Origin of the sequence: Herpetosiphon sp. NSE202, from assembly GCF_042688385.1 — a bacterium.
Lineage (GTDB): Bacteria > Chloroflexota > Chloroflexia > Chloroflexales > Herpetosiphonaceae > Herpetosiphon.
Genome location: NZ_JBHUPY010000025.1, coordinates 56462 through 114132, shown reverse-complemented (window position 1 = coordinate 114132; position 57671 = coordinate 56462). Strand labels below are relative to the sequence as shown.

At 51.6% G+C, this 57671-nt stretch carries 42 protein-coding genes (2 of these 42 running past the window's edge); 31 read left to right on the top strand and 11 right to left on the bottom strand.

Annotation, left to right across the window (positions count from 1 at the left end):
* Both ACFMKP_RS23070 and ACFMKP_RS23065 read right to left on the bottom strand, forming a co-directional pair.
* Positions 1-1040 carry the start of an amino acid adenylation domain-containing protein gene (locus tag ACFMKP_RS23070; RefSeq protein ID WP_382295714.1) on the bottom strand. 3670 nt of this gene lie to the left of the window's left edge, so 1040 of the gene's 4710 nt are visible here — the first part of the coding sequence; its start codon is at positions 1038-1040; its stop codon lies beyond the left edge, outside the window.
* Between the two features lie 16 nt (positions 1041-1056).
* Positions 1057-6888, bottom strand: coding sequence for an SDR family NAD(P)-dependent oxidoreductase (locus ACFMKP_RS23065; RefSeq protein WP_382295711.1), 5832 nt, complete (start codon positions 6886-6888; stop codon positions 1057-1059).
* A 1183-nt stretch (positions 6889-8071) separates the two neighbouring features.
* Between ACFMKP_RS23065 and ACFMKP_RS23060 the strand changes: the two genes are divergently transcribed.
* The 6 genes from ACFMKP_RS23060 (at position 8072) to hutH (ending at position 15975) form a co-directional block, all read left to right on the top strand.
* The gene (locus ACFMKP_RS23060; RefSeq protein WP_382295708.1) at positions 8072-8836 is read left to right on the top strand and encodes a hypothetical protein; all 765 of its coding nucleotides are present in this window, start codon (positions 8072-8074) and stop codon (positions 8834-8836) included.
* A 269-nt stretch (positions 8837-9105) separates the two neighbouring features.
* A complete protein-coding gene (locus tag ACFMKP_RS23055) occupies positions 9106-10068 on the top strand; it encodes an ATP-binding cassette domain-containing protein (protein ID WP_382295705.1) in 963 nt (320 codons plus the stop codon).
* Between the two features lie 11 nt (positions 10069-10079).
* Positions 10080-10841 (top strand): ABC transporter permease, encoded by a 762-nt coding sequence (locus ACFMKP_RS23050; RefSeq protein WP_204755141.1) that lies wholly within the window; start codon positions 10080-10082, stop codon positions 10839-10841.
* A 379-nt stretch (positions 10842-11220) separates the two neighbouring features.
* Entirely contained in the window at positions 11221-12564 is a 1344-nt protein-coding gene (locus tag ACFMKP_RS23045) for a glycosyltransferase (RefSeq protein ID WP_382295702.1), read from the top strand.
* Positions 12565-12758: 194 nt separating this feature from the next.
* A complete protein-coding gene (locus ACFMKP_RS23040; protein ID WP_382295699.1) occupies positions 12759-14255 on the top strand; it encodes a class I adenylate-forming enzyme family protein in 1497 nt (498 codons plus the stop codon).
* Positions 14256-14316: 61 nt separating this feature from the next.
* Positions 14317-15975 carry a histidine ammonia-lyase gene (hutH, locus tag ACFMKP_RS23035; RefSeq protein ID WP_382295696.1) on the top strand — a complete coding sequence of 553 codons (1659 nt, stop codon included), beginning with the start codon at positions 14317-14319 and terminating at the stop codon, positions 15973-15975.
* A 122-nt stretch (positions 15976-16097) separates the two neighbouring features.
* Here hutH and ACFMKP_RS23030 read toward each other — a convergent pair whose 3' ends face one another.
* Together ACFMKP_RS23030 and ACFMKP_RS23025 are read right to left on the bottom strand one after the other, a co-directional pair.
* On the bottom strand, positions 16098-16469 hold the full coding sequence (locus tag ACFMKP_RS23030; RefSeq protein WP_382295694.1) for a VOC family protein: 372 nt from the start codon (positions 16467-16469) through the stop codon (positions 16098-16100).
* Between the two features lie 53 nt (positions 16470-16522).
* Entirely contained in the window at positions 16523-17473 is a 951-nt protein-coding gene (locus ACFMKP_RS23025) for a helix-turn-helix transcriptional regulator (RefSeq protein ID WP_382295692.1), read from the bottom strand.
* 137 nt (positions 17474-17610) lie between these two features.
* Between ACFMKP_RS23025 and ACFMKP_RS23020 the strand changes: the two genes are divergently transcribed.
* The 4 genes from ACFMKP_RS23020 to ACFMKP_RS23005 all read left to right on the top strand — a co-directional run bounded on the left by ACFMKP_RS23020 (position 17611) and on the right by ACFMKP_RS23005 (position 23595).
* Positions 17611-19143: a serine hydrolase domain-containing protein gene (locus ACFMKP_RS23020; protein WP_382295689.1), complete on the top strand. Its 1533-nt coding sequence runs from the start codon at positions 17611-17613 to the stop codon at positions 19141-19143.
* Between the two features lie 155 nt (positions 19144-19298).
* The gene (locus ACFMKP_RS23015) at positions 19299-20336 is read left to right on the top strand and encodes a hypothetical protein (protein WP_382295686.1); all 1038 of its coding nucleotides are present in this window, start codon (positions 19299-19301) and stop codon (positions 20334-20336) included.
* A 172-nt stretch (positions 20337-20508) separates the two neighbouring features.
* Complete coding sequence (locus ACFMKP_RS23010; protein WP_382295683.1) at positions 20509-21531, top strand: hypothetical protein; 1023 nt, start codon at positions 20509-20511, stop codon at positions 21529-21531.
* A gap of 108 nt (positions 21532-21639) precedes the next feature.
* Positions 21640-23595, top strand: coding sequence for a potassium transporter Kup (locus tag ACFMKP_RS23005; protein ID WP_382295680.1), 1956 nt, complete (start codon positions 21640-21642; stop codon positions 23593-23595).
* 66 nt (positions 23596-23661) lie between these two features.
* Here ACFMKP_RS23005 and ACFMKP_RS23000 read toward each other — a convergent pair whose 3' ends face one another.
* Entirely contained in the window at positions 23662-23955 is a 294-nt protein-coding gene (locus tag ACFMKP_RS23000; protein WP_382295677.1) for an FtsX-like permease family protein, read from the bottom strand.
* A gap of 94 nt (positions 23956-24049) precedes the next feature.
* Positions 24050-24865, bottom strand: coding sequence for a M15 family metallopeptidase (locus ACFMKP_RS22995; protein ID WP_382295674.1), 816 nt, complete (start codon positions 24863-24865; stop codon positions 24050-24052).
* Positions 24866-24934: 69 nt separating this feature from the next.
* Here ACFMKP_RS22995 and ACFMKP_RS22990 point away from each other — a divergent pair, with 69 nt between their 5' ends.
* The 8 genes from ACFMKP_RS22990 (at position 24935) to ACFMKP_RS22955 (ending at position 32595) form a co-directional block, all read left to right on the top strand.
* A complete protein-coding gene (locus tag ACFMKP_RS22990) occupies positions 24935-25615 on the top strand; it encodes a response regulator transcription factor (protein WP_382295671.1) in 681 nt (226 codons plus the stop codon).
* A complete protein-coding gene (locus ACFMKP_RS22985) occupies positions 25608-26726 on the top strand; it encodes a sensor histidine kinase (RefSeq protein WP_382295668.1) in 1119 nt (372 codons plus the stop codon). Before ACFMKP_RS22990 ends, ACFMKP_RS22985 begins: the two co-directional genes overlap by 8 nt.
* 165 nt (positions 26727-26891) lie before the next feature.
* On the top strand, positions 26892-27209 hold the full coding sequence (locus tag ACFMKP_RS22980; protein WP_382295665.1) for a hypothetical protein: 318 nt from the start codon (positions 26892-26894) through the stop codon (positions 27207-27209).
* Positions 27210-27449: 240 nt separating this feature from the next.
* Positions 27450-28343: a (2Fe-2S)-binding protein gene (locus ACFMKP_RS22975; protein WP_382295662.1), complete on the top strand. Its 894-nt coding sequence runs from the start codon at positions 27450-27452 to the stop codon at positions 28341-28343.
* A gap of 132 nt (positions 28344-28475) precedes the next feature.
* A complete protein-coding gene (locus ACFMKP_RS22970) occupies positions 28476-29501 on the top strand; it encodes an ABC transporter substrate-binding protein (RefSeq protein ID WP_382295660.1) in 1026 nt (341 codons plus the stop codon).
* A gap of 38 nt (positions 29502-29539) precedes the next feature.
* Positions 29540-30571 (top strand): FecCD family ABC transporter permease, encoded by a 1032-nt coding sequence (locus ACFMKP_RS22965; RefSeq protein WP_382295657.1) that lies wholly within the window; start codon positions 29540-29542, stop codon positions 30569-30571.
* The gene (locus ACFMKP_RS22960) at positions 30568-31674 is read left to right on the top strand and encodes a FecCD family ABC transporter permease (protein ID WP_382295654.1); all 1107 of its coding nucleotides are present in this window, start codon (positions 30568-30570) and stop codon (positions 31672-31674) included. The genes ACFMKP_RS22965 and ACFMKP_RS22960 overlap by 4 nt, the downstream gene beginning before the upstream one ends.
* Before the next feature lie 114 nt (positions 31675-31788).
* Positions 31789-32595: an ABC transporter ATP-binding protein gene (locus ACFMKP_RS22955; RefSeq protein WP_382295652.1), complete on the top strand. Its 807-nt coding sequence runs from the start codon at positions 31789-31791 to the stop codon at positions 32593-32595.
* A 140-nt stretch (positions 32596-32735) separates the two neighbouring features.
* Here ACFMKP_RS22955 and ACFMKP_RS22950 read toward each other — a convergent pair whose 3' ends face one another.
* Together ACFMKP_RS22950 and ACFMKP_RS22945 are read right to left on the bottom strand one after the other, a co-directional pair.
* Positions 32736-35039 (bottom strand): carbohydrate binding domain-containing protein, encoded by a 2304-nt coding sequence (locus tag ACFMKP_RS22950; RefSeq protein WP_382295649.1) that lies wholly within the window; start codon positions 35037-35039, stop codon positions 32736-32738.
* A gap of 277 nt (positions 35040-35316) precedes the next feature.
* Positions 35317-36651, bottom strand: coding sequence for an alpha/beta hydrolase family protein (locus ACFMKP_RS22945; protein ID WP_382295646.1), 1335 nt, complete (start codon positions 36649-36651; stop codon positions 35317-35319).
* A 237-nt stretch (positions 36652-36888) separates the two neighbouring features.
* On the opposite strand from ACFMKP_RS22945, the gene ACFMKP_RS22940 reads away from it, so the two are divergent.
* Positions 36889-37218 (top strand): hypothetical protein, encoded by a 330-nt coding sequence (locus ACFMKP_RS22940; RefSeq protein ID WP_382295643.1) that lies wholly within the window; start codon positions 36889-36891, stop codon positions 37216-37218.
* Between the two features lie 135 nt (positions 37219-37353).
* Here the strand turns inward: ACFMKP_RS22940 and ACFMKP_RS22935 are convergent, their stop codons facing one another.
* Both ACFMKP_RS22935 and ACFMKP_RS22930 read right to left on the bottom strand, forming a co-directional pair.
* Positions 37354-37863, bottom strand: coding sequence for a hypothetical protein (locus ACFMKP_RS22935; protein ID WP_382295640.1), 510 nt, complete (start codon positions 37861-37863; stop codon positions 37354-37356).
* Between the two features lie 185 nt (positions 37864-38048).
* Positions 38049-38957, bottom strand: coding sequence for a cupin domain-containing protein (locus ACFMKP_RS22930; protein ID WP_382295637.1), 909 nt, complete (start codon positions 38955-38957; stop codon positions 38049-38051).
* Between the two features lie 97 nt (positions 38958-39054).
* Between ACFMKP_RS22930 and ACFMKP_RS22925 the strand changes: the two genes are divergently transcribed.
* Positions 39055-39813 carry an SDR family oxidoreductase gene (locus ACFMKP_RS22925; RefSeq protein WP_382295635.1) on the top strand — a complete coding sequence of 253 codons (759 nt, stop codon included), beginning with the start codon at positions 39055-39057 and terminating at the stop codon, positions 39811-39813.
* Between the two features lie 123 nt (positions 39814-39936).
* Here the strand turns inward: ACFMKP_RS22925 and ACFMKP_RS22920 are convergent, their stop codons facing one another.
* Positions 39937-40491, bottom strand: coding sequence for a hypothetical protein (locus ACFMKP_RS22920; protein WP_382295632.1), 555 nt, complete (start codon positions 40489-40491; stop codon positions 39937-39939).
* Positions 40492-40696: 205 nt separating this feature from the next.
* Between ACFMKP_RS22920 and ACFMKP_RS22915 the strand changes: the two genes are divergently transcribed.
* The 11 genes from ACFMKP_RS22915 to ACFMKP_RS22865 form a co-directional block, all read left to right on the top strand.
* Complete coding sequence (locus ACFMKP_RS22915) at positions 40697-41089, top strand: hypothetical protein (protein WP_382295629.1); 393 nt, start codon at positions 40697-40699, stop codon at positions 41087-41089.
* Positions 41090-41180: 91 nt separating this feature from the next.
* A complete protein-coding gene (locus ACFMKP_RS22910) occupies positions 41181-44657 on the top strand; it encodes a helicase-related protein (protein WP_382295627.1) in 3477 nt (1158 codons plus the stop codon).
* A gap of 855 nt (positions 44658-45512) precedes the next feature.
* The gene (locus ACFMKP_RS22905) at positions 45513-48266 is read left to right on the top strand and encodes a DUF1156 domain-containing protein (RefSeq protein WP_382295624.1); all 2754 of its coding nucleotides are present in this window, start codon (positions 45513-45515) and stop codon (positions 48264-48266) included.
* Between the two features lie 9 nt (positions 48267-48275).
* A complete protein-coding gene (locus tag ACFMKP_RS22900) occupies positions 48276-49040 on the top strand; it encodes a hypothetical protein (protein ID WP_382295621.1) in 765 nt (254 codons plus the stop codon).
* A complete protein-coding gene (locus tag ACFMKP_RS22895; RefSeq protein WP_382295619.1) occupies positions 49037-50365 on the top strand; it encodes a DUF3696 domain-containing protein in 1329 nt (442 codons plus the stop codon). The genes ACFMKP_RS22900 and ACFMKP_RS22895 overlap by 4 nt, the downstream gene beginning before the upstream one ends.
* Positions 50362-50877, top strand: a complete 516-nt coding sequence (locus ACFMKP_RS22890) for a hypothetical protein (RefSeq protein ID WP_382295618.1) — start codon at positions 50362-50364, stop codon at positions 50875-50877. The genes ACFMKP_RS22895 and ACFMKP_RS22890 overlap by 4 nt, the downstream gene beginning before the upstream one ends.
* 11 nt (positions 50878-50888) lie before the next feature.
* Positions 50889-54194: a Swt1 family HEPN domain-containing protein gene (locus ACFMKP_RS22885; RefSeq protein WP_382295615.1), complete on the top strand. Its 3306-nt coding sequence runs from the start codon at positions 50889-50891 to the stop codon at positions 54192-54194.
* Positions 54195-54454: 260 nt separating this feature from the next.
* Entirely contained in the window at positions 54455-55720 is a 1266-nt protein-coding gene (locus tag ACFMKP_RS22880; RefSeq protein ID WP_382295612.1) for an ATP-grasp domain-containing protein, read from the top strand.
* Positions 55713-56531, top strand: a complete 819-nt coding sequence (locus ACFMKP_RS22875) for a Rossmann-like domain-containing protein (protein ID WP_382295610.1) — start codon at positions 55713-55715, stop codon at positions 56529-56531. Before ACFMKP_RS22880 ends, ACFMKP_RS22875 begins: the two co-directional genes overlap by 8 nt.
* Positions 56532-56558: 27 nt before the next feature.
* On the top strand, positions 56559-57383 hold the full coding sequence (locus ACFMKP_RS22870; protein ID WP_382295607.1) for a class I SAM-dependent methyltransferase: 825 nt from the start codon (positions 56559-56561) through the stop codon (positions 57381-57383).
* Positions 57374-57671, top strand: the 5' portion of a protein-coding gene (locus ACFMKP_RS22865; RefSeq protein WP_382295604.1) for an MFS transporter. The gene runs 941 nt beyond the window's last position; 298 of the gene's 1239 nt are visible here — the first part of the coding sequence; it begins with the start codon at positions 57374-57376; its stop codon lies off the right edge, out of view. The genes ACFMKP_RS22870 and ACFMKP_RS22865 overlap by 10 nt, the downstream gene beginning before the upstream one ends.

Here is a 57671-nt window from a genome sequence, read left to right as displayed (position 1 = left end):
AAACTCATGTCGCCAGCGGCTTGGGTGCGAATAACCAAGGTATTGACGAAGTAGCCAATCAAGGCTTGCAAATTGTTGTAGTGGCGATTGGCAATTGGCATGCCGACTAATAAATCGTTTTGGTTGGTATAGCGAAACAGCAGCGTTTTCCAGACCGCCAGCAAAATAATGTTGAGCGTATAGCCTTCGCTGCGGCTCCATGCCACCAAGCGTTGCACCAAATCGGCGTTGAGTTGCACCCGATAATGCGCTCCGCGCGATGATTCGACCGCTGGATAAGGTCGATCTGTGGGCAATTTGAGAATCGGCAATTCGCCAGCAAGTTGGGTTTTCCAATATTGAAGCTGTTGCTCCAACACGTTGCCTTGTAGCCAATTACGCTGCCACACCGCATAATCGGCATATTGAATTGGTAGGGCTGGCAAGCTGCTTGGTTGACCAGCGTAGGCAGCATTCAACAAGCTATTCAATTCGGCGATCATCACGCCAGCCGACCAGCCATCAAAGACACTATGATGGACGTTGATCAATTTAATATATTCGTGATCACGAATCTGCAGCACAAGGATGCGCAATAACGGCCCAGTTTGCAAGTCAAACGGTTGTTGGGTTTCGGCCTGAAGCTGATGTTGAATCGCGGTTTCACGCTCATCATCGCTCAGCTCCCGCAGATCAACTAGGCTAAACCCAGGATTTAGCTCGGCATGAATTTGCTGATATGGGACGTTATCGACGAGTTTAAATGTGGTGCGCAAGACTTCATGGCGCTGAGCAATGGTGTTAAATCCTGCTTGAACTGCATCAATATCGAGCTTGCCAACATACCGTACGCCATAGGTAATGTTATATAACGGACTGGTTGGGTCCCACTGATAGAGCACCCATTGGCGCTCTTGGGCAAACGATAAGGGCAGCGTATTGGTTGTTCGTGGCTGGGCGACCAATGCTGGTGGCTGATTGGCAGTTTGTTGCAGCCGACGAATCAAGAGCGCTTGTTTTTCAGGCGGTAATGCAGCGATTTTGGCAGCAAAATCAGTCATGTAAAATCTCCATACCTCAGCCAACCAGACGAGATTGAGCCTCATCAGTGGAAAGTTGTTCTAATTCAGCAAGTATTTGGGCGATCTGGTCGTGATCGCTTTGCTGGACTTGGTCAAGCAGCGCTTGAAGTGCATCATCGCGACTTTCAGGCGAAGCAAACAGCTCCGATGATAGTTCGAGGGCTAGGTGTTGATTGACGTTCGCCCCAATTTCATCAATGCTCGGGCCTTGAATCAGATAGGCAACCGACAAGGTTACGCCAAGTTGCTGGCTGATGCTAGTCTTGAGTTCAATGGCCATAATCGAATCGAGGCCAAGCGTATGCAGCGGGAGTTGACTCGCCAATTTTGCTGGGTCAAGCTGCATCACTTTGGCAATTAATTGTTTGAGTTGCTTGGTTATCAAGGCTTGGCGTTCGCTTGGGTCGGTTTGTTGCAGCAAGCGACGAAATTCATGCTCGTGGTTGGCGGTGCTCGCTGCTTGCTCAACGCTCGTTTGGGGCATAAGCGCCGCAAAGAAGGGCAACGCTGCCACCACCGGATTGGTTCTGAGCCAGGTTGCCCAATCGATCTCGGCGATGGTCGTCTGAATTGCCTGATCGCTGAGCAGCTGCTCCATGGCAACTAAGGCTTGGCTTGGTTCAAGCAACTGCACGCCATGGGCTTCGAAAATTTGTGGATTGAGCCGCGCGGCCATCCCCACGCTGGCCCATGGCCCCCAATTAATGCTCAGCCCAGCGAGGCCTTGACTGCGGCGATAGGCTGCGAGGCTATCCATAAAGCTATTTGCCGCAGCATAGTGGGCTTGGCCAACCGAGCCAAGGCTTGCCGCCAGCGATGAACAGAAGATCATAAAATCAAGTGGCTCAGCGCTGAAAACCTCGTGCAGCGCCCATGCGCCAGCAACCTTGGGCGCAAACACACTCGTTAGCGCGCTTGGCTCCATGCGATAAAGCATTTGATCGTCAAGTATGCCCGCTGCATGGACGATCCCGCGAATTGCTAAGCCAGTTTCGGCCCGATAGTGCTGCAAAAATTCAGCTAATGCTGCCTGATCGGCGACGTTAATCGCTGCATAGTGAACATTCGCGCCAGCCTGCTCTAAATCATGCAGGGCATTGAGCAGTTGCGAGCGCTGATCCGACAAGCCTTGCTGGGAAGCATTGGCGGGCTGCAATGGGCGGCGACCAAGAATGATCAAATTGCGCGCACCCTTGGCGAGCATCCAATGGGCGATTTCCAGGCCCAAACCACCACTACCGCCAGTGATCAGATAGGCTGCGTCGCTGGTTAAGCTAATGGGGCTTGGTTTGGCTGGCGCTTGGCGTTTTTGCAAGCGCGCCACCAGCACTTGTTGGTTGCGCAGCGCTTGTTGATGCTCATTCGAGCGCTGAAGCAAGATGCCTGCTAGCAGGCTTGCTTCATTAGCGTGCTGGTTTGGATCAAGGTCGACCAAGGTTGGGCTGAGTTCGGGGTGTTCCAAGGCGGCGCTACGCAACAAGCCCCACAGTGGTGCTTGAGCCAGATTCACAACCTCGTTGCTGACTGCTTGGCCACCGCGCGTAACACACCACAAGCGTGAGTTTGCCCGATTTGGGTCGCTGATGGTTTGCAGCAAGGTCAACATCGCGCTACTTTGATGAATTGCGGCTGCTGGAGCTTGATCATTGCTTGCGCCGAGCGGCCATAAACAGACGATGTGTTGATACTTTGCCTGCAATTGGGTTGTGAGCCAATCGCGCAGATCGCTTGCTTCGCTTGATTGTTCGAGGCAATCGACTTGTTGGCCATGGCCTGCCAGGTTGCTGCTCAATTGCTTGGCAAGCTGATCGTTAGCATTGGCCAAAATCAGCCAGCGCTCTGCTGGCAGCTCGACCGTTTGGGTCGTGCTTGCTTGCCAACCATAATCATACAAGCCTTGCGGCGCTTTGGCAGTCGTGCGGGCGGCCACTTGAAACAGCCGTAAGCCAGCAATTTCGACGACCACGCGGCCTTGAGCATCAGCAATGATCAAATCAGCTTCATACATCAGAGTTTCATCGGCGGGCGCAGACCGCAAAACCGCGTGACACCAAGCCTCAGCTGGAATCCGATCAAGCACATTCAGCCGTTCAATCGCAATTGGCAGGTAGGTCTGACCATTGGTGTGTTGGTCAAGAATGACCGCAACCAATTGGAAGGTCGCATCAAGCAAGGCCGGATGCAGCTGATCATAGGTTTCGAGTTGCCCAATTGCGCTGGCAAGTTGGAGTTTGGCCAAGGCTTCATTTTGGCCGCGCCAAATGCTAGTTAATGATTGGAAGGCTGGCCCGTATTCCAATTGAACCTGTTGCATGCGTGCATAATGCGCGCTAATAGCAATCGTTTCGGGGCAGCGCGCTTGCAATTCATCAAGCGCAAGATAGGTTGAATGGCTGGCAACGGCACTGGTATCAAGCGCTGTCGCAGTGGCATGTAATTCCCATTGGCTCGCTTGATCGGCTGCTTGGCTCAAAATTTGGAAGCTGAAACTATGGCTTTCTTCAGCAGTGCAAATCAGCTGAATTGTGCGTTGGCCTTGCTCAGGGATGATCAATGGTTGCTTGAAAACGAGGTTATTGAGCGTGACGGTTTGTTGGCCACGGCTACGCAAGGCCGCAACAATCATCTCAACATAGGCTGCGCCAGGCAACAAAACTTGCTCTTGAACCACGTGATCAGCCAAATAAGCTGGATAGTTGGTAGTCACACTCGTTTGCCAGAACTGTTCGTTATTCAAAGCCGAAGCGATTGAAATGCCGAGCAACGGGTGTTGATTGCTTGCTGCTGGCTGAACTTTGCCCGATAAAAGGGCTGGCACAAATCCGCCACGGGCTGTTGCTTGGCTGGTTGCTGCTGGCAACAGCTGATCAAACCAATAGCGCTCACGTTGCCAAGGATAGTGCGGCAATGCGCTGCGTTGGCGTGAATTGGGATAAATCTGCTGCCAATCGGGTGCGTAGCCAGCAACATACAAACGGCCAAGGGTCTCGAACAACAGGCCCAATTCGGCTTGCTCGCGGCGTAATGAGCTAAATACCTGGGCTGTCTGCTTATAGTGTTGGATGCTGCGCAGCATCGATTCGCCTAAAACTGGGTGTGGGCTGATTTCCAAAAATGTATCGTAGCCCTTGTCGAGCAGGCTTTTCATGGCGTTGGCAAACAAGAATGGTTCGCGCAGATTGCGGCCCCAATATCCATCGCTGTAGAGCGTTTGCTCAACAAAATCGCCAGTGACGGTTGAAACCAAGGGAATCGTTGGCGCTTGGGGCTTAAGTTCGGCCAGTGCCGCATTCAATTGGGGCACTAATGGCTCCATATGCGGGCTATGGAAGGCAATATCGACCCCACGAACCAAGCGAGCAAAAACATCGTTGTGTTGCAGCGAAGCAACTAATTGCTCCAAAATGGTTGGATCACCAGCCAAAATGCACGAGGTTGGGCTATTGATGCCAGCAATCGCCACCTGTTGCTCACGGCCAGCCAAGAGCAAACGGGCTTGTTCAAAGGTCAGCTCAACCGCAGCAGTTTTGCCCTTGCCAGCAACCTGTTTCATCAATCGGCTACGATGATAGACCACTTGCACCGCTTCATCGAGGGTCAGCACTCCGCTGACATGGGCGGCGGCGATTTCACCCAAACTATGGCCAACAATTGCCGCCGGCGTGATGCCCCAAGCGCGCCAAAGGGCTGCGAGGCTCACTTGCAGGGCAAAAATAAGCGGCTGCGCCCGATCGGTCTGGTTAATCTGCTCGCCAATCTGGTCATCAAGCAGTGCTTCAATCAACGACCAATCTGCATAGTTGCTAAAACAGCGGTCGCAGGCTTCGAGCGTTTGGCGAAAGACTGGTTGCTGCTCAAGCAGCCCACGGCCCATGCCCAGCCAATGCGAGCCTTGACCCGAAAATACCCACACCAATTTATGCGCTTGGCTCTGTGAGCGGTCTTGGGTGATTATGCCGCTGGCAGTTCGGCCTTCGGCATAATCATTGAGTTGCTCGATCAGCAAGTTTTGGCTCGTAGCACTCGCTGCCAGCCGATAATCGAGCTGGCTGCGGCCAACGCTAGCACTATAGCAAATAGCGCTAGCTTCACTCGCGCTGCTTGCAGCAAGCTGGGCTGCATAACGGGCGGCAAGTTGACGTAAGGCTGGCTCGCTTTGGGTCGATAAGGGCAAGAGCAAGGGCCATGCTTCAGTGCTATTTGCTGCTGGAGCTTCAACTGCTGGAGCCGATTCGAGCACCACATGGGCGTTTGTGCCGCCAAAGCCAAAGCCGCTTACGCCAGCCAATAATGGGCCAGCCGAGCTTGGCCATGGCCCCAATTCACTTTGCACCTGCAAGCGCAACTCAGCAAACGGAATCATCGGATTGGGCGTTTCAAAGTGTAAACTTGCTGGCAAGATGCGATGCTTCATTGCCAACGCCACCTTGATTACCCCAGCAATGCCTGCTGCCGATTCGGTGTGGCCAATGTTGGTTTTGACCGAGCCAATCACACATGGTTGCTGTTCGGCGCGCCCAACTGCTAAGACTGCGCCAAGGGCTTGGGCTTCGATTACATCGCCGAGGCTTGTACCCGTGCCATGGGCTTCGATGTACTGAACGCTTGCAGGATTAACCCCAGCGCGGCGATAGGCTTCTTGCAGCACGACCTCTTGCGATTGGCGATTGGGAGCCATAATGCCGTTGGTACGGCCATCGCTGTTCACCGCGCTGCCCCGAATAACCGCATAAACTGGGTTGCCATCGGCCAAGGCTTTGTGCAATGGCTTGAGGATAATAATGCCTGCACCATCGCTGCGTACAATGCCATTGGCGCGAGCATCGAAGGTTTTACAGCGGCCATCAGGCGATAATGCCCCAGCCTTGGAGAAAAATAAGTTGCCATCAGGCAAAAAACTTGCATTAACCCCACCAGCCACTACCAAATCTGCCTCGCCAGACTCTAATGCCTGACAAGCCATATGAATCGCCACCAACGAACCAGAGCAGGCGGTGTTGATACTAACGCTTGGGCCTTGCAAATTCAGCACATACGAGAGCCGATTGGCCAAAATGCTGTGCGACGTGCCTGGCCCAGTATAGGCATCGATAATCTCAGGATGGCTGAATAAAATGCGGCCATAATCTTCGCTGATTGAGGCAATAAAAACCCCAGTGCGGCTGCCAGCCAGCGCTTGCGGCGATTGGCCCGCATCCTCGAAGGCTTCCCAGGTACATTCGAGCAGCATGCGTTGTTGGGGATCAAGGTGGATTGCCTCGCGCGGCGAGATGCCAAAAAAGCCTGCATCGAAATACTCAGGCTGATCAACAAAGCCACCCCAACGGGTATACATCGTCCCTGGGACGCTACGATCGGGGTTATACACCGCCTCTAAATTCCAACGTTCAGTAGGAATTTCCGTAATTGCATCACGCCCGTTGACCAGTAAATCCCAATAATCGGCCAAATTGTTGGCCCCGGGGAAACGGCAACTCATGCCAATAATGGCAATGGCTTGCTCGTTATGCTGCGGCTCTGCTGAGTTTATTGGCGCTGCTTGCTCCGATCCAAGCAATGCTGGCACAAGTGTCTCGATGCTTGGATAATCCCAGAGCATTGTTGGTGAAAGTGAGCGTCCAAGCAGTTCTTCAAGCTTGCTGATTAAACTAAGCGCTTGGAGTGAATCGATTTGATAGTGCGCAAACGGCAAGCGCACATCAATCTCAGCGGGGGCAACATTTAAATAAGTGCAGAAATGATTAATCAACCACGCGGTTAGAATTTCGGCGGTTGGTTCGGGTACTTCAGGCTTGATGTTATCAGTTCCAGCTGGTAGGTTGTTCATAGGATTCCTTTGTATGTCGTGTTGCACAGCAAGGTTTAATGCTACAGCGTGAGCATCTAGATACTGGAAGGTACATCAGATTGAGATCGTTATAGGTATTGAGCTGTTAACCTTCAATCATTAGCCCGTAATGATTGAATTTTTTGATTTATTGACCAAAATATCCTAATGATAACAATAATATTGCTATCAATAAAGTTTTGATCGTAAATAATTGAATATATTAAAATTATGAAAGATAGCGAATATACATTCAAAATTATTAAATTAGGAATCTATGTCGCTATAATTACAGAAATCATTAATTGATGGATAAAAATACTTAAAATTGATAAGTTATCGAGCATTTGGTAATGATATTACTCAATAATCTAATAGTGTAAAGCTATTCAGATGCATTCTATTGTGCAAAATACCCAAATAAAATACCACAATAATTTGGGCAAGATTGCTAAATAGCATTCATCTATATACATTTACATTGTAAAAGGAAAACAGCAGAGCTTGCTATGAAGCAGTAGAATTGAGCTATTTTATTTGTTAAATCGAGTTAACATGCAGTTAAGACATTAACCAAAAATCTCGCTCGATCAACAATTTTAGCTCAAATGGCTTATAGCGCAGCTATTATAGTTAAAGCATATTAGCATTGTCAAGGCGAATTAAATATATCTAGGCAGGCTTGCTATTTACTAGTGATCGAATTATGCAGCCGATTCTTGGCTCTTGCATAATTTATTTTCTTAGGTTATTATCCCCGCTGTGTGCTAAGATTCGTTAATTTTAAGATTAATTTGTTGACCTATATGCATCAGCATAAATCAGCCCTAAGACTCATTAATTTTGGTGCTATTTGTGAGAATTAATTGCAAAAATGGTCATAAGCAGATTCTCCAAACGCTCCAAATTAATTAAGCTAACATCGTATAGTTTAATCGATTCAATCTCAATTAATTAAGCTAACATCGTATAGTTTAATCAGCCAGCGCACTATTTTAGGGCTATCAGCTGCCGGATACCAGTGTTATCAGCCAAAGCTGCGTCGCAGAACTACGTTATTTTCTCAGCTTCGGTGGTGATACCAAACACATGCTGACCATGGCGAGGGTCACTGGGCAAGCAAGTAGATTGAGGATGTTAGCTGGGTTAGCTAGCCAATCAATTGAGGAGTAACAACGACAGCATGAATATTTTTGAACGATTCCGCATCATCGGGCTGGGTTTGCAGGCCACCAAACAGATCATGACGTTGATTGAACATGCAACCCTTGAACCTCGTTCGCCAACAGCAAGCGCCGATGCTGATTCGCTGAGCGTTGGCACATTGTTGGTTCCTGTAACCGATAGTGTGGCCAAAGTTGCCGTGTTATATGGCTTGAGTGGCCTGAGTGCCTTGCTCAACGCAGTTAAATCTGGCGATGATGTCGCCAATCCGCAAGCCCAGGTTGCTTGGGGTGCGTTTCAAAAATCGCAGGTTAATGCGGGCCAAGTTTGGCGGATTCTGACCTATAGCTTGGTTCACCCCAGTTTTGCCCAAGCCTTGCGCGAGAGTGCTGCAATGGGGATTTTGGGCACAGCAACCACCCGTTTTCAATCATTCAGCTTAGCGTTTTCGGCAGTGCGGCTGGGCATTTTTGTGCCATTGCTGGTTACTGCGCCTCAAGCAGACAACGACACAGTGCTCATCAACATGTCTGGTTCTTCCTATTGTCTGCTTGGGGTCTTTTTGGCCTCACTCGCGACCGACCGCGACCGGCTGAGTGTGCACTCCCAAAGCGATGTTTTGGCGGCAACTGGCTTGGGTGTGTTGAGCACTCAAATGCTAGTGCGGCTCTTACGCTCAAGCGGTCAAACCCGTAAAGCTGGTTTGGCTTCGTTGGGCGCAGGCATTGTGAGCACCGTAATTATGCAGATTGTGCGGCGAGTTAATGCCAATAAAGCTGAGTAGTCGCGGCGCTTTGCAGCTATTTCTCATGCTCAAATGCTGGAAATGCTCCCAGCGCTTATCCTACGCGCCATTCATTGCAACATTCTAGCTTTGGCGTACTTGCAACCCTGATCCACATCGTTGGGCGAACCAGCTGGCTTGATTTTGCCGCAGGTTCGCCGCCAATTCCTCGTCGTTGTTTGGTTGCTCAGGCAACATATCCAGCAGGCGGTCGAGGCTTCCAATGCAGAAAACTGGCTATCCCACCTGAACCTCAACGGAGCAGCTTGATGATTATTCTTGAAACCAAGGAATTGGCCAAAAGTTTTCGCGTGCGCGGACGCTTAGTCGAAGCCGTCAAAGGCGTAACGATGAGTGTTCAAGCAGGCGAGATTTTTGGATTTCTCGGGCCGAATGGGGCTGGCAAAACCACAACCATGCGCATGCTAACCACGTTGCTTAAACCGAGCAGTGGCCAAGCAACCATTGCTGGCATTGATCTTTTTACCAATTCGCGCCAAGTTCGCGAAAAAATTGGCTATGTGAGCCAAGCTGGGGGCGCTGAAGGCGCATCGACGGCGCGAGAAAATTTAATCTTGCAAGGTCGTTTTTATGGCCTGAGCTTGCCCGATGCGGTGGCACGGGCCAAAGAGCTACTTGCGGCGCTTGATCTTGAGCAAATTGCCGATCGCCCAAGCAGCAGTTACTCCGGTGGCCAACGCCGCCGCCTCGATTTGGCGCTGGGCATGGTCCATAAGCCAAAATTGTTATTGCTCGACGAACCAACTGCCGCGCTTGACCCGCAAAGTCGGGCTTGGTTGTGGACGGAGGTGCGGCGGCTGAACGCTGAAGGCACAACCGTTTTTATGACTACCCATTATCTCGATGAAGCCGATGCACTGTGTCAGCGGTTAGCAATTATCGATGATGGGCGGATTGTGGTTGAAGGCACGCCCGATGCGCTCAAACGCCAGATTGTTGGCGATACAATCACGCTTGGCTTGCAATTTCAGCCCGAAACTGGCCAGCAGGTTCAAGCGCTGTTACAAGAACAGAGCTATATCCACTCGCTCGAATACGATGAGCAAGCAATTCGCTTGGTTGTTGATCGAGGCGCAGAGGCACTGCCGAAGATTCTCCGACTGATTGATGATGCCAATGTGCATGTGCAAACGGTCGAGCTTTCGCGCCCATCGCTTGATGATGTATTTCTTAAGCAAACTGGTCGTTCATTACGCGAGTCTGCCAACTAAGAGGATATTCAATGCAATCGCTCCGTGATACATGGTTGCTGTTTAAGCATTATTTCACCATGACCATGCGCAACCCAGTGATGGTTATTGTCGGCCTTTTTCAGCCAATTGTGCAACTGCTACTCTTTGCCCCGTTGCTAGAGCCAATCGCCAATACCGAGGGCTTTCCCGAGGGCGGCGCAATTGGCGTGTTTACGCCTGGTTTGCTAGTGATGTTGGGCATTACTGGTGCATTGTTCGTGGTGTTTGGCTTTATTGCTGAGCTGCGCGCTGGCGTTTTGGAACGCATGCGGGTTACGCCGCTGAGTCGTTTGGCCTTGGTGCTTGGGCGTTTGCTGCGCGATGTGGTGATGTTGCTGCTGCAAGCTGCGGTGCTGGTTGGCGTGGCATGGCTCATGGGTCTGCGCGCTGATCCTGCTGGGGTTGCGCTGTCAATGCTGATTGTGGTGCTGCTTGGTTTGCTGGTTTCGTCGTGCTCCTATGCTGTCGCGCTCATTTTGCAAGATGAAAATGCGGTGGCTTCGGTGCTCAACTTTTTGATTTTGCCAATTTTATTGCTCTCGGGCATTACCTTGCCGCTTACTTTAGCCCCAAACTGGATTCAAAATGTGGCGGGTGTTAATCCATTTGCCTATGCGGTTGATGCCTCACGGGCCTTATTCATTGGCCAGTTTAGCAATCCGGCGGTTTGGCAAGGCTTTGTGGTGATGGGTGTCTTAGCATTTTTGGGTGTTTTCTGGGCTGTGCGTTCGTTCCGCCAAGGAGTTGCCTAGCACGATTGATCCCCTCACCCCCCGACCCCCTCTCCCACTGAATGCGGGCGAGGGGGAGCATCCGTGGTTCGCCAAGGAATTGGGAGAGAACCACGCGGTTAAAGCCCCTCGCCCGCGCCACGGGAGAGGGGTTGGGGTGAGGGGATCTTAACACCTACCCTTGTAAGCTGCCCCCCGCTCCCACGGAACGCGGGCGAGGGGGAACCGACCATTTTTCGTCAAGGAATTGCGGGGGAAGCATAAAGGTAAAGCCCCTCGCCCGCGCCACGGGAGAGGGGTTGGGGTGAGGGGATCTTAACCAAAAAGCTCCTTGCCCGCGCATGGGCTAGGGGTGAGGGAATCGCAACGCATACAATCGCTACCTATGGAGCATGTTTGAATGGCGACAATTGTAATCAGTATGTTTCCCGAAGAAGGCCATCTTATTCCCAGTTTTAAGCTTGGCAAACACTTAAAGGCCCAAGGCCACCAAGTGTATTATTTGGCGCTGGCCGATTTTGAGGCCTATGTTCGCAGCCAAGGCTTTGACTATTTGGCCTTATTGCCAGAAGAATTTCCGCTCGGCTTTCGGGCGCAACAAATTGAACGAATTGCCACAACCAGCGGCAGAAGCTTCTTGCGAGAGGTTTCACACACGCCATTTTATCGGGCCTTATGCCAAACGGTGCTTGAACCGCAAAACCCGATCAAAGCCAGTTTGCTTGAAGTTGGCGCTGATCTCTGTCTTATCGACGGCTTTATGGCTCCGCTAAGCTTGATGGTTCGGAATATGGGGATTGCAGTGGTGAGTTTGAGCATTAATATTAACTTGCCGCAAGCAGCCAATTATCCGCCAGTTGTGACCAATATTATTCCCGATGCAACCCCAGCCTCGCCTTCCAAGGCCAGCATGGCCTGGAAATTTAGTGGAATTGCGGTCAAAATAACCAATCTCTTGGTGGGCTTTAATTTCCAAAAAGAGCTGACCAAGGTTGCGACCCATTTTGGCTTCCCAGCCGATCTGATTGTTCCAGCCGCCTTGTTTCCACGGCTGCGACCACAGCTGGAGATTCCAGAAATTGTGCTTTGTCCCCAGGCCTTTGATTTTCCACGACCAAATGTTGAGCAAGGTATTTTCTACTGCGAAGCATCGATCGATCTTGATCGCCAAGAAGCAGCCTTTGATTGGTCGCAGATTGACCCAAGCAAACCGCTGATTTTCTGCACCTTAGGCAGCCAAAGCCATATCTACAAGCAGAGCCGGCGCTTTTTTCAAACCGTCATCGATACCTTGCGCGAGCATCCCGAGTGGCAGTTGATTATGGCGCTTGGTTCAAAATTTCAAGCCCACGAATTTCACGATGTGCCAGCGAATGTTCAGCTGCTGCAATGGGCTTCAGTGGAGCAAATTCTGCCGCGCGCTAGCGTGATGATTACTCACGGTGGGGTTGGCGCAGTCAAGGAATGTTTGTATTTCAACCTGCCGATGCTGGTTTTTCCTGGTAATCGCGATCAACCGGGTTATGCTGCGCGGGTTGTCTACCATGGGCTGGGCTTGATGGGCGCAATGGCGAAAGTGTCGGCCCAAAGCCTCGCAACAATGCTCACCGATGTCATTCAAAACCCCAGTTTCAAGCAACGGGTCACGGAAATGGGCGCAGAATTTCGTGCGCTGGAAGCTTCGATGCCTGCGCTTGAACTGATTCAAAGCAAATTACCCAATAGCCGCACGGTTGCCTCGTAACCCTTGCCAGCAGCAAGGTTGGCTCACCCAACCGGCGCGAGATATTCACTGTCATTTGAGTTCACCGCTCGTGAGGTTCTGAAAGGCTGTGGCATGCTGCCACCACGATCAAGAGCCTCCTATGCCGTGCCTTGCAACTCCATTTGAAGGTTGGCTCCGCCCAACCATAACGCTATAAGGGAAGCATACAGCAGATGAATATTGCCCAGCATCTTGAAAAAGCGCAACGCCAAACGCCCAATAACATCGCCCTGATCTTTGAAAATAGCCGTTATAGCTACCAAGAACTTGACCAATTGGCCAACCAAGTGGCAAATGGCTTGAGCGAGCTTGGGATTCAGGTTGGTCAGCGAGTAGCGTTATTCTTGCCCAATATTCCCGAGTTTATGTTTGGCTACCTTGGAATTATTAAACTGGGGGCGATTGCCGTTTCGCTGAATGTGCAACTTCAGAGCGCAGAGATTCAATTTATTGTTAACGATAGCCAAGCCACAGCGATTATTACAACGCCTGAATTAGCCCGCCTGATTCCAATTGACGCTTGCCCAAGCCTCAAACATGTATTGGTTACTGGCGATGCTAATTCGGCTGATAGTTTCGCTGGCCTGATGCAGCAATCCTCAAATCACTATCAAGCACGAACGATGCAAGCGCACGATCCAGCTGCAATTGTCTATTCATCGGGAACGACTGGTTTTCCCAAGGGCGTAACGCTTTCGCATAACAATATTATTTCGAATATGCAGGCCAAAAATCGCTATTGTGATATGCGATCTACTGATAGATTATTATTATGCGTACCACTCTTTCACTGTTTTGGCCAAAATGCAATTTTTAATAGTGCGCTGAATGCAGGCGCAACGATTGTGTTGCACCGTAGTTTCAACCTCGATTTGGTTATTCGTTCAATTCAAGCCGATCAGGTGACGATGTTTTTTGGCGTACCAACCATCTATTTGCTCTTACTGAATAAAACTGAGCCTGAGCAATTGCGGCCTGTACGTTATTTCTTCTCTGGCGCAGCAATTTTGCCAGTCGAAATTGCTCAGCGTTGGCAGGCAAAATATAAGCTGCCAATTTATGAAGGCTATGGCTTAACCGAAACCTCCCCATTTGCTGCCTACAATCATAGTTCTCGCTATCAATTAGGCTCGGTTGGTACGCCAATCGAGAATGTTGACATAAAAATCGTCGATCTTGAAACAGATGTCGAAGTGCTGCCTGATCAGGTTGGCGAAATTATTATCCGTGGCCCGAACGTCATGCTCGGCTATTGGAATAATCCAGCTGCAACCGAGCAAGCGATTCGCAATGGCTGGTTTCATACTGGCGACTTGGGCAAAAAAGACCAGCATGGCTATCTCTTCATCGTCGATCGCTTGAAAGATATGATCAATGTTGCTGGGCTTAAAGTTTATCCCGCTGAAGTTGAAAATGTCATTTTCCAAATCCCAGAGATTGCGGAAGTTGCTGTCTATGGGGTTGCTGATGCCATCACTGGTGAACGAGTTGAGGCCCAAGTGGTCTTCAAACCAAATCAGCAGTGCACAATTCAAGAAATTATCGCCTTTTGTCGCAAGCACATGGCGAGTTTCAAAGTGCCCACCGCAATTAAGGTTGTTGATTCAATTCCCAAAAACCCGACCGGCAAAGTGTTAAAGCGGCTCTTACGCAACGAGGCAGGAGCCTAGGTTCGAAAGGTTTAGGACAATGTTAGAGCGACTATCAACCAATTCATCGTCGGAGAACCCTATGCGCAATCAAGTAACCCTAACAGGAGCAGGCCTAACCATTGAGGATGTTGTTCGAGTAGCCCGCCATCATGCAACCGTGGGCCTCAGCGATCATCCTGATATTGTGAACCGGATTACTGCCTCGTGTGCCTATATTAATGATGCAGTCAAAGCGAGCAAGCCAGTGTATGGCGTGACGACTGGATTTGGGGGCATGGCCGATGTAGTTATTTCACCAGAAGAAGCCGCCGATTTGCAGAATAACGCAATTTGGTATCACAAAACTGGCGCTGGCAAATTATTGCCCTTGGCCGATGTGCGGGCTGCCATGTTGCTGCGCGCCAATTCGCATATGCGCGGGGTTTCGGGCATTCGGCTGGAAATTATTCAACGCATGATGACCTTTTTAAATGCCAATGTTACGCCACATGTGCGTGAATTTGGCTCAATTGGCGCGAGCGGCGATCTGGTGCCATTGATCAGCATTACAGGGGCCTTGCTTGGCACTGATGCAGCGTTTCGGGTCGATTTTGATGGCGAGGAAATGGATTGTATCTCGGCCTTGGAACGCCTCAATTTGCCGCGCATGCAATTGTTGCCCAAAGAAGGTTTGGCAATGATGAATGGCACTTCGGTGATGACTGGGATTGCCTCCAATGTGTTGCACGATGCGCGCAACTTGCTGGGCTTGGCCTTGAATATTCATGGTTTGATGATTCAAGGTTTGCAAGGCACCAATCAATCGTTCCACCCATTTATTCATGCCCACAAAGCCCATACTGGCCAAGTTTGGGCCGCCGACCATATGTTGCAAATTCTCGATGGCTCGGTGTTATCGCGCGATGAACTTGATGGTCGGCACGAATATCGCGAAGGCGATTTGATTCAAGATCGCTATTCGTTGCGCTGTTTGCCGCAGTTTTTGGGGCCAATTATCGATGGCATGGCCTATATTACCCATCATTTGCGGGTTGAAATTAATTCGGCCAACGATAATCCCTTGATTAATACCGAAGATCAAGCCAGCTATCATGGCGGCAATTTCCTCGGCCAATATATTGGCGTTGGCATGGATCAATTGCGCTATTACATGGGGTTGATGGCCAAACACCTTGATGTGCAAATTGCCTTGTTGGTTTCGCCACAATTCAATAATGGCTTGCCAGCCTCGTTGGTCGGCAACTCCAGCCGCAAAGTCAATATGGGCCTCAAGGGTTTGCAAATTTCGGGCAACTCGATTATGCCTGTGCTGGGCTTTTTGGGCAACTCGTTGGCCGATCGCTTCCCAACCCACGCTGAGCAATTTAATCAAAATATCAATAGTCAAGGCTTTGGTTCGGCCAACTTGGCGCGCCAAACGATCGAAACCTTGCAACAATATATTGCAATTGCCTTAATTTTTGGGGTGCAAGCTGTTGATTTACGTACCTATAAAATTGCTGGCCACTATAATGCAGTTGAAACGCTTTCGCCAATGACGGCCAAACTCTACACTGCCATGCGCGAAGTGGTTGGCCGACCTGCATCGCACGAACGCCCCTACATTTGGAACGACGATGAACAAGCGCTCGACCAACATATTAGTGCAATCGTCAGCGATATTACCAATGATGGGATTATTCCGCAGGCGATTCAGCAGACCCTTGATAGTTTACGTTCGATTATTTTATTTGCCTAAAATGTGATTTAAGCCAAAAACCTCTTGCTCATTCGCGGGCGAGGGGTTTTTGGCTTGGAGTATTCAATCGAAGCTATACAGGCGCGCTGATATGTTCAGCGCGCCTGCGTGGCGTAGCTATTTTAGTTGGCGGCTGGTTGGTGCAAGCCAATTCGGTTGCCTTCGGTATCGATAAAAATTGCCATCCAGCCTTGCGGGCCGATTGGGGTTTTATCGAGCACGACCGTGCCGCCTGCTGGAGCAATCCGCGCGACGATTTGCTCCAGTTCTTGACCAGCATTAATGTAAATCAAGGTGCCACCACTGGCGGGCGTTGCATCGTGAGGAGCTACAATTGCTCCACCTACGCCACGCTGATCGGCAGCGAAAAAGCCATGCGGAATGCCCATGAAATCGTCTTCGCGAATATCTTGCGCGAGGATGGTGCTGTAAAAACCGACGGCGCGTGAGAAATCGGTAGCTGGAATCTCAAACCAAGTAATTGCGTTGTGCATATGTCCTCCTGAAAATCGATATGCACTGAGCATAACTCGGCTGAGTGACAACCCTATGTCAGTAGCAATTTAGTATTTTGGTAATTTTCCAACATTCGTTCAACTTCGATGGCAAGCCGCTGGCGCAGCGAATCTGGCTCCAAGATTTGGACATGCGCACCCCAACTGAGCAGCCATTGGGTAACATCATGTTCGTTGCGGGCAAGCAATGTTACGAGCAATCCAGCGTCACATGGCTCGTGAGCCACCGCATAAAACGACGGTTCCTCGCGCACCCAAGCCGCACTTTCAGGGTCAAACAACACTCTGATGCGCAACGTGCGATCATTGCGTTGATCCTCGTCGAGGCTAAAGTTGCTAGGCCGTTCAAAGCTGTTGCTCATAACGCGTAACTCGGCTATGCGCTCAATCCGAAAGGCACGAATAGCTTGACGTAACAAGCAAAACCCAATGATGTACCAACTTTTACCCGTGTGAATTAAGCCATATGGATTGACTTCGCGCTCAAGTGCAGCAGCTCCGTGGCGGGCTTGATAAGTCATGCGTATTCGTTGTTTGGCCACGATTGCGCGTCGGAGTTGGGGCAAGAGGCTGGTTTCGTGCTGGTTGGCTGCACCACCTGGCACAAATCGAATCGTGGCCCTGAGCGATTTGACCTCGGCGCGTTGTTGCTCTGGCAGTGCGCCAGCGATTTTGCGTGCGGCGGCATGAGCCGCTTGGCGATACTCAGCATCGAAGCTTGCGGCCATCAGGTCGGCTCCCAAGAGCAACATCATTGCCTCATCGGGGCTAAAACGCAGCGGTGGCAGAAAATAGCCTTCAACCAGCGAATAGCCTTGGCCTGCTGCGGCCACCACAGGCACGCCAGCTTCACAGAGCGCCTGAATATCACGATAAATCGTGCGCTTGCTGATCTCGAAGGTTTTGGCTAAATCCTCGGCGCGCCGTCGCCCGTGCGCCTGCAACTCCAGCACAATTGCGAGCAAACGGTCGGTTCGGTTCATGGCAGTTCTCCAACGATCTATCCAACAGGTCAATTCATTCTACGCGAGGAATTTGCTGCTGTCATATTGCTGCAACTTTGGCTTTGGTGGCACCGTCTCAGGCGATGGGCGATTGTTTGTCATCCAAGGAGCAGCACGTGATTGCCAAATCTTCTTCATCAAAGCATTCGATGTGGGCTGGGCGCGGCGCAAATGTTCGTTATTATCGTTGGCTGTGTTTGTTGGCATTAATCGGCATGCTTTTGGCGCTGAGCCAGCGGGCGGTTGCTGCCCAAAGCATTGATGAGCAAACGCTCAGCGGCATCGATGCCTATATTAATCGTCAGATGGATGATTTGCGCATTCCAGGCTTGGCCTTGGCGATTGTCCATGGCGATCAGATTGTTGTGGCCAAAGGCTATGGCATTGCCAATCCTCAAGGCGTTGTCGTCACTCCTCAGATGCTGTTTAGTATTGGCTCGTTGACAAAATCGTTTACCGCAATCGCGATTATGCAGCTTGTCGAGGATGGCACACTGGAGCTTGATGCGCCAGTCCAGCGCTACTTGCCATGGTTTCAAGTAGCCGATCCCGTTGCTTCTGCATCAATTACGCTGCGTCATTTGGTAACGCATACTAGCGGACTGCCACGTGATTTGGAATCATCTGGCAAGGCTGAGGATGCGACCAACCCTCTGCGTTTAGAACAGCGTTTGCGCGAACTTAACGCAATGCCGCTTGAGGTTGCGCTTGGTAGTTATAGCTATAGCAATGCAGGCTATATGCTGCTCGCCATGATTATTCAACAGGTGACAGGCCAAAGCTATGAAGCATATCTGACCACGCATGTGTTTGAGCCGTTGGGCATGAGCCAGAGTTTTGGCTCGATCGATGCCGCACGGCAAGCGCAGCCAGCAACTGGCTATCGCTATTGGTTTGGCCAACCAGTCGCCGCAGCCGAGCCAGCCTATCGCAGCGGCCCGGGCAATGGTGGTTTGTATGCGAGTGTCAACGATATGGGGCGCTATCTGATTGCGCAGCTCAATCAAGGGCGGCTTGGCAACGCGGCAATTCTCTCGCCTGCGGGCATGGCAACCCTGCATCAACCAGCGGTTGAACGGGCTGGCGGTTGGTATGCCATGGGCTGGGGCGTGAGCCAAACCAATGGTCGAACCCTGCTCAGCCATAGTGGCCAGACCTACAATTATTTTGCGCGCATGGTGCTTGTGCCGGAACAAGCTTGGGGCGTGGTGGTGCTGCAAAATTCGCAATATACGGTGCGCTTGCTTGCTGGCGACCTTCGCCAAGATGCGCTTGCCGATGGCGTTGTGAGCATATTGCTTGGCGAAACCCTCGTTGATCCACCAAGTTCAAGCATGTTTTGGTTGATTTATGCTGGCTTTGGCTTGCTGATCGTTGTCCAGCTCGCAGGCATTGTTCGGGCTAGCCGAATTCGGCGGCGCACCCAGCCAGCAATGCGGCGTAGCTGGTGGCGCATTGGTCTGCCACTCGCGGGCAATCTGCTTTGGGCCGGATTGATGCTCCTTGGCTTGCCAGCGGTCGTTAATTTGACCGAGGTCGGCTACCAAATTCCCGATTTGACGGCAATTCTGTTGGCGAGTGGCGGTCTTGCTTTGGGCTGGAGCATCATCCGAATTATGTGGGTTGTGCGAGCAAACACTAATTTATAACTATACAAATAATTCTGTAGAACAGAATAAATACTATACATAAATGCGCAGCTGCTGACACGTTGTGATGCCAAAGCCTCAAGCAGTTACTTAAACCTCACCATCAGTAGGCTATACTAGCGTCAAGGATGTTGCATTGATTTGGAGGTGGGGCAATGGCTGGTGTTAATGAATACGAACTTCTTACGCAAAATATCTATGCTGAGTTAACAACACGATTTGCTGAAGATGATCCCCATGTGAGCGTCTCACTCCAAGGAAAGGGTGTGAACTGGTCATGTACTATCCAAGCAGCAAAGCGCGCATGTAAGATTAGCGTTTATCCAAGGGAGGCGATGCCCTATTGGATCGGATTCCAGAACGCCGATACCAGTGTTGCCGATGGCTGGACAGCGCACGCCAGCGATCTGTATTTGCCAATTGCTGCATGGTTGCATGGTGCTGATCGCGCTGAATTATATACCCGTGGCGAATTTATTGATCGGGAGATTCGTGCCCTCGGTGATCTTGAAGCTAAGCTTATTGAGCATGATCACGCCCTAAGCGCAATGCTCAGGCATGAGCTCCAACCCTTTAGTAAGCGAGCGTATGATTTGGTCGCACAAAATCCCACGCGGAGTTGTCGCATCAAATTTTATGGCCACAATGAACTGCCCGATGCACATTTTCTCTGGGATGACTGCCCACTCTTTCAATTTCCGGTGACCCAGAGTGCTGATCTTGCTGTAATGCTACGGCGCTGGCTGATCGATTCGGCGGCACCGAGCGCCCTAGAACAAGAATTTCCATGGCTTTCAGTTGGGAAACTGGCACATTACTATGAAGGTGGGCAAGGGATTGAAGGCGAGTTTATCGTGAGCTGGGATCGCATGGCTGTGTTTTACACCAACTTCAATTGGCCGATGGCGCCGATTGGGCATCGCTTCGTCGGAATATTGCGAGATGCAGGCTATGATCGACTTTTTCGGGCAGGCCAATCCTTAGTCACCTTAGTCCTGTCACGATCACGGCGGCATAATTTACGCATGGAGCAGGCGAGTATCAGTTTCCTCTTTTATGCAGATGCGACAATGAATGTGACGCTCAATAAGATTGGGGGCCGTAAGGAGCATGTGTTCTACCGCCTCCCCGTTGCTCTAACGCCAAACCTCAGGCAGATGCTCGACCAGTTTGCCCGCCAAGCGATCGATTGAATGCGTGGGGCGCATTGCGCTAGAGATCAATATTTATATTTGGGCTGTAAGTGGGCAATAATGTCGATTACTTGTCATAATAGGTTAGCCATTTAAGCGCAGGTTGCTATCCCAAAATTGCACTTTTAACGTATACTGTTGCGCGTGCAATTGTTCACATGGGAGGCGACCAGTGCCAAGTAAAATTGACCCCAATGATTGGGATGCGAACTTTTCGGCTAAAGGGCCGCGTCAACAAGGCCCACTCGGTGTTTTGCTGCAAACCTTATTAGTGCTTGGGATTGCTGGTGGCTTAGGCTATGGGGTTTGGCTGCTGAATCAGAGCCTTGATGAGCAAAATGCCGCCAATAATGCAACGGCCACAGCGGTTGCGCCAACAATGTTTGCCCGGGCAACCCAACGTGCGCTCCAAGCAACCCAAGCGGCAATTCCAACCGCAACCCCCAATTTGCCGCTTGGTCGTTCGTTGGCCACAACGCCCTTACGTTTTGAGCCAGATGAACGCTCAAGCTCGAAGGGGAATATTAACCCCAACGATAGCCTGCAATATATCGAATCACGCGAGGTTAATGGAGTCCTTTGGTGGAATGTTCGGCTCGCTGAGCGCGCTAACACCGATTTGCCCGCTGCCGAGCTTGGAACTAACGGCTGGGTTGTGGGCACGACGGTGACTGAGCCAAGCGCACCGCCGCCAGTTGTGAGCGATGCAACGGCTGTGCCTGCTGGCCCAGTTGACCTGCCAACCGCGCCAATCGACCCAAGCAGCGTGATTTTGACCCGCAATAGCAACACCAATATGAGTGTCTCGCATCCACAGGCTTGGACTGAATATACGATTGGTGACGATCTGGCAGTCTTTTTCTCAACCGCAACTGATGGTGAGCAAGGGATCTTGGCCCGCAAGGTCATTGGCAAAAGCAATGATGCCGCTGGCATTCAATCGGCGATTGAGGAAACGCTTAATCTCTTGGCTGCGCCGAATACCCAACGCGAATATGTGATCAATGCCTCTGAAGGAACCGTGAAATTTGTGCGGCTTGTACGTGGGCAAGAAGCAAAAATGCAGGCATTTGTCACGGTCAAGCCCGGCCCTGGTGGTAGTTTGGGCGTGATCGTTGGCTTTGTGCCCGAATCTGGTTATGCAGCGAATGAAGCTCTTTTGCAGCAAATGACCCGCAGTGCAATTGTGCAATAAAGACGCTCAGCAGGTGGCTTGTGCCTAGCAGCACCTGCTTTTTAATAGTGGCATATGCTATGCTATGCGATTGAACGAATGTCGCAGTTTAAAGGCGGTTAACCATCTATGGCACACGAGGCAAAGCAACCAATTGATCAGGCAGCCAACCAGCATGACGATCATACTCATGACCATGGCTCGCATCACCGTCCAGCGCCGACCGGGCGTTATCTCGCGCTGCTTTCCTTGTCGGCGCTGGGCATCGTCTACGGCGATATTGGTACCTCACCACTGTATGCAATGCGCGAAAGCTTCCACGCTGGCCATGGCCTCGCCCTGACCCCAGCCAATATCCTTGGGGTGGTATCGCTGATTTTCTGGGCCTTGGTTACGGTTGTTACGATTAAGTATTTGATCTTTATCGTCAAGGCCGATAACCGCGGTGAGGGCGGCATTTTGGCGCTCACCGCGTTGGCAACGCCAATTAAGCAGATTGGTACAACGGGTAAAAAATGGGTGGTGTTGTTGGGGGTTTTTGGCGCGGCGCTGCTCTATGGCGACGGCATTATTACCCCAGCGATCTCGGTGCTCAGTTCGATTGAGGGCTTGAATGTCGCGACAGACTTCTTTCAACCTTATATTATTCCGCTGACTATTCTGATCTTGATTGGGTTGTTTTTGATTCAGCGTTTTGGCACAGCTCTCGTTGGCAAGCTGTTTGGGCCAATTACCTTGCTGTGGTTTACGGTGCTGGCTGTGCTTGGGATCGTCAATATTATTCACGAGCCAGGCGTAATTCGGGCGATTAACCCGCTCTATGGCTGGGAGTTTTTTCAGAATAACGGCTGGAAGGGCTTTCTGGTGCTGGGCAGTGTGTTCTTGGTGGTAACCGGCGGCGAAGCGCTCTACGCTGACATGGGCCATTTTGGGCGGCGACCAATTCGCATCGCTTGGTATGTGGTGGTGCTGCCAGCCTTGTTGCTCAACTATATGGGCCAAGCTGCACTGCTGATTCGCGAGCCAGAAGCGGTCGAAAATTCGTTTTTTCGCATGGCTCCCTCATGGGCCTTGTACCCGTTGGTTATTCTGGCCACGCTGGCAACCGTGATTGCCTCGCAGGCGCTGATCTCGGGGGCGTTTTCGATTACGATGCAAGCCAGCCAATTGGGCTTTTTGCCGCGAACCCGCACCTTGCACACCTCGCGCACCGAATATGGCCAAATCTATATTCCAGTGGTTAACTGGCTATTGATGGTTGCTTGTATTCTGGTCGTGATTGCCTTCCAAACTTCATCGAATTTGGCTGCTGCCTATGGAATTGCAGTTACTTCGACGATGGCAATTACCTCGATTATTTTCTATGTGGTAGCCCGCGAACACTGGGGTTGGAGTGCCTTGAAGGCTGGCTCGCTGACTGGCTTCTTTTTGGTGATTGATATGGGCTTTTTGATTGCCAATGCGGTCAAAATTCCCCATGGTGGCTGGTTCCCCTTGGTGGTTGCAGTGGTCTTATTTACGATCATGACGACTTGGAAGCGTGGTCAGCATCTGGTCTCCGAACGCGCCAGTAGCGATCAATTGCTTTCTGAGTTGACCAACCGTATTGCCCACGATCCGCCGGTGCGCGTGCCAGGAACCGCGATTTTCCTCAGTGCGCGGCGTGATGGTGCACCTGAAGCGTTGTTGGCCAACATGCGCCACAACGGGGTGCTGCACCAACATATTCTCTTGGTGACGGTTGAATATCGCCAAGTGCCGCACGTTGAAGAGCACGAGCGCTTTTTGGTGGGCGAGGCCAGCCATGGGTTCCGCACCTTGACGATTTTCTTTGGCTTTATGGAAGATCCCGATGTGCCGAATGCTTTGGCCAAGGCGGTCATCCCTGGGCTTCCATTCGATCCCGAGCAAACCACCTATTTTGTCAATCGGACGAAGGTGATTGCAACCAAGCAATTGCCTGGCATGGCGCTTTGGCGCGAACGGTTGTATGCAGTGATGTTGCAAAACTCAACTAGCGCCGCCGATTTCTTCAGCCTGCCGCCAACGTCAACCATCGAGATTGGCACCCGGGTCGAGGTCTAAACTGCTGCTTAATCGCTCGAATGTACAGGCTTGTGGAATGTTTGCCACAAGCCTGTTGGGTTTAATCTAGCTGTATTCAGTTTTGATTGTTTCGATAATGTTGTCGTTGCCAAATTGATAACAGAGAAAACCACTAAGCGCAATTGCCAGCGACAGCCCATACAGCAGCGCAGTTAGGCCATAAAACAAACTTTCGTAACGTAGCATGTCGGCAAATCCTGCTTGGGTTAGCCCAACTAATCGGAGCATGGCAATTTCGCGTCGCCACAGTTTGATGCTGGTATCAAGGGTGTTGAGCATGTTGATTAAGCCAATCAGGGTAATTAAACTGAGAAACCCATAGAAAAATAAACTTGTCATAAGATTTTGCAGTGCTTGACTGCGATTGGCTTCTGCTCTGGTTTACCGTGAGAATTTCCACGATTTCTCCTCCAAACATGCTGGTTGGTTCAGATCATGGCTGCATTCGTGGATCGTGGGTTGGGTCGAGATACATTTCTGGGCAGCCCGCTTCAATTGCTTCTGCACGATATTCGTAGTGCCAAACTTCGTTTCCATAGATTTGACATAATCCAAAATTATCACCATGTTGAATCAGCCAATCGAGGGCTTTGTAGGGGCCAATATCGACCGCCAAGCCAGCAACATGGGTCGATGTTGCTGGGCTAGCAACCCAACGGGCAGCCTCGGCCTCAGAACCATAGTTAATGATTGCCTCTTGTAACAGTTGATTCTGATAGGCTGGAGAACGCCAGCCACTGGTTACATTGAACACAACATCATTTTCGGCAGCGTCGTTGGCTGCTTGGCGCAGCGCATTCAACAGGGTTGGGTCAAGGTTGGCGATTGCTGGCAGATCGCTATCGAACACGGTTGTGCCCTCTGGCACTATGCCATCAGCAATCCCAATTTCGCCATTTTGGGCAAACTGCGGCGGATCGTTGGGCGGTGCGGCCATTTCGCTGATCGGAGTTGGCTCGCTGGTTGCTTCAAGCTGCGGCGTGGCGGTTGCTGGCACTGCGGTTGCAGCAGCTGGCTGCGGCGATGGCAGTTGCGATTGGGCGGTTTCGGTCGGTAGGTCGTCGATCAGAATCGCGGTTTGGTCGAACCCTGGCATACGAAGTTGGAAGCTGCGGAATGCGCCAAACGCTGCGACGCTGAGCAATCCGGCTACGAGCAACCAGAGAATCCGACGAGTTGAATTTTGGGTTGGTTTGTGATACATCATGGCGCTAGGGTAGCGCGGTTGATGTTGCCAGAACGTATCCAATTTTCAATATGCTGCTGATATGCTTGGGCTGCTATACTGTGCGCTATTAACCAACAGGAGCATTTGCCCATGCGGGTCTTAATTGTTGAAGATGAACCTTATTTAGCCGAGGCAATTCGTGATGGCCTGCGTTTGGCCGCCATTGCCGCCGATATTGCCGGCGATGGCGATACAGCGCTGGAGTTATTAGATCTCAATCCCTACGATATTGTGGTGCTTGACCGCGATATTCCTGGCCCTTCTGGCGATGAAATTGCCAAATTAATTGTTGCCTCTGGCAGTGGCATGCCGATTCTGATGTTGACTGCTGCCGATCGGCTTGATGACAAGGCTTCTGGGTTTGAACTTGGCGCTGACGATTACTTGACCAAGCCATTTGCGCTGCAAGAATTGGTGTTGCGGCTGCGTGCGCTTGATCGACGGCGTGCTCATAATCGGCCACCAGTGCGCGAGCTTGCTGGCTTGCGGCTCGATGTTTTTCGCCGCGAGGTCTATCGCGATGGCCGCTATATTGCGCTGACCCGCAAGCAATTTGCGGTGCTTGAGGTGCTAGTGGCAACCGAAGGCGGAATTGTGAGCGCCGAAGAGTTGTTGGAACGCGCTTGGGATGAACATGCCGACCCGTTTACCAACGCTGTGCGGATTACCGTCTCTGGCTTGCGCAAACGGCTGGGTGAGCCATGGTTGATCGCGACGGTGCCTGGAGTTGGTTATCGAATTGACATAAATGACGGGGCCGAACGTGGCTAGGCCTGATGGATTGAGCGTTCGGCTCAAGCTGACGATTAGCTATGCAGGCCTGTTAATCTTTGCCGGAATTTTGATGGTGGCGGCAATCGGGGTCTTTTATTATGTGCCTGATGCGGCGATTACCGCGCTTGGGCGCTATGTTCCCGACATGTTGCGGGAGCCTGTTGCCCGCGCCTCTGCGGTTTTATCATTCTTATGGCTTTTTGGCCTGGTTGGCGGCTGGTTTTTGGCTGGGCGTATGCTGGCTCCCTTGGCGCGGATTACTGATGCCACCCGCAAGGTTGCCAGCGGTTCGCTGACCCATCGCATTAGCTTAGAAGGCAGCAATGATGAGTTTCGCGAACTTGCCGATAGTTTTGATGCAATGCTGGTGCGGCTCGAAGCCCATGTTGGCGAACAGCGCCGCTTTGCCGCCAATGCCTCGCATGAATTGCGCACACCTTTGGCGATTACCCAAACCTTGCTTGATGTGGCGCGCAGCGACCCAAATCGCATTACCACCGAGCTGATCGAGCGCTTGCATACGGTCAATGCGCGCGCAATCAACTTAACTGAAGCTTTGCTGATGCTTAGTCGCGCCGATCAGCGCTCGTTTACGCCTGAACCTGTTGATCTCTCGTTGATTGCCGACGAAGCGACTGAAACCTTATTGCCGCTGGCGGAACAACGCGGTCTGAGCATCGAAACATTTGGCGAGCTAGCGCCGACCATCGGCTCAGCGCCACTTTTGCTGCAAGTGACCATGAACCTTGTGCATAACGCAATTGTGCATAATCTGCCAGAACGGGGCTGGATTTGGGTCACAACTAGCGTCGAGCATAACATGGTGTTGCTGAAGGTCGAGAACAGTGGCGAGCAGCTTAGCCCGAGTGTGGTGGCGACGCTGGTGGAGCCGTTTCGCCGTGGTAGCGAGCGCATCCAGAAGAGCCATGCTGGCGTTGGGCTTGGCTTGGCGATTGTTAAAAGTATTGTTCAAGCCCACGATGGCATGCTTACGCTGTCACCACGCGCGGCAGGTGGGCTATGCGTGAGCGTGCAACTTCCGCTGCATGTGGATCATGATCTAGCGCTCGCCGCGCCAACCGCTGCGCAACCAGCCTCAGTGTGCTGAATTAAATAAAGTTTATAATCCGAATTATTCTGCGAAACAGAAAAAGAAATCGAATTAATCCCAAGGATTGTTATACACTAGAAGAACTGCCGAATTACATTATTAATTCAGCAGTTCTCAGCTTTTTAGAGCGGCTATCAGACCACAATCCAAGGGAGGCTTAACATGGATATTCCCTACAAGATCTACGATATGGTGATTCGAGGGGGTACGATGGTTTGTGCAGAAATTCCATTGCCTGCTGAATCGACCCGTCAGGCATTCATTGGTGTCTATCCTCTAACCAATAATGAATTTAATATTCGCTATTTCGAAGTGGAACGGCATTTAATTGAGATCAATGATGATATTGGGGAATTTTCATTATTGAATAAGGAGTGGTATCGGAATGTCACGGCAGACGAACTGTGGATCGTCCTCAGCAAATGGCTGGACGATTTCAACGATCTCGTCCAACCATACCGCAATGATTATCCGATTTAAGTTGTGCGCGCATATCCTCAACCAATTAGCATTGCGTTTCCTCACGCCAACCAAGCGCGCTAGTTGACAAGACAACCTTGGCTGACTATACTAGCGCGGAATAAAAACAGTTTTCTCCGTGTAAACAGACTCTATTTTTTATTCAAGCAACCAAGACCAGCAACGTGCCAACGATGGATGGTGCGAGGCTGGGCTTAGCTTTTTTACTGCGCCCGCTGGTGGGCAGCCAAGGAGCCATCTATGCTAACCCAAGATTCGCAGCCACTGGTCGTCGACTCGGCTTGGTCGCCTTTAGCGGCAACCATTGCACGAGTTTCCGCCCTCGATTCACTCTTGGCGGCGGTGGTGCTGCCAGCGCCAACAGCAGATTGGCTGCGGATTAGCGATTTGCTTGATCCAACTGCGCAGCCTGTTTGGTTCGATGAATTGCTCACGCAGATTATGGCTCGCTACAGTTTACGTGAGCGCCGCACTGCGGCAACCTTTCTCTTCGGTTCGTATGCTTGGTATGTCATGGCCTCGGCGATTGCAAGCTATCTAAGCGACCGCCGCGTGCCCTCGATTGCCATTGAGGATATGGCGATTCGCTTTGATGTGCATGGCGACGAGCCACATATCCAAGTTGCGCTGCTTACGCCTGGCTTTGCTGCGTTGCCCGATGATCCTGCCGCCAACCAGCCAATGGTGACCGTTTGCGCCAATCTTGACGAACTGCGCGAACACCTGCGCAACCAGATTGAAACCCATATGCAGGTCATAATTAACTTTTTATCCACCCAAGTACGCTCAGGCCCGCGTGGCCAGTGGAATATGGTGGCCGATACCTGCGCAGAAATTGCCCTCTGGATTGGCCATCAGATGGGTGATCAAGAACTGGCTTGTGCTGAAGCATTAAGTTTGATCAAAGTAGCTGGCTCGCCGATGCGCCCTAGCCCAACCCGCTATATGACCCTTACCGAGGGCGATCACTGCGAAACGTTTCGGATGCGCGGCAGTTGCTGCTTGTTTTACAAAATACCAACCACGAATAATTGTAATACCTGCCCGTTATTGTCGGAAGACGAGCGGATCGAGCGCTTACGGACGTGGATGCAGCATGATCATAATCACGATCATGATCATAGCCATAACTAAACGCAGCCTCAAAGCACTTGCCAATGATCTGGCTACGTGCCGTTCCAATCTCTATCGATGCCTGCGCTGGGTTCGTTCCAGCGCCATAAAGCCCATGAAAGGACGATGATGAATATTCGAGGATTCTCGCGTTTGGGATTGATTGCGTTGCTTGCTCTGACCGCATGCGGTACGCCAGCAGCTCAGCCTACAACCGCGCCAACGGCGACCACCGAGCCTGCTGCCGCAGTCCCAACGGCCACTACCGAAGCAAAGCCCGCTGGCACGTTTAGCATTACTGATGGAACCGGAACCACGCTAAGCTTTGAGCAAGCGCCAGCCAAAATTATTTGTCTATACAAGCGCTGTACCGAAGTATTGGCCACCTTGGGCGTTATCCCGCAGGCCTTGCCTGCCTCAATGGCCGAGCTTGCGAAAGATGCTAGCTATTTCAGCCAACCAAACCAAATTGTGCTGCTGCGCGAAACCAACGATGAAATTGGCTTTGACCTCGAAGAGTTGGCTGCGCTCAAACCGGATCTCATTCTCGGCTGGGAAGAGTTGCGAACCAGCATGAATGGCATTGCCCCAGTTTACGCAGTGACCAACGATATGAATTCCTACCAAGATAGCCATGCAGAAACTCGCGCTTTTGCTGCCTTGCTTGGGCGCGAAGCTGAGGCCGAAGCTGCAATCAAAGGCTTCCTTGATCGCTTGGCAGCCTACAAACGACTTGCTCCCAAAGATCGCTCGGTCATGTACATCTTTTTCTATGATGATAAAGTGTATTATCGCGACGGCGACTCGGCGACCTGCGTGCTGTTGAACGAAGTTGGGAGCTGCGCTTGGCCCGATCCAGCCAAAGCATCAAGCTGGAGCGTCGAAACTTCGATTGAAGGCTTGCTTGCCCTCAATCCGGATATGATTATTGTCGATAGCTATGGCTTGAATTCGAAAACTACCGAAGAGCTGCGGGCAAGCGTCGGCAAAAATCCACTTTGGCAAGAACTGACTGCCTACAAAGAACAACGGTTTCTTTTACAACCAGCAGGGATTCATAGCATGGATGGCATGGGTACGGTTGGCGCTGCGCGCTTGCTCGATACCTATATGCCGCTGTTGTATCCTGAGACCTTCCCCCAGCCTCTGACTGAGGATGCGATTAAGGCAGGTCAATAATGCCCTCCACTGCTCTCTCCCCTGATGGGGCGCAGACAGTGCGTACAAGCGCCCGACCAATTCGGGCACTTGTGATGGCGCTCCTCTTGGGAATTGCGCTTGTTGGCGTTGGAATGCTGGCCCTGATGCTTGGTGTAACCCCGATTCCTGCCGCTGATGTATGGTCGATTTTGCTGACTGGCGAGGGCGAGCGCGTCCCAACCTTGGTTATTCAGACCTTGCGGCTACCACGCTTTATCCTGGGCATGCTTGCAGGCGCGGCCCTCGGGCTAGTTGGGGCGTTGCTGCAAAGCGCGCTTGATAATCCGCTGGCTGAGCCGGGCTTGCTCGGGGTTTCGTCTGGTGCGTCGCTTGTCGTGGCGATTGTGATCGTGTTCGATTTGAGCCTGCCGTTTGGGATGCTGCCGGCGCTTGCTTTAGCAGGCGGGCTGGCGGCGGGTTTGCTGATCTTGCTTGCAACCCGACTCACCCGTGACCCCGTGCGCACCATCTTGATCGGCGCAGCCATTAGTGCGCTGCTGAGCGCCATGATCACCTGCGTCGTCGTGCTGGGCGAACCCAACGAAATTCAGGTGCTCTATAGCTTTCTGATCGGTAGCCTGACTGGCCGCGACTGGGATGCTGTGCGCATGGTGCTGCCATGGCTGGCGCTTGGGATTCCGGCCTCGTTGCTGTTTGCGCGAGCACTTAACCTGCTTCAGTTGGGCGATGAACTGGCCGAAGGGCTTGGGTTGCCAGTCTTTCGAACCCGCACAATCCTGCTGATATTGAGTTCAGCAATGATGGCTGCGGTCGTGTCGGCATGCGGGCCGATTAGCTTTATTGCCTTGATTGCGCCGCATATCGTGCGCCGCATCCTGCGCACAAGCGATGCGCGGCCAGTGCTGCCGCTAAGCGCAATGCTTGGTGCGCTCCTGCTCACTGCTGCCGATTTATTAGCGCGCGAGATTTTTAGCCCTGCTGAGCTGCCAGTTGGCCTGATTACGGTTGTGATGGGCGCTCCCTTAGCATTGGTGCTGCTACGACGCACCCTGACCGCTCGTCAAGCGACTGAGGAAGGCGCATCATGACGACTACTCAACGTGATCATCAGTTGCCAACATCTGATCCACGCTCTTGGCTGATCCGCACCTTTCCACTTGCCCTGTTTATTGGCCTAGTCGTCATTGTCGGGCTGTTGATTGTGCATATTGTGGTTGGAACGGTTGAGTTGACCCCGCGTCAGATTTTGGCTGCCCTGCTCAATCAAGCAGATGATCCACTTCATCGGCAAGTAATTTGGAGTCTGCGGATGCCGCGTGCGCTGGTCGCATTGGTTGCGGGCGGGATGCTCGGTTTGGCGGGAGCGATCCTTCAAGCTGTTACTCGCAATCCGTTGGCCGATCCTGGCTTGCTGGGGGTTTCGTCTGGTGGCGTGTTGGCGGTTACGCTCTGGATTGCAATCGCTGCCCAAGTGAGCGATGCAGAAAGCCTACCTGATTCTGGCTTGATCCTGCCAATTTTGGCGTTGATCGGCGGCCTGACCACCGCGAGCTTGGTTTATACCCTGAGTCGGCAGCGTGGCACAACCAACATGGTGCGGCTCGTTCTGACGGGGGTTTTGGTTGGTGGCTTGTGTAGCGCCATGACATCGTTGCTGCTGTTGTGGGCGAGTGAATATAATGTGCAGCGGATGTTGCGTTGGACTATCGGCTCAACCGCTGGCCGGGTTTGGGTGCATTGGCACACCCTCTGGCCTGCCGCCTTGCTGGCACTGCCACTTGGGCTTGCTTGTGCCGGAATCGCCAATGGCCTACAACTTGGCGACGAGATGGCGATCAGTTTGGGCATTCGGGTCGAGCGCGGACGAGCAATGTTGCTCTTTGCCGCTGCGTTGCTGACGGCAGGGGCCGTTGCGGTCGTGGGCAACGTCGGCTTTATTGGCTTGGTTGGGCCGCATATGGCGCGCCGGCTTGCTGGCAGCGATGGGCGACGACTCTTTCCATTGAGCGTGCTGCTTTCGGGCATGCTATTGCTGCTGGCCGATATTTTGGCCCGCACCCTCAGCCTCGATTGGCTGGGCCGCCTGACAAATCTGCCGATTCCTGAAGGCGCTGGGCTGCCAGTTGGGGTGATAACCGCCTTGCTGGGCGCACCATTCTTTCTATATTTATTGCTGCGCCAGCAAAAATAAATTGTCTCAGTGCAATATTGTATCCATCGCAAGGAGCAATTTCATGTATGCAATCGATGTGCCAAATGTTCCTTATGCCTTGACTGAGGCCAACCTGAAGGAGATTTTTACCTTATGAGCAGCGACACAGCTCCAATCGTGCTTGAGGCCGAAACGATCCATGTGCATTATGGCGATCGCCCTGTGGTGGCCGATCTCTCGCTCCAACTGACGCAAGGTACTGTAACCGCATTGGTCGGGCCAAATGGCTCGGGCAAATCGACGCTGCTCAAAACGATGGCGCGGTTGCTGGTGCCAAGTGCAGGCGCGATCTACCTTGATGGCAAGGCAATTACTGGCATGGCTTCAGCAACAATCGCCCAACGCCTGGCGATTCTGCCGCAGGGGCCGCGCGCGCCTGAAGGCCTGACGGTGCGTGAATTGGTCGAGCAAGGTCGCTATCCACACGTTGGTGCCCTCCGTATGCTGCGCCAGCAAGATCACGCCGCCATTCGCGAGGCGCTTGCACTCACCGATATGGAACGTTTCAGCCATCGCGCCCTTGATACGCTGTCTGGCGGTGAGCGTCAGCGCGCTTGGATTGCCTTGGCCCTAGCTCAAGCAACGCCTTTGTTGCTGCTCGATGAACCAACGACGTTTCTGGACATCGGCCATCAGTTAGAGGTGCTAGAGCTGGTTCGGCTGCTTAATCGTGAGCGTGGCATGACCATTGCCGTGGTATTGCACGATCTGAATCAAGCAGCGCGCTATGCTGATCGGCTGGTGGTGCTCCAGCGCGGCACGATTATGAGCGATGGCTCGCCCTTGACCACCCTGACCCCAACAATCCTTGAGCAGGTCTTCGGCGTGCGCGCCCATATTATTCCCGATCCTGAAACAGGCGCGCCAATGTGTGTTCCCTATGCCACAATCAAAGCCTAAGCGCGCCAAGCGCTTTTTTTTGCGTAAGTATAATTCAAAGATTATTCTGTTCAACAGAATTTATTACTTCGTCCAATAATATGCCAAACACGGCCATGCTTTCCCTAACGAAAGCATGGCCGTGCTTAATTAATTGAAGCTTATGGTTTAATCAATTCAGTTGCATCAAGATACAAATCATCGGTTCCAGCAGCGGTTTCGATATACCAGGTTACCCGTTGCAATGTGCCACTCCAGGTTGGGGTTACTTGGCCGCTCAATTGGGTCCATGTGCTGTTCGATAGGGTTGTATTTGGTGAGAGTTGGAGCCATTGATTGCCAGTTGTGGTTTCAATTTGCAGCATAATTCGAGCTTGTGGTGTGCCACTTGCGCTGCGCACCCAAGCTTTGGTTTGATAGGTCACGCCTGCTTGGAAACTAGCAATGTTCAGTTCTTGGGCAGGGCCGTTCCAGGCTGCAACCCGTTGGCTGAATTTCAGCGCATTTGTGCCTTGATAGATAGGGCTATTGACAACCGTCAACGTACAGCATCCCCAGAAATTGCTGCCTTGTTCCATCCCCGGGTTACGCAACAGATTGGTTGGGCCAGGGGTTGGGCTTGCAGTTGGCGTTGGCGTACGGGTTGGCGTGTGGGTTGGGGTTGCCGTTGGCGTGCGGGTTGGCGTATTGGTTGGGGTTGAAGTTGCCGTCGGCGTAATCACAATTGGGCTAAATTCATAGGCCCCAAGGTCGGGAGCGCTACCAGTGTAGGCAAGGCCAACGTTGATGCCTTGATCGACCGCAAAACTGCTGCTGCTGGCCAACGCGTAAAATGGATAGGGCTTTGCGCCTGCCAAGCTGAGTCCTGCTGGTTGCGGCCAATTGTTGCTCAAGCTGACGCTGGTTACTGGCGGCCCATAATTAACAAAAAAGCCCCAATTTGTGTTTGCATAGCTGTTATTGCTTAAAATGAGGTTGGTACATGCAGTAGCCACAACACATTCAGTCGCAACAATCGTATTTAATGTGCCAATTTCATTAGTTTGGAAAATATTATTGCGAATTTCAATATTTTTTAAATAGATGCCCGGCTTATCGCGCCGTTGAATATAAATTGGAATACCAAATGAGCCATAGCCAGTGTTGTTATAAAATTTTACGCCATCGATATATGATGCCTGCACATGGAGCATCCGATGATTGGTTGTAGTTCCTGATTCAAAAACGTTTTGCGAAATCTGATTATTTTTGCGTTCAGGTCCAACATTCTCATCTGCACCAGACCATACAGCAACACCATTTTCACCAGGATTTTTAATATAATTATGATGAATCTTGGTATTGCTCATTGCTACTTCAATTGCTAAATTGCCATACCAATTGTATTCATTCTGCGGTTTACAGGCAACGCCTGGTGTACACCATTCAGTTAAATTCAGGCTATTATCGTGAAAATCAAGCGTGGTTGTTGCTGGAAGTTGATTATTAGCATACCAACTAACAAATGATGTCCATGTATTCACCTGTACATTATTAATTTCATTGCCTTCGAGTAAATTCCATAATTCGATACTAGCAGCCATGCCACGCCATGTGCCACTGGTAATATTCGAGTCGGCAATAATGCTGCCATGATGAATATGAGTGTTTTTAAACCAACCGCCTTTGGCAAATTTCAAGCCATAGGCATCGCTGGTTGGGCTATTAATCACGAAATCGTGAATCTCAGCGCCATTAAGCCCACCAATTTGCACAGCTCCGCTCATCCAACTCCCCATGTGTTTGCCTGCATTGATCACGCTAAAGTGATGCAATTTGAGGTTCTGTACATAGGTTGTCGGTGGAATATGCGCATCAGCACTATCATCTTGGGGATTGTAGCGAATGCTGCCATCAGCATTAATATTAATTGCAACAAAATCGACATCGCTAATGTTCAGGTTGTAGAGTTCGAAATTATGCCGCCCTTGCATATAAATGCCCACGTGTAAGCTGCGATTGTTGCCATTAATGCTTAAATCGTGGATCGACTGGTTGCCATTTGCTGCTGGGGCAGAGATGAAATTTAACATGCCTTCATCATAGGTCGCGCCGGTGGGAGTCCAGGTTGCGCCAGTCAAGATGGTTTGATCCACGCCAGCACCTTGAATATTCACCCCCGTTGGAACATACAATTTGTTGGGCACGAGGTGCGTGCCTGCATTGAGGTAAATCGTGTGGCCTTGATTGGGTGCAACCAGCGCGATCGCGGTCGCGAGGGTTCGCCAAGGTTGGCCGCTGCTGCCATTGCCCGTTGTATCATTGCCAAGCGTTGGATCAACATAATAGGTTGTTGCCAACGCCGTTGCCTGCAATCCCAAGCGCGAGGCTGCTACGGCTCTTGGCTTTGCCACCAGCAATCCGCTACTGATCAATAATCCGACAACTACTAATCCAACAACCAGCCGCCAATGTTGCGTTCTCATTCCTTACCATCCTTCAACACCAACAATACACCACCAGCATGCCTGGCTTCAAGCGGCAAGACAATTGGTTTGGGCGGCAAAATGGTGGCAATGATCAATCGTTGAGACCGCTTTCAGCAAAGCAGCAAGTATGGGTATTGGCTTCTATGTGTAGAATACTCTACCACAAAAATGTTTAAACATTATTAAGCTGGCTTAAAGCTCTGACTATTGGCTGAGCACACTGATTTTGCAGGCGGATCGGCAAACTCCAAGGCTGCCGATCCGCGTTTTCAGCTTACTTCGCAAGCCAGTGCATCTCGTTGCGCTGAGCTAAATCGGCAAATTGATTGTGGCTCACGCCGCGTAAATGCCCATCAAAAAACATGCGCACATAGCGATCTGCAAGCGCTAAGCCTTGGCGTGGCTCAAAGCCATCGGGCACCAACAATGGCGATAGCAGTTGGGCGAAGGTGAACGACAAATGCGAGCTATTAGGCAATTCGAGCCAAACTGCCTGATTTTGAGCATTACTGATTAAGTGGTTCCAGTTTGTGACCGCAGTGGCTAAATTGCCGCTTTCCTGCGACGTGAGCAGCAGCAAGGGCTTGGTTGCAGCGCGCTCAACGCTTTTGCCATACAGCCCTCCATCGAGATTGACTACCACCGTGCAGCGAGCATCAATTTCACACGTTTCCAAGGCGGTTGCGCCACCAAATGAATGGCCAAAGAGGCCAATATTTGCAAGATCAAGCTGCCCAGCCAATAAGCCATCGTTTGCATTCCACTGTGCAAGCGTATCCAACACAAAGCGTTGATCGGCAATCCAGACTGGTAAGACGTGCTGATTAATCTGCTCGGTTGTTACTTCTTGGGCTGGATCGATGCCAAAATGAGCAAAATTGGAGAAGCGCACTTCGCCATCGGGAAAGACGGTTACTGCTGCTGCATCGGTGTGATCGATGGCGACCACCAGATAGCCCCAACTTGCCAGTTCTTGAAATGTCGAGCTATTTTGGGCGCGCAAGCCAACCATGCCTGGCGAAAACACCAGCACTGGCAACGGCCCAGCCGTTTTTAGCACGGGCACACCTTCGCTAGCAGCAAGCCTAATGTAGCGTAAGTGTTGAAAGACAAATGCTGGAATTCCGGTCATATCTGCTAGCCCAGCCGCTAGCTGATCGGGGTACTTGGTGAATGGCGCAGCCTCGCCAGCATAGCCCGCAGGATACCAAACCGAAACCATCAAGCGGCGTTGACGGCTTGCATCAACCACTTCGCGATCGACAATGCCAACCGCATACGGCCCTGTTGGCGCGGACAAGCTTGGCACTGGCAGCAGCCAACTTGCGCCAATAATGCCTAAAACAAGCCCAACAAAGCTTAGGCCACTGATAATCCGTAAGCGACGTTCGCTATACGTCAGACATTGATTGAGCAACACCAAGCTGGCCAGCCCATACAGCGGCAGCATTTGGATGCGCCAACCCTCGAAGAGGATGTGAATCAAACCCACAACGGCTGGCAGCAATGCTGCACTCAAGCGCCAGTGTGCTCGCGAACGTTGCGGCAGAAACGGCAAAAACAAAGTTGGCAAAAAGGCTAAACAGACGATCCATTCCAAGCTGCGCATTGTGGATTCCTTTGCAAACACAGTCAACGATGTGGGTGCAGGATAGCTGTTTAGCATCGCGAACCAATATCGAAACGGTTGCAAGCTATTGCCAAAAAACAAACATTTGTTAACGAATATAAGATAGAATATTCTGCAAAACAGAATATATACTGAACAAGCTACTGCTTTTCGGCCTAATTCTTGCTCCTATCTTACGCTAGAACTGAACAATCAAATAGCTTAAAGGAGCGAATTATGAGTTCAGATACGAATATTGCTGAGGTTTATAATGGCATCGTTGTTCAGCTGGAAACCCTGTTGCGCTCACGTTTTGATGATATTACCTGGGATCTTGGGCGCTATAGTGAACTTGATGCCCAAGCCAAGGTCGAACATCTTGCCAATGGCAACCAGCGCATCACCGGTATTATCGTGACCGGAACTGCCAATGATGGCAAACACCAAAGTAGCTTCATTCCAATCGACTTTACGCCAGAAGGCTACCCCACCATTGATAACCTTGATGAAACCGTGGTTGCTTTAGCCGAGCAATTACGCATCCCACTCTTAGAGCCAGCAAGCTAGTTTTAGGGAATTTCATTTGACATAATATTTTCGAAATCGATATTGGATTGGCCATGCTTGCTAGCGAACCTTAGCGTTTAGCAGCAAATGCCGCTGTGATCGAGGCAAACTCGGGGTCGCTTGCCAACCATGTCTCTAGGATTTGGGCTTCGTTGCCGAGCGAAAAAACCGGAAACGTGCGCTGAAGCGCGTGATCTCTGTTTGCGGGTCAGCAGTTCGAATGCGCATGACATACCCGTGGTCAGCGATCGAATAACGCTTACCATTTATTTCTATCCAACCGGACTCTTTACTGCGATCCGACTCAACCCAAATCGTTGATGTCACCAGCGTGCCATCTCCAAACCGAAGCTGGCACTGATAGACTTTCTGCTGATCGATAATCGGTTTCGTACAGGTTTTCTGCATTGTAGGGCCATCTGCGACGATAATTAGCTGTAATCCTTTGTCCCACGTATAAAGCCGATAGGCCGCCGTCGGAATAGTGCGGGCAACACGAATATCAGGCATTGTCAACGAAAAAATTGTATTATTAGGGTCTTGGCATGCAAAGACAAAAAACATCCCAATCAAGCAAATGCCAATTAGTCGCTTAATGCTATCGATGAACGAGTTTGGCGCTTTAGGTGGCGATGAGCTATTCATTATATAACTCCAGCCTATTTGTTCAAACGATTGATACGGTGGCAGTCTGCGCTGGTACATTGTTTTTTTGGATCATTATTTTAATTCCTCTTGTAACCACTGGCATCGCGAACGAAGCTTCCTGACGATCGGCATTAATCAACAACATTTTGTCCAGACTGTTGTCTATGAGAACTTTACAGTAATCAGGCTTGGCGTAGCGCCTGCTCTCGTGCATACTGGGTTGGCGGAACCCCAACGTGCCGCGTAAAGGCAACGCTGAAGGTGCTCGCGGAGCTGTAGCCAACTTGCTCGGCGACGGCGGCAACACTTACGTTCTTATCACGCAAGATGTTTTTCGCCAGCGCTATCCGCCAGTTGAGCAAGTATTCCATTGGCGTTACGCCGACTGCGTGCCGGAAGCGCTCAAAGAAGGTCGAACGCCCGAGCGCCGCCTCGTTTGCCAGCTCCGCCACCGTCCACGCCTTGGTCGGTTGCTCATGCATCCGTCGCAGGGCAATCGCCAGTCGCTCATCGGCCAACCCACGTAGCAGGCTTGGTGAGGCTGCGGTTCCTGCCGTTGAGCGCAAAGCTTCAATAAGCAGCACTTCAAGCAGACGGGCAAGAATAACCTCACGCGCAGATCTTTGTTCGCGCGCCTCTTCTTGGACAAGCTCCATAAGGATGGAGAGTCGGCGCTCGTGGCGAACATGCACAAGTTGCGGGAGTAGCGAGACAAGCAGGCGGGCATCTGGGGAATCGAAGACACAGTAGCCCACCACCATGCGCACATCAGGCGGGCCACTTGCCACACCATGGCGGATTTCGCCGTTGGGCAATACAACGTGTCTGCTGGCGTATTCCTGTGGTGCTGGGCCAACACTCGATACAGTGAAGTCGAATGCTGACGGGATCAGTACGAAATCACCCTGTTCGAGGAGCAGCGGGGGGCAGCCATCGACGGTAAGCAGAATCGTCCCCGCAAGGATGGCGCAGTAAAAGGGCCTGCCAACCTCCGTCCGTCGCACAATCCACGACCCTGCGCCACTTACCAGCTTTGAGAACGGGGCACTCGGCTGAAGCAGCGTGACAACCTCTGCAAGCGGATCAATCATTCTTGGACTCCTACCAATGAAATGTGGACGTTCTAGTGTAGCACGTCCAGGCGGTGCTGGCTATACTCACAACATAATCTTTCAATGAGGAGTCACCATGAACACGATCTTAATCACAGGATGCTCGACCGGATTCGGCCTCGAAACCGCACGTAGCTTTCTCGAGCGCGGCTGGAAGGTCATTGCCACGATGCGAATACCAAACGCCGACGTGTTGCCAGCGTCCGAGCATTTGCGCATCCTCGCGCTTGATGTCACCGATCCAGCGAGCATTCGCGCCACGGTGGAAGCCGCTGGGCCAATCGATGTGCTGGTCAATAACGCTGGCGTTGGTCTGCTCGGCATTGTCGAGAGCACTCCGATGGAGACAATCCGCGCCACGTTCGAGACCAACACGTTCGGCGCGATGGCCGTGACTCAGGCCTTCCTGCCTCAGTTCCGTCAGCAGCAGGGCGGAGTCATTGTAAACGTCTCTTCCAGTACGACGCTCATGCCGCTCCCAATGCTCGCTGTATACACTGCAAGTAAAGCGGCGCTCAACGCATTCAGCGAGTCGCTCGCCTTGGAGCTTGAACCATTTGGCGTGCGGGTACGATTGGTGCTACCCGGGAGTTCGCCGGAAACCGCATTTGGCCAGAATGCACAGACCGCTATGCGCACGCAGGGTCTTGGTGTTCCCGAAGCCTACGCCGAATTTGCACAGGGTGTTACCGAGGCCATGGCTGCCCGCCGTGCACAACCGCGCACCCGATCGCTCGACGTGGCCGAAGCCATCTGGCGGGCAGTCACCGATGCTGCGAGTCCAATGCGTCTGCCTGCTGGCGCAGATGCTGTTATGCTCTCAACCGCGAATTAGCCGGATGCTCCAACGTCCGACCGTCCTAACCTGAGGCCATGCGCGCTTGTGTACGAGCGCGCATGGTCTCATCGATTTAATCTTGGGGCCAATTCTTTACTGAAAGCGGATGGTCTCATCGATTTAATCTTGGGGCCAATTCTTTACTGAAAATGGGCCAGATATTTCGCGAGTGATGCTTACCTTAGAACCAGCATCATCGTCCGTAATGGTAATTGTCATCCCAAATGCAGGGCCACAGACTGCGTTTGCTGTGTAAACATACCTGCTCGTTGTTGCACTAAATTGCTCTTCCTGCCAAGCAGCAGCAAGGGCTTGTTCGCGATACCATGCCAAGATCGTCGCTGATGGCGCGGAACTGCTAAATGTCGTGTGCCGGATAGCCGCTAGATCAGTGGGAGTCTCGGTCTGAGTCAGATCACGATAGTCAGGATACAGCAGTCGCTGGGGATAGACGGGGTGGTCTAATGTTTCGCAACCACGATATTCATACCACTCCTCCTCAGTCGGCGTTGGTTGGGCCAGCGTGGCACGAACTGGCGTTGCCGATGGTAGCAGGTTGGCCTGCATTATCGTCGCGGTCGCTAGCACAGACTCTTGGGGAATACTAGATTGTGGTGTCGAATCACATCCCTGAAGCAGTACAACTGCCAGCAAAAGTACAAACACATAGTTCATCGAAACCATCCTTAATCTACGATCGAGAAAGCAGCTGCTTGTAGTACATAAAACATCCGAGATTGTTAGCATGTTCCAGCAAAAAATTCGGTTAACCCAGCAGTTGCCATGCTGAATGCTATAATCGGTCATTGAAGAAAGATCGATTGATAATGAGGATTTTTGGCAAGCATAACAACCATTGTAGTTCAGATTGATGGAGATTATGATGAGTTATAGCGAAACGCATGACATTATTCCAAAATTGCACGCTATTCTTGCTGCTGTTCCTGATGCTGCTGCTGAACATCATCTGGGGCGGCCATTTTTGACCGCCTATCAAATTGCGATTGCCTTTGCCCAGCGCCATCCTGATGATGTAGCAAATTTAGGCCATCCTATTGGTGGCCAAGGCAGTGGCAGCCGCTATAGTCTTTCAACCTATGTTGCCCGGCTTTTGTCGGGCTATGTGAAAGCTAATCCAAACGGGCCAATCGAAGGGGCCTTCATCTCAAACTGGCATCTTAACGAGCTAACGTTTAACTATAATGAGCAGCTTATTCGCTCATCATTAACCGAATCGTCGTTTACGCTCTCGATGTTTCGGCTAAAATCATAAAGCGTTAACTCTGAACGATACAATCAAATCTGAATTTGAAAGCTAGTTGTTCATGGAGCTGTGGTTGTAGGATTGAATTGGAGCCATATGTATGTTAGCGTTTGACGATTTAGCCAAGGATATGCAGGTGCTTGGTATTATCCCAACCCAAGCAGTGACGCTGGTTTCGGTCGATTACATCCCATCAGCACAGGCTGCGCATATTTCTTATCGCACAGCCGATGGCCAGCTCCACGAAACAATTCTCTTTCGCGACCAAGCACGTACCTTAACCCATGTTGCTCGGCCAACTACTTGGAACCCAGCCCTTGATGGCAATCTGCTTCGGTTGGTCCTTGAGGCCCAACGCATCAAATTAGCCTATTTGTTTGACTCACGCTTGGCCGTCCATGTTTCGCAAGTTGAGCCATTGCCGCATCAAATTACCGCGGTCTATACAGAAATGGTGCCGCGCCAACCCTTGCGCTATATTTTGGCCGACGACCCCGGCGCTGGCAAGACAATTATGGCTGGCTTGTTGATTAAAGAATTAATGCTGCGCGAGGATGTTAAGCGCTGTTTGATTGTTACCCCTGGGAGTTTGGTCGAGCAGTGGCAGGATGAATTGGAACAGCGCTTTCAGTTACATTTTCGAATTTTGACTCGCGATGCGTTTGACCAGAACCCGCTGTGGTTTCAGGAACAACCTTTTGTTCTCGCCCGCTTAGACCATCTGAGCCGTAATGAATCCATGCAGCGCGAGCTTCAGCAGTGCGATTGGGATTTGGTGATCGTTGATGAGGCCCATAAGATGGCAGCATCATTCTTTAGTGGCGATGTGTCGTTTACTAAGCGCTATGAGTTAGGACGCTTATTATCCAGCCAAACCCGTCACTTTCTTTTGCTCACCGCAACTCCGCATAATGGTAAAGAAGAGGATTTTCAACTTTTTCTTGCCTTGCTCGATGCCGATCGCTTCGAAGGCCGCTTTCGGACTGGCGTGCATACCGTGGATACCTCGGATTTGATGCGGCGCTTAGTCAAAGAACAATTATTGCGCTTTGATGGAACGCCCTTATTTCCTGAACGGATTGCCACGACTGTCTCCTACCAATTATCTGCTGCAGAAGCCTTGCTCTACGACGATATTACGACCTATGTGCGCCAAGAATTTGATCGGGCTGATGCCTTAGCCAATGGTGGCCGTAAAACCACTGTTGGCTTTGCCCTAACAATTCTCCAACGCCGCTTGGCTTCATCGCCAGCAGCTGTCTATCAGTCGTTGCGGCGGCGACGTGAACGCTTGCAACGCCGCTTGCAAGACCATCTGAGCCAGCGCGCCGATCTGCAGCAAACAACGCTTGATTGGGATTCCAGCCAGCTGCTTGATGCAGCTGAGCTTGATGATTTGGCTGGCGATGAACAAGAGGCGCAAGCAGATGCCTTAGTTGATCAAGCCAGTGCGGCCCAAACGATTACTGAACTGCAACGCGAAATTGAACGCTTGGGCGAATTGGAGCAGCAAGCCGCAGCGCTCCTAAACCGCCAAGGCGATACCAAATGGGATCAAGTGTCGCAATTGCTTCAGACCAACACCGAACTGCGCGATGAGCATGGCCGCATGCATAAATTGGTGGTCTTTACCGAGCACCGCGATACCTTAAGCTATTTGGTCGAGCGGATTCGTGGGTTGCTTGGTCGACCCGAGGCGGTCGTTGCCATCCATGGCGGCGTGTCGCGGGCAGAACGCTTGGCCAACGAAGCTGCTTTTCGCGAACATCCGGATGTGGTGGTTTTAGTGGCAACCGATGCTGCTGGCGAAGGGATTAATTTACAGCGTGCTCACCTCATGATTAATTACGATTTGCCATGGAATCCCAATCGCTTGGAGCAGCGCTTTGGCCGTATTCACCGGATTGGCCAGCGTGAGGTGTGCCATGTCTGGAATTTGGTGGCTGCCAACACCCGCGAAGGTGCGGTCTATGAGCGGCTTCTTAGTAAATTGGCAACTGAACGAAGTGCACTTGGCGGGCAGGTCTTTAATGTGTTGGGTAAATTATCGTTTGATCAACAGCCGCTGCGCGAACTTTTGCTCGAAGCAATTCGCTATGGCGACCAGCCAGCTGTGCGCGAGCGGCTTGATCGAGCGGTGGATATGGCACTTGATCGCCAACATTTGCAAGCGTTGTTGCAAGAGCGCGCCCTCACCAGCGATGTTTTTGATCAGCAGTTGGTGCAGAATGTGCGCGAGGAGATGGAACAAGCTGCCGCCCAACGCTTACAGCCGCACTTTATTGCTGCCTTTTTTCGCGCAGCTTTCCAGCAGCTTGGTGGCTCATTACGCGAACGCGAGCAAGGGCGGCTTGAGGTTATGCATGTGCCGCAGCCAATTCGCAACGAAGCGCAAGCTACTCAGCGCGCTGCGCTGGCCCAGCAGTATGCACGGATTACCTTTGAAAAGAATTTTGTTCAGCACCAACGGCTTGATGCAACACTCATTACGCCTGGGCATCCGCTCTTAGATAGCACATTAAATTTACTCTTACACAAGCATCGTGATCTGTTGCATCAAGGCGGGGTTTTGGTAGACCCAACCGATTTGGGGCTTGTGCCACGAGTCTTGTTTGTGTTTGATCACGCAATTCGTAATGGGCGACACGATGTGGTTTCGCGCCGAATTCAGTTTGTTGAAATTAGCGAAAATGGCGCAATTCGCCATGCAGGCAGTGCGCCGTATCTCGATTATCGCGCGCTCACGCCTCAAGAACAGGCGTTGGTTGCTCAAGCATCGTGGCAGCTCGACCATGCCACCGAGCAAGCAGCACGCATGTATGCGATTCAGCATTTGCTGCAAGAGCATCTCGCCCAGATGCAAGCCACAACCCAGCAACGCATTCAGCGCGTGCGGCGGGCAGTCCATGAGCGTTTGACCAAGGAAATTTTCTATTGGGATCAGCGTTCAGTAGCCTTGGAAGCAGAAGAACGCCGTGGCCGCAACCCCAAAGTTAATTCGCTTAAAGCGCGGCAACGAGTAACCGAATTGGAACAACGCTTGACCCAGCGTAATGCCCTGCTCGATCAAGAGGCGCAGTTAAATCCCAGTCCGCCAAGTATTCTCTGTCAGATTATGGTCGTGCCAACTGGCTGGTTGCTGCAACACGAGCCACAGCCCCAGCTTGCAATCGATACCGCTGACCATAATCGCCAGGTTGAATTACGGGCGATGGCGGCAGTGATGCAGCACGTGCGCAGCCATGGCTATGAACCAGTCGATGTGAGCCACGAGAAGCGCGGCTATGATGTGTTGGCAACCCATCCGCATTTGCCAACCCGCTTTTTCGAGGTCAAGGGCCGTACCAATAGTAGCGAATTATCGCTCACCCGCAATGAGGTCTTGGCAGCCTTGAACACCAGTAGCTCTTGGCGCTTAGCTTTAGTCGATGTCCCAAGCGCATTGCACCAAGCTTGTGCGGTGCGCTACCTCGCGCCCTTTTTTAACCAAGATCGCGATTTTGCCGAAACAAGCCGTAGCTATCGTTGGCAAACGCTGTGGGATCAAGCCCATCAGGAGTTCGATGAAGCATTCTGAAAAAGCAAAAGGCAGAAGTCAAAATAGAACATAGAACATAGAAACATAGATGTACTGGTACATCAGGTTAACCACCGCCTGATGCCAGCACCCCAACCCCTCTCCCACGTGGCGGGCGAGGGTCTTTAACGCGGTGGTTCTTGCGCACTGCATTGGTAAAAACCGGTGCTCCCCTCGCCCGCGTCCAGTGGGAGCGGGGCTTTAACGCGGTGGTTCTTGCGCACTGCATTGGTAAAAACCGGTGCTCCCCCTCGCCCGCGTTCAGTGGGAGAGGGGGCTGGGGGTGAGGGCATGTTTGACCACCACACTTTTTAACAACCTACCCTTGAAAGCCCGTGGTGCGGGCGAGGGGCTTTAACGCGCTGGTTCTCCCGCAATTCCTTGGCGAACAATGGTCGGCTCCCCCTCGCCCGCGTTCAGTGGGAGAGGGGGCTGGGGGGTGAGGGCATGCCCCACGCTACTACCAAATGCCTAAAAACCTACCCTTGAAAGCAGAGGGGCCGGGGGTGAGGGAATGAACCATGGTTGCCAACCGAATGAACTAGACACATAGAACATAGAACATATGGCGTTGGGGATCGGGGATAAGGTATCAGGGTTCAGGCGCTGGCAACATAAGCGCATCAATCTGTGCCAATCTGTGGCGAAAAACAGCTCTTTCGTGGAATTCGGACAAAGCAGATCGAGATTTTAATGCAGCGGCGCAGACAAATCATAGCTACAGGCTAGTGGCCTTAGGCAGAGAACAGCCCATCACCCATAGCCATAGATTTTTGGGTATAATGCAAGGCATACTCAGCCAGTTCGCAACCGTGTTTTCCGTTGCAGGGTGGCTTGCCAAGGATGCATACCAGAATGACAACCCGTAAGAAGTTGATCGAGGTGGCCTTGCCGCTCGACGCAATTAATGCTGCCGCTGCTCGTGAAAAGTCGATTCGCCATGGTCACCCGTCAACCTTGCATTTGTGGTGGGCACGCCGCCCCTTAGCTGCATGCCGAGCAGTGCTCTTTGCTTCGTTAGTCGATGATCCATCAAGTTTGCCTGAGCAGTTTCCTACTGAAGAACAACAACATGCAGAGCGCTTGCGTTTATTTGGCATCATTGAGCGTTTAGTGCTGTGGGAAAATAGCACCAATCCGAAAGTGTTGGCCGAAGCCCATGCCGAAATTTTGCGCTCAACCAACGGTAATCCGCCGCCTGTGCTCGATCCGTTCGCTGGTGGAGGATCAATCCCCTTGGAAGCCCAACGTTTAGGCTTAGAAGCCCATGCCTCAGATTTGAACCCGGTTGCGGTGTTGATCAATAAGGCTTTGATTGAAATTCCGCCCATGTTTGCCAACCAACCACCAATTCACCCCAGCGATGGCAAGCAGATGGCAGTCAAAGAGTGGCGCGGCGCAGCAGGCTTGGCCGAGGATGTGCGCTACTATGGCGAGTGGATGCGCCAACAAGCCTTTGAACGAATTGGTCACCTCTACCCCAAGGTCACGTTGCCCAAAGAACACGGCGGCGGCGAAGCAACCGTGATTGCTTGGCTCTGGGCACGCACTGTTAAATGCCCCAACCCCGTTTGTGGTGCGATGATGCCGTTGGTGCGAGCCTTTGAGCTTTCTACCAAAAAGGGCAAAGAAGTTTGGCTAAAACCAGTTATCGACCATGTGGCGAAAACCGTTAAATTTGACATAACTACAAACAAAAAAGAGGTTCCTGCATCACCCAAAGTTGGCCGTGGGGCGCAGTTTCGCTGTTTAGTTTGCCAACAAATTGCTGAGGGACTACACATTAAACAGGAGGGTGTGGCTGGCCGGATGCAGGCTCAATTGATGGCGATTGTTGCCGAAAGTAAACAAGGCCGAATCTATTTGCCAGCCAATGAGAGCCATGAAACTATTGCAGCCTCGGCTATGCCTACATGGAAACCAGAAACCCCAATCAGTGATGATCGACGCTCATTGTTTACGCCGCTGTATGGGTTAACAACATTTGGTGATTTGTTCACAGATCGGCAGTTACTTACATTAACTACCTTTGCTGATCTAGTGGCTGATGTGCATAAAAAAGCTCTTAGTGATTGTACTGAAAGTGATTTAGCTGATCCAAATTTATATGCAGATTCCATTAGTTTATATTTAGGATTTGCCGTTGATCGTAGCGCAGATCGAGGGTCAACTATTTGTAGTTGGGATGTAGGATATACAAAAATCCGAAATACATTTGCTCGGCAGGCAATCCCAATGACTTGGGATTATGCTGAAGCTAATCCTTTTAGTGATTCAACAGGTAATTTCTTATCTTGTGTTGATTGGATATATAAGGTTATTAATAACTTAATTTTTACTCTAAAGAATAAAGTCACTCATGAAAATGCAATGGATTCACACTTGACTTCGGTAAAAACATTGGTATCAACCGATCCACCGTACTATGATAATATTGGCTATGCTGATCTTTCTGATTTCTTCTATATTTGGCTAAAACGCTCGCTAGCATCAATATACCCAGATCTCTTTAGCACCTTACAAACGCCGAAAGCGCCAGAGTTGGTGGCACTACCTCATCGTTTTGGTGGCAGCAAACAACAAGCCAAGGAGTTTTTTGAGCAAGGCTTTCGCCAAGTTTTTGAACGATTAAACCATATTCAGCACCCTGATTTCCCTTTGACGGTGTATTATGCCTTCAAGCAAGCAGAAACCGACGACGACGATGGCGATTTAACCACTGCCTCAACTGGTTGGGAAACCATGCTCGAAGGCATGATTTCCAGCGGCTGGACGATCAATGGCACATGGCCGATGCGTAGTGAACTGAGCAATCGCATGGTCGCTAGTGGCACAAACGCCTTAGCATCGTCGATTGTCTTGGTCTGTCGGCCACGGGCGGCTGATGCTCAACGCGTGACCCGCAATGCCTTTTTGGCGGCCTTGCGCCGCGAGTTGCCCCAGGCTTTGCGCGATTTACAGCAAGGGAATATCGCTCCAGTCGATTTGGCCCAAGCAGCAATTGGCCCGGGCATGGCGGTTTTTTCGCGCTACAGCGCCGTTTTAGAGCCAGATGGCCAGCCGATGCGCGTGCGTACCGCGCTCCAACTGATCAACAAAGAGCTTGACGAAGTGCTTGCCGAGCAAGATAACGAATACGATGCAGAAACTCGTTGGGCCGTGGCATGGTTCGATCAATTTGGGTTAACCGCCAATTCATATGGCATTGCCGAAACGCTCTCGAAAGCCAAAAATACCGCAATTGAAGGCTTGGTTGAGGCTGGTATTTTAGAGGCCAAAGCAGGCAAAGTGCGTTTACTTAGCCGCGACGAATATCCAACTGATTGGCATCCAGGCACTGATCGGCGCTTGACCGTTTGGGAAATCACTCAGCATCTGTGTCGCGCGGTGATGCAAGGCGAAGAAAAAGCGGCAGCGCTGTTGGCCGAATTGCCTAGCGATCTGGCCGAAATTGCCCGCGATCTGGCCTATCGGCTCTATAACACGAGTGATCGTAAAGGTTTGACCCAAGAAGGATTTGCCTATAACACGTTGGTGATTGCATGGCCGGAGCTACGCAAACTTGCCGCCAACCAGCAAGGCCAAGCAAGCCAAACTAGCCTATTCTAAGGAGTACCGATGCAACAACCACTCCCCGCCTATTTGCGCGAACGCCTGCAACGCCCGTATCCCGTTGCGGGGATGGTTGTTGCTGGTTCGACTCCGGTGCTGGCATTTGGAGCCATGCGCCAAGCAACGGTTGCGACAATCGGCCTGAATCCGAGTAAAAACGAATTTCTCAACCGCCATGGCCACTTGCTGGCGGGTACTGAGCAGCGCTTGGTGACGCTCGCCAGTTTGGGCCTTGCCACGCTGGCCGATGCAGATGCTAGCCAACTTCAAGCGGTGTATGCTGGCTGTGTCGGCTATTTTCAGCGCAACCCCTATCGGCGCTGGTTTGATCAACTGGAAGCGATTGTGCAAGGATGCGGGGCTTCATATTATGCAGGCAGCGCATGCCACCTTGATTTAGTGCAATGGGCGACTGATCCAATTTGGCGTAACTTAGCTCCAGCGACGCGGGCCAGCCTGATTGCGGCTGATCGCGATTTTTTGGCCCAGCAATTGCAGCACGAGCAGATTCGCTTAGGCCTAATTAATGGGCGTGGGGTGATGAATGCCTTGGCCGAAGCCTATGGCTTACAGTTTGTGCCAGCCGCAGCACCAGTGAGCGATCGCAGCGTCACGACTCAGTTTTTTGAAAGCATGGCCTTTGGCAACGTTCGCCTAATTGCTTGGACGACCAACCTACAATCATCGGTTGGCGTAACCAATACGCTGCGGGCGGCCATTCGCCAACGGGTCGCTGAGCTTGTTGGTTCATTCGAGGAGAACGCGCGATGATTGAGCAACTACGGATTCAAAACTTCAAATCGTGGCGTGATACAGGCACCATTCGCTTTGCTCCGATTACCGGCTTTTTCGGCGCGAATAGCTCCGGCAAAACCTCGCTACTACACTTTTTGCTGATGCTGAAACAGACTGTTGAGTCGCAAGATCGTCAGTTGATCCTTAATCTTGAAGGCCCGTATACAGATTTAGGGTTGCTCGCCGATGTTATGTATCAGCATATCCAACCGCAAGTGCTCGATTTTAATCTTACATGGCACAATTCTCATATTTCAACACCTGTTCCTGGTAGCCGTGGCCGCTCAGATGTGGAATCGTTTAAGTTGCATAGTCAAATTCAACTTGCCGAGAATACAATTGAAATTCAAACGGTTGAATATCTTTTTGCTCAGCGCAACAAAGAGTATCGATTTGCAATGTTGCGCGATGCTGATCGAGGGTATCGATTTGAAAGTGATGGCTATCGTTCAAAAGATCCCGAGCTGTATCATAAACATTTTGCAAGTCCCCGTCGGTTTCATGAGTTTCCGATGGAGCTTTATCAATCAGGAGCATATCAAAAGCTGCGCTACCTGCATGAACTAGGAGCATCATTCACGCAATTAATGTTTCACGTTAATTATCTCGGGCCTTTACGTGAATTTCCCGCCCGGATTTATCGCTGGGGCGGTGAACGCCATAGCCTTGGCAATCGAGGCGAAAATGCAATTCAAGTCTTGCTAGCAGATTATCATCGACATCATCAATTTCAACGAACAACCAAGAAGGTTGCGCTTTGGCTGCAACAATTGGGGTTGATCCAATCATTTGAATTACATCGTATTGCTCCAGAACGGCGCGAATTTGAAGTACGGGTCCGCTTGCATGCCGAATCAACCGAAGTATTATTGACCGAAGTTGGCTTTGGAGTATCTCAAGTGCTGCCTGTGTTAGTGCTCTGTGCGAGTGCTGCAAAAAACGCCATTTTAATTTTAGAGCAGCCTGAAATTCACCTGCATCCAGCGGTACAGGCTGGGCTGGCCGATATTCTGATCGAAACCAGCCAGCGTGGGGTGCAAGTGATTCTCGAAAGCCATAGTGAGCACCTATTGCGGCGTTTGCAACGGCGAATTGCCGAAGCCAAACTGACCCCACAAGAAACTGCACTCTATTTTTGCGAGAGCGACAAAACTGGCACATCGCAGCTAAAACCGCTCGAAGTCGATACCTATGGCAACATCAACAATTGGCCGGAGCACTTTTTCGGTGATGAGATGGGCGATTTAGCGGCGATGACGATTGCGGCGATGGAGCGGCAAATCGCAGAGGGCAACCAATGAGCCAACTTGAAGCATTGGTCGATACGAATGTGGCACTGGTGGCTAACCGCGCGGCAAGCCATGCCTCACCGCAGTGTGTGATTGCTGCTACGCGCTTTTTGCTCCAGTTACAAACCGACGGCATGATTGTTATCGATAGTGCATGGCAGATTTTGAATGAGTACAAACATAAATTGAATCCTACTGGTCAACCGGGGGTGGGTGATGCTTTTTTACGTTGGGTCATTACCAATCAACGCAACCCGAAGCATTGCCGCCAAATTGCGATAACCCCACTGGGCGATAAGCAATTTGCTGAATTTCCTCACGCTGACCCAGCGTTGGCCAATTTCGACCCATCGGATCGCAAGTTTGTGGCGGTCGCTATTACCGATCCGCAGCATCCGCCAATTTACAATGCAGTAGATAGCGATTGGGGCAAAGCTGGAATTGCCGAAGCCTTAGCCCAGTACGCTGTTCGGATTGAACAACTCTGTCCTGATTTTAAACCTGCGCGTGAAGCATCTGGTTAGGAGAAGATCGTATGGCCCTAAGTAACCGTGATCGGGTTGGGAAAGCCCTCGAAACCCTGCAACAAGGCCTAAAACCGTTTATCGAACGCGAATTAATGGCTGTCCATGGCAAATATTGGGTCACCAACGTCACCCAACAATGGATGCATGATTTGCAATGGCAGGATGACGAGCCATTTCTTGATATCCAAGCCTTGCTAAAAATCATGTGGGAACAATGGAACGAAGTATTTCGGCGCGTGTTGGGGCACAGCGAACGCAGCTTAGTGAGTGAGTTGCGCGATATTCGTAACCGCTGGGCACACCAAAATTCCTTCAGCTTGGATGATACCTACCGCACACTCGACAGCATCCAACGCCTCTTACAAGCTATTTCAGCTCCAGAAGCGACCGAGGTTGAGCGGCATAAGCAAGAAGTTTTGCGCTTACGCTTTGAAGAGCAAGCTAAACAAGAAGTTCGGAAAGCAGCAGTTGCCCCAATCGAAGGTCAACCAACTGGTGGTTTGGCGGCATGGCGCGATGTGATCACTCCTCATCCCGATGTAGCGCGTGGTAGTTATCAACAGGCAGAATTTGCTGCCGACTTAGCCCAAGTCTATCGTGGTGAAGGCAGCGACGAATATCGTGACCCACGTGCATTTTATCAACGCACGTTTCTCACCGATGGCCTGCGCGCCTTACTCACCACAGCGCTTAAGCGCTTAGCCAATACAGGCGGCGACCCAATTGTTGAACTCCAAACCAACTTTGGTGGCGGCAAAACCCACTCAATGCTGGCCTTGTATCATTTAGTTGGTGGTAGCCCTGCGAGTGATTTGGTTGGTATCGAGCCGGTGCTGAGTGCGGCCAACGTCGAGCATGTGCCAAGCGTGCGGCGGGCAGTATTAGTGGGTACGGCACTTTCGCCAGCGATGGCCCATACCAAACCAGATGGCACGCTGGTGGCAACCTTGTGGGGCGAACTGGCTTGGCAATTAGGTGGGGCTGCGGGCTATCGGATTGTTGCCGAATCTGATCGTCATGGAGTCAGCCCAGGCTCAAATACTCTGGTTGAACTCTTCAAACTGGTTGGGCCAAGCCTGATTCTCATTGATGAATGGGTTGCCTTTATTCGCCAGTTGTATCATAAGGCCGATTTGCCTGCTGGCTCGTTTGATGCGAACCTCACCTTTGCCCAAACTCTGACTGAGGCGGCCAAAGCTGTACCCCAAATCTTAGTTGTAGCTTCATTACCAGCCTCAGATATTGAAATTGGTGGTGATGGTGGGCGCGAAGCACTGACCCGCCTGCGCAACACCTTTAGTCGGGTGGAATCGCCATGGCGGCCTGCGAGTGCCGAAGAAGGCTTTGAAATTGTGCGCCGTCGCTTATTTCAGCCGATTACCGAACCACATCTGTTTGCAACACGTGACGCAGTAATTAAAAAATTCATGGAATTATATCAACAGCAAACTGCTGAATTTCCTGCCATGACTCGTGAGGCTGAGTATGAGCGACGGCTCAAGGCAGCCTACCCAATTCATCCAGAATTGTTTGATCGCTTGTATAACGATTGGGCCACGCTTGATAAGTTTCAACGTACGCGCGGTGTTTTGCGCTTTATGGCAGCGGTGATTCACGCGCTGTGGTCACGTGATGATCGCAGTTTATTAATTATGCCCGCGACCATTCCCATGGATGATGCTATGGTTCAATCAGAACTAACGCATTATCTTGACGACCCATGGCTGCCAGTAATTGAAAAAGATATTGATGGCCCACATTCTTTGCCATTGCGTCTTGATAAAGAAAACCCTAATTTTGGTCGTTACTCTGCCATGCGGCGCGTGGCGCGCAGCATCTTTCTTGGCTCAGCGCCGACCAGTAAAATGACCAATAAAGGTCTTGATGATCGGTCGATTAAATTAGCGGTAACCCAGCCAGGCGAGAATGCGGCGATTTTTGGTGATGCCTTGCGGCGCTTAACCGACCAAGCGACTCACGTCTATTTAGATGGTCAACGCTATTGGTATGCAACCCAACCAAGCCTCAATCGATTAGCGCAGGATCGGAGCGAGCAATGCTCGATTGATAGTGTGCATCATGAAATTATTCAACGCCTCAAACGCGAACAACGCAATCGCGGCGAGTTTGAAGCGGTGTATGTGGCTAGCCCAGCAAGCGATATTCCCGATGAACGCGAAGCACGGTTAATTATCCTGCATCCAGGGTTGGTTCATACAAGCCGTGATCCAGAATCGCCAGCCCGCCAAGAGGCGGCCCAGATCCTTGATCTACGTGGCAATAGTCCGCGCATCTATCGCAATACGCTGGTCTTTTTAGCTGCTGATAGTACCCGCATGAAAGAGCTAGAGCTTGCAGTCCGCCAAGTGCTGGCGTGGCAATCGATTGAGGCAGATAAGACCACGCTGGATCTCAACCCTTCCCAAATTATCCAAGTGGAAGCCAAGCGTAAGGCTGCCGAAGAGGCAGTAAACGCGCGCATTGGAGAGACCTATATCTGGTTGTTTGTACCTACCCAAGAGCCGCGTGGCCCAATTGAATGGCACGATGCCCGGCTCCAAGCAGGCCCCGATTTGGCGATCAGAGCTTCCCGAAAATTGGTGAATGATGGAGCTTTGACGACCCACTATGCAGGCACAACTTTGGTGCTTGAACTCAACCGGATTCCGTTATGGCGTGATCAGCATGTGGCGGTCAAGCAACTAATCGATTATTTTGCCCAATATCTGTATTTGCCACGACTTAAACAAAGTAATGTTTTGCTTCAAGCGATCGCCCAAGGTGTCGCCAACCAACGCTGGGCAACAGAAACCTTTGGCTATGCGGATCGCTGGGATGCGGCAACAGGCCGTTATATTAATCTTCAGGCGGCAACCCATGTAACGGTACAGCCTTACGGCGATGCGGTTGTGGTCGAAGCAGCTGCGGCGGCAGCTCAATTTGCTGCAGAAGCAGCTGCAACCGAATCTGTCATCGAGCCAGTAACTAGTGGGCAACAATCACTGAGTGAAATTCCGACACCCTATCATCCTGCGAGTGAGCCTGGGGCTGGGTCAACCTCGCAGCAGCCACGAGTTCCACGGGTGCGCCGATTCTTTGGGACAAAGCGCTTATCGCCAGCCAAAATGGTCTCAGAAGTTAATACAATTGCAGAGGCAATCGTCCAACATTTGGCCGGGATTCATGGCGCTACTATTACGATTACCTTGGATATTCATGCCGATTTGCCAGAAGGCGCAACCGATCATGCAGTACGAACGGTCTCAGAAAATAGTCGTGTATTGCAAATTGATGCATCGTTTGAGCGAGAATAGGCCTTTGCAGCAACCGTGGTTTACGAGCTAATAACCTAGCTGAAAACACTGCAAGTGTATGCTTGCAACAAGTAATGATTCTTCAGCGCATGAAACCGCAGCCTTGCTGCGGTTTTTGTGTGCCACCCAACCTTTGCTAGCTTCAACCAACTGCACCCACGCTTGACAAATTATTGAGACTAAGTATTATTATCAAGCCTTATTGAGACTCAGTATTATTATGGTGTAGCTGTAGGGGGCGTGCGATGGGGCATCTGTTGATGCTAGAGAGTTGGGTCGGGGGAACGGGCCAGATTTTGCCAGCGGCCATTACGGCACTAGGCCATAGCTATAGTTTTGTGACGCGGCGGCGCGAGCATTACGCTACGCCACCAGCCAGTCATCCAGTGTTGGCTTATGCCCAACATCTGCTTACGACCGAAACCAATGACGAAGCGGCGCTGATCGATTTTCTGCGGGAGCAACATCGCTTGCTGCATTTTGATGGCGTGCTGACGATTTGCGATTATTACATCGACACTGCGCGCCAAGTGGCTGCTGCACTTGATTTGCCATGTTCATTTCCGAGTAGCGTGAGCAGCATTCGCAATAAAGCTCTGTTGCGTCAAGCGCTTGATGTGGCTGGCTTGGCTAATCCCGCTTATCAACTGGTGAACTCGTGGAGCGAAGCGCAAGCAGCAGCGCTAACGATTGGCTATCCGCTGGTGATTAAGCCGACTGATTTGGCCTCGAGTGCCTATGTGCGTTTGGTGCGCAACGAAGCAGAGCTGCACGAAAGCTATGCGATGCTCGCTGGGTTTGAGCGCAACTTCCGCGATCAGCCCCGCGAGCGCACGGTTTTGCTCGAAGCCTATATGCATGGCCCAGAAGTTAGCGTTGAAGCGTGTACGTTTGCTGGCGAAACCAGCATCCTTGGGATTACCGATAAGGGCCTCACTGGCGAGCCATATTTTATCGAAGAGAGCCATATGTTTCCGGCTGCCCTGAGCGAAGACGATCAAATGGCGATTATTGAGCTTGTGCGGGCTGCGCTCAACGCGGTGGGCTTTGATCATGGCATCAGTCATACCGAAGTTAAGCTCACTCCCGCTGGCCCACGGATTGTCGAGATCAATCCGCGCGTTGGCGGCAATTACATCGCCGAATTGGTTGATCGCGTTAGTGGGATCAATCTGTTGAATGCGACCATTGAGCTAGCGCTTGGGCAACGGCCAAACGTGCAGCCACGCGCAACAGGCATTGCCAGTGCAGCAATTCAGTTTTTGGTGCCAAAACAGGCTGGCACATTGCAGGCGATTCATGGCCAAACTGCGCTCGCCAACGCGCCGCATGTTGCGCGCTGGACGCTCAGCGCTACCACAGGCAGCACAATTGATCAGCCAATCGATAATGCTTGTTATTTGGGCCATGTGGTTGCGGTTGATGCTGATGGCTTGCAAGCCCGGGCATTTGCTAGCCAAGCGGCGGCCTTGCTGGAATTTGAATTTGCCGAGCAGCCAAGTTTGGAGGTTGCTAGCAATGGCTAAGCCAAAATCTAGCGCTGCGGCCAGCGTTGACGAATTGATCGCAGCAGTTCTGCGTGGCGAGTATGCAGTTGATCCAGCAGAGCTATTTGCTACGGGAGCAATGTGGATTGCCCAAAGTACCAATTTTCCGGGTACAACCCAGCTGTATCGCAACTACTATTTGCTGCTGCGATCAGGGGCGGCGTTTGGCGCTTGCTGTGTTGAGCGTGATGATCTCCCAGCGCTGGTTGCTGAAGATTTAGCAGGAGCTTCGCTAGCAACGCTGCTGAATGATCCGCGTTTGCCGGTGCGCATTGCTGCGCTTGATGCCTACTTCGGCAGCGTCGAGCCGCATCGTGATGCAATCCGTGCTACGCCATGGCAACTGCCACTTGGCACCCCGCAAGATCGTGCTTTAGCTCGTGATCGAGCGATTGTGAGCTTGCTGAAGATCGAGCCATGCCAACAGGTTGCCCTGATTGGGGTGGTTAATCCACTGGTGCAAGCGATTCACGAGCAAGGTGGCGTGTGTTTACCCTGCGATTTCAACCTTCTTCAGACCCAATGGGGCGAACCAGTGAGCAAAACCATGGAGCCAGCGCTTGACGCTGCTGATGTGGTGATTGCAACCGGCATGACCTTGAGCAATGGCTCATTTGATCGCATTTTGGAGCGGGTGCGGGCGCGCTCGATTCCGCTGGTGGTCTATGCCCAAACGGGCAGCAGCATTGTGCCGCAGTTTCTTGATCGCGGCGTGACAGCGGTATCTGCGGAGCCGTTTCCTTTTTCGCAATTCAGCGCCGAGCCAAGCGTGCTCTATCGCTATCAATAACCCTGAGTGATTCGTTATGGAGGACGGATGGAGCTTCCAAGCAATTTTTCCAACCTGTTACACGATTATCCCCAGCTCTACGACCATGTGATTCCCGACCCTGATCAGGCGATGGGACGCTTTTTGCATGGTCTGCTTGAGCAATTTGCGCCAGGCCCACGGCTGCTTGATGTGGGCTGTGGGCTTGGGCGCGAGATCGCCTATCTGCAAACCCAAGGCTATCAGCCGCTTGGCATCGATTCGTCGGCAGCGATGATCGAATGGGCCAGCCAACGTAACCCAAGCGTGCGCTTTGTTCAGGCTAGCCAACAAAACTTTGCGCTTGATTGTACGTTTGATGCGATTATTTGTGTTGGCAGCACGCTACTTTACAATTTGACCAATGCCGAGTTGCTGGGCACGCTGCGGCGTTTTCGCCAACACCTCGTTGAGGGTGGCGTGCTGGTGCTGGATATGCGCAATGCTGCCTTTTTCTTGACCGAAGCTGGCCAGCGCTGGCTACGCCAAGAACATCGCGAGGAAACCGAGCTGGCAAATGGCACACTCGTTGGCTTAACGCGATTTGACATAACGCCAAGTACACAAATTCTCGAACGCTACTACACCTGGCTGTTTCCTGATCAGCCAGCGCTGCACGAGCACCTGCAACATCGACTGCTTTTCCCGCAAGAGCTGGGTTTATTGCTGCAACTGGCAGGCTTTGGCATCGAAGTGATGTTTGACGAACCGGCTCCACACATTGGCGCGTTTGCTGGCGATTGGACGTTTGGCCAAAGCCTCTTTGGGCGACGACTGCAAGTTGTGGCCCGTGCTTTGCCGTCGAGCTCACAGGGAGCGACCGCATGGAGCTAACCTTGGCGGAGCGGCAACGCAGCCTGCGGGCCTTGCTGATCTTTACCTTTTTTATGGTCAGCGGTTTTACGCTGGTTATGCCTTTGGTCGCGGTTCATTTCGTCAACACGCTTGGCTGGGCGGCGGTGACGGTTGGCTTGGCCCTCGCTGTGCGTCAATTGACCCAACAAGGCTTGGCGCTGGTAGCGGGAAGTCTGACCGACCGCATCGGGGCGCGCCAACTGTTATGTGGCGGGGTTTTGTTGCGGGCGGTGGGGTTTGCTAGTTTGGCGTGGGCCAACACCATTC

Coding starts and splice junctions, on each gene's coding strand:
- hutH (WP_382295696.1), top strand. CDS start 14,317: ATGCGCAATCAAGTAACCCTAACAGGAGCAGGCCTAACCATTGAGGAT.
- ACFMKP_RS22925 (WP_382295635.1), top strand. CDS start 39,055: ATGAACACGATCTTAATCACAGGATGCTCGACCGGATTCGGCCTCGAA.
- ACFMKP_RS23000 (WP_382295677.1), bottom strand. CDS start 23,955: ATGACAAGTTTATTTTTCTATGGGTTTCTCAGTTTAATTACCCTGATT.
- ACFMKP_RS23045 (WP_382295702.1), top strand. CDS start 11,221: ATGGCGACAATTGTAATCAGTATGTTTCCCGAAGAAGGCCATCTTATT.
- ACFMKP_RS22885 (WP_382295615.1), top strand. CDS start 50,889: ATGGCCCTAAGTAACCGTGATCGGGTTGGGAAAGCCCTCGAAACCCTG.
- ACFMKP_RS22930 (WP_382295637.1), bottom strand. CDS start 38,957: ATGATTGATCCGCTTGCAGAGGTTGTCACGCTGCTTCAGCCGAGTGCC.
- ACFMKP_RS23060 (WP_382295708.1), top strand. CDS start 8,072: ATGAATATTTTTGAACGATTCCGCATCATCGGGCTGGGTTTGCAGGCC.
- ACFMKP_RS22935 (WP_382295640.1), bottom strand. CDS start 37,863: ATGAATAGCTCATCGCCACCTAAAGCGCCAAACTCGTTCATCGATAGC.
- ACFMKP_RS23005 (WP_382295680.1), top strand. CDS start 21,640: ATGGCACACGAGGCAAAGCAACCAATTGATCAGGCAGCCAACCAGCAT.
- ACFMKP_RS22900 (WP_382295621.1), top strand. CDS start 48,276: ATGCAACAACCACTCCCCGCCTATTTGCGCGAACGCCTGCAACGCCCG.
- ACFMKP_RS23030 (WP_382295694.1), bottom strand. CDS start 16,469: ATGCACAACGCAATTACTTGGTTTGAGATTCCAGCTACCGATTTCTCA.
- ACFMKP_RS22955 (WP_382295652.1), top strand. CDS start 31,789: ATGAGCAGCGACACAGCTCCAATCGTGCTTGAGGCCGAAACGATCCAT.
- ACFMKP_RS23050 (WP_204755141.1), top strand. CDS start 10,080: ATGCAATCGCTCCGTGATACATGGTTGCTGTTTAAGCATTATTTCACC.
- ACFMKP_RS23040 (WP_382295699.1), top strand. CDS start 12,759: ATGAATATTGCCCAGCATCTTGAAAAAGCGCAACGCCAAACGCCCAAT.
- ACFMKP_RS22890 (WP_382295618.1), top strand. CDS start 50,362: ATGAGCCAACTTGAAGCATTGGTCGATACGAATGTGGCACTGGTGGCT.
- ACFMKP_RS22915 (WP_382295629.1), top strand. CDS start 40,697: ATGATGAGTTATAGCGAAACGCATGACATTATTCCAAAATTGCACGCT.
- ACFMKP_RS22880 (WP_382295612.1), top strand. CDS start 54,455: ATGCTAGAGAGTTGGGTCGGGGGAACGGGCCAGATTTTGCCAGCGGCC.
- ACFMKP_RS22940 (WP_382295643.1), top strand. CDS start 36,889: ATGAGTTCAGATACGAATATTGCTGAGGTTTATAATGGCATCGTTGTT.
- ACFMKP_RS22975 (WP_382295662.1), top strand. CDS start 27,450: ATGCTAACCCAAGATTCGCAGCCACTGGTCGTCGACTCGGCTTGGTCG.
- ACFMKP_RS23055 (WP_382295705.1), top strand. CDS start 9,106: ATGATTATTCTTGAAACCAAGGAATTGGCCAAAAGTTTTCGCGTGCGC.
- ACFMKP_RS23025 (WP_382295692.1), bottom strand. CDS start 17,473: ATGAACCGAACCGACCGTTTGCTCGCAATTGTGCTGGAGTTGCAGGCG.
- ACFMKP_RS22990 (WP_382295671.1), top strand. CDS start 24,935: ATGCGGGTCTTAATTGTTGAAGATGAACCTTATTTAGCCGAGGCAATT.
- ACFMKP_RS22980 (WP_382295665.1), top strand. CDS start 26,892: ATGGATATTCCCTACAAGATCTACGATATGGTGATTCGAGGGGGTACG.
- ACFMKP_RS22895 (WP_382295619.1), top strand. CDS start 49,037: ATGATTGAGCAACTACGGATTCAAAACTTCAAATCGTGGCGTGATACA.
- ACFMKP_RS22905 (WP_382295624.1), top strand. CDS start 45,513: ATGACAACCCGTAAGAAGTTGATCGAGGTGGCCTTGCCGCTCGACGCA.
- ACFMKP_RS22870 (WP_382295607.1), top strand. CDS start 56,559: ATGGAGCTTCCAAGCAATTTTTCCAACCTGTTACACGATTATCCCCAG.
- ACFMKP_RS23015 (WP_382295686.1), top strand. CDS start 19,299: ATGGCTGGTGTTAATGAATACGAACTTCTTACGCAAAATATCTATGCT.
- ACFMKP_RS22950 (WP_382295649.1), bottom strand. CDS start 35,039: ATGAGAACGCAACATTGGCGGCTGGTTGTTGGATTAGTAGTTGTCGGA.
- ACFMKP_RS22960 (WP_382295654.1), top strand. CDS start 30,568: ATGACGACTACTCAACGTGATCATCAGTTGCCAACATCTGATCCACGC.
- ACFMKP_RS22920 (WP_382295632.1), bottom strand. CDS start 40,491: ATGAACTATGTGTTTGTACTTTTGCTGGCAGTTGTACTGCTTCAGGGA.
- ACFMKP_RS22875 (WP_382295610.1), top strand. CDS start 55,713: ATGGCTAAGCCAAAATCTAGCGCTGCGGCCAGCGTTGACGAATTGATC.
- ACFMKP_RS22945 (WP_382295646.1), bottom strand. CDS start 36,651: ATGCGCAGCTTGGAATGGATCGTCTGTTTAGCCTTTTTGCCAACTTTG.
- ACFMKP_RS22910 (WP_382295627.1), top strand. CDS start 41,181: ATGTTAGCGTTTGACGATTTAGCCAAGGATATGCAGGTGCTTGGTATT.
- ACFMKP_RS23065 (WP_382295711.1), bottom strand. CDS start 6,888: ATGAACAACCTACCAGCTGGAACTGATAACATCAAGCCTGAAGTACCC.